The organism is Streptomyces nogalater (genome assembly GCF_039532885.1).
Taxonomy (GTDB): domain Bacteria; phylum Actinomycetota; class Actinomycetes; order Streptomycetales; family Streptomycetaceae; genus Streptomyces; species Streptomyces nogalater.
In genome coordinates this window covers 169659-225949 of sequence record NZ_BAAASM010000036.1, presented here as the reverse complement: position 1 = coordinate 225949, position 56291 = coordinate 169659, and the positions used below count along the sequence as shown (strand labels likewise).

Genomic DNA, 56291 nt, shown 5'->3' with positions numbered 1-56291 from the left:
TGGTTGTGCGCTCACCGAAAAATGGGACGACTTTCTCGGGGGCGGGGAAACACCGAGTGAATTTGATGGCCGACCGGATAACTCTGGATTTACGGCAGGTGTTTTTGAGGTGAACCGGCCTTGCGGGCCGCGTAGGCCCGGGCCGCGCGGACCCGGTTGCCGCACTTGGTGGTGCACCAGCGCCGGGCGCCGTGCGAGCGCAGGAACCAGCGGGCGCAGCCCTGGGCGGCGCACTCGGTGAGCTGGGCGGCGTCGCTGCCGGTGAGCAGCTCGGTGGCGTCCTCGGCGAGCAGGGAGAGCGCGGCGGCGGCCGGATCGCCGGCGTCGGGGAGGTCGGCGCGGCGCGGGCCGTCGGCGCCCCAGGCGAGGTGGGGCGTGGCGGGGGCGGCGGCGAGGGCGGCGTTCAGCGTGCCGAGGGCGTCGCCGGGCGGTCGCGTGCCGGCGGTCCGGGCCGTGAAGAGGGCCCGCAGCGCCTCGCGCAGGGCCCGCAGCCGGCCGGACTGCCGGCCGTCGAGGGCGACGCGGTCGGGCAGCAGGGCGTGCCGGACCAGCCACAGCTGGGCGGCCTCGCTGCCGTCGAGCAGGTCGACCCGGCCGTGGCTGACGGTGAACCGGGTGTTGACCAGCGCCAGCGAGGCGTACCGGTCCTGGCCGGGGACCGGGAGCTGGTGCAGATAGACGGGGGTCTCGTGCTCCACGGTCCCATCCTAGCCATCCCTCACGGAGATTCTTGCGATTCTCCGTGAGAAAGGCTTAGCGTGCCTCACGGAGAACTAGCCGAGAAACCGTGAGAGGTGACTGTCGTGGCCTTCGATGTGGACGCGCTGCGCGAGGACTTCCCGATCCTGGGACGGACGGTGGCGAGCGGCGCGCCGCTGGTCTACCTGGACTCCGGGGCCACCACCCAGAAACCGCTCCAGGTCCTGGACGCGGAGCGGGACTTCTACCTCACCCGCAACGCCGCCGTGCACCGCGGGGCGCACCAGCTGGCCGGCGAGGCGACGGAAGGCTACGAGCGGGCGCGGCACACGGTCGCCCGGTTCATCGGCGCCGCCGACGACGAGGTGGTCTTCACCAAGAACACCACCGAGGCGGTCAACCTCGTCGCGTACGCGCTCGGCGACGCCGGCCGGATCGGGCCCGGCGACCGGATCGTGGTGACGGAGATGGAGCACCACGCGAACCTGGTCCCCTGGCAGCAGCTGGCCGGGCGGACGGGCGCCACGCTGGACTGGTTCGGCCTGACCGACGAGGGCCGGCTGGACCTGACCCGGGTGGACGAGCTGCTGGACGAGCGCACCAAGGTGCTCGCCCTCACCCACCAGTCCAATGTCCTCGGCACCCTGAACCCGGTGCGGGAGCTGGCCGACCGGGCGCACGCGGCCGGGGCGCTGGTGGTGGTGGACGGCGCCCAGTCGGTGCCGCACCGCCCGGTGGACGTGACGGAGCTGGGCGCGGACTTCCTGGCCTTCTCCGGGCACAAGATGCTCGGCCCGAACGGCGTCGGCGTGCTGTGGGGCCGCGCGGAGCTGCTGGCCGGCCTGCCGCCGTTCCTGACCGGCGGCTCGATGATCGAGATCGTGGAGATGGACCGCACGACCTTCCTGCCGCCGCCGCAGCGCTTCGAGGCGGGTGTGCCGATGACCGCGCAGGCGGTGGGGCTCGCGGCGGCGGTGGAGTACCTGGAGCGGCTGGGGATGGCGGAGGTCGCGGCGTACGAGGAGGCGCTCACCGCCCGCGCCCTGGGCCTGCTCGCAGAGGTGCCGGGGGTGCGGATCGTCGGCCCGGACGACCTCACCGACCGCGGCTCGGCCGTCTCCTTCACCGTGGACGGCGTCCACCCGCACGACGTCGGGCAGGTGCTGGACGAGCGGGGCGTCGCCGTCCGCGTCGGCCACCACTGTGCCCGGCCGCTCGCCCGGCGGTTCGGCGTCCCGGCTACCACCCGGGCGAGCTTCTACGTCTACAACACCCCCGAGGAGGTCGACGCGCTGGTGGCGGGGGTACGGGCGGCCCAGCGGTACTTCGGCGTCCGAGCGTCCCCGCGCACCCCCGCGCCCCCTACTTCTCCTTGATCCTGAGGAAGGTGACGGAGTTCGCCGGGAAGGTGTACGTGAACGTCCCCGCGACCCCGGTGACGGTGGAGGTGCGCGGGGCGACCGCCGTGGACGTCTCGGAGTTCACCGCGTCCGGCGCGGCGGCCAGCGTGGTGGCCTTGGCCCGGGACGCGACCTCGGCGCCGCCCAGGTCGATGGCGGTACGGGCGGCGGCGGACTGGGCGTTGACGACCTTGACGATCAGCTCGCCGGTCTTCGCGTCGCGCGTGACGACCTGACGGAACGGCTCGGCCGGCTTGTCGTCGCTGAAGCTCCCCCACTCCTCGCCGTCGAGGTAGAGCGTGACCTGGCGGCCGCGCACCTTGACGTCGATGTCGTAGGCGCGGCCGGTCTCGACCGAGCCCGCCTTGGTCAGCAGCGTGGACTTGCCGCCGTCCACGGCCTGCTCGACGGCCGACTGGGTGTTGTTCCAGCCGCCGATGTTCCACCAGAAGTAGTTGCCGGTGTCCTTGACGCCGAAGGCGACGAGGAAGCCCTCCTTGCCGGACTTCTTGGTGGCCCGCACATGCAGGTCGTAGTCGTGCCAGGTCGGGTCGCCGGCCTGGACCATGGTGTTCTCGGCCGTGTCGTCCGTCTGGACGTACCGGCCGTCCTGGACGGTCCAGCTGCCGCCCCCGGTGTGGGTCCACTTCGAGGCGTCACCGGAGAAGTCGTCGCGGAGCAACGGGGAGCCGTCGGCGCCGGTGACCCGTACGTCGTCGTAGGCGGCGCTGGTGTTCCAGGTGGACAGCCCGACCGCGCCGGTGACGGGTCCGCTGACGCTCGGGGTGCCGGTCGCCGTGCTCGGCACCACCCGGTCGCCCACGTTGGTCATGAACAGCTTCTGCACCTCGTAGTTGGCCGAGCCCCAGGAGGCGTGGTTGTTGAACCACACCAGGTCCGGGCGCCACTGGACGTAGTCCTCGTTGGCGAACAGCGGGGCGTAGGAGGCGAGTTCGACCACGTCCGCGTTGCGTTCCAGGCCGGTCATGAAGGCCGCCTCGGCGAGGCCGTTCTCGAAGGCGTTGCCCTGGGAGGCGTACTCGCCGAGGAAGACCTTGGAACCGGAGCGGTCGTAGGAGTCGTAGCGGTCGTTGTTCTGCAGGAACCACCGGGTGCTGTTGTAGTAGTGCTCGTCGACCATGTCGACCTTGGCGTCCCGGTTGAGCTTCCAGGCGGTGTCGAAGACCGTGCCGGAGTCGTCCGGGCCCGAGTTGGAGATGACCTTCATGTACGGGTACTTCGCCTGGACGGCCGCGCGGAACTTCTCGAAGCGGGCGAAGAACTCGGTGGGCAGGTTCTCCTCGTTGCCGACCTCGATGTGGGTGAGGTGGAACGGCTTGGGGTGGCCCATCCGCGCCCGCACCTTGCCCCAGGTGGAGGTCGCCGGGCCGTTGGCGAACTCGATAAGGTCCAGGGTGTCCTGGATGTGCCGCTTCAGCAGGGCGTCGTCGGTCACGGCCCGGTTCTGGCCGCAGCCGGTGACCAGGGCCGGTACGACGGGCAGCGGCATGGCGCCGATGTCCTCGGCGAACCGGAAGTACTCGTAGTAGCCGAGGCCGTAACTCTGGTTGTATCCCCAGAAGTTGGCGTTGGTGGGGCGCTGCTCGACCGGGCCGACGGTGTCCTTCCACTGGTAGGAGCGCTTGCGCTGCCAGCCGGACGCCTCGCTGTAGTCGTCCATGGAGCCGGTGTTGACCAGGCAGCCGCCGGGGAAGCGGACGAAGCCCGGGCGCAGGGCGGCGACCTTCTCGGCGAGGTCCTTGCGCAGGCCGTTGGGCTGGTGCTTGTAGGTGTCGCGCGGGAAGAGGGACACCATGTCCAGGGCGGTGGCGGTGTCGGCGGCGACGGTGAGCCGGCCCGTGGTGCTGGTCCGGGTGGCGGTGAAGGTGGCCTGGTAGCGGGCCCAGCCGTTCTTGTTCACGGCGATCCGCCGGGCGGTGGCGAGCGGGCCGCCGGAGTCCTGGAGGGAGACGGTGAGCGCGGCAGGGGCCTCGGCGCGGGCCCACACCGAGAAGTCGTACCTCTCGCCGTCCCGTACGGCGATCCCGGTGTTGTAGCCGGCGTTGGTGACGGACGAACCGGCGCCCAGCGCCAGGTAGGTGCGGTTGCGCTCGTTGAGCCGGCCGGAGTCGTCCACCGCCCGGGCGGCGCCAAAGACCGTCCAGGCGGTCAGCGGGGTGTACGAGGCGTTGTCGGCGGCCGAGTACTCGAAGGACCGGTTCTGGACGAGTTCGGCGTACAGGCCGCCGTCGGCGGCGCGGTTGATGTCCTCGAAGAAGACCCCGTACATGGTCCGGGGGATCGCGGGACCGGTGGCGGAGGGGTCGACGCGGATCGTGTAGTCGGTGACGCCCTCGGCGTGGGCCGGGGCGGGGAGGGCGGCCGTGACGAGCAGGACGGCGCCCGCTCCCAGGCCGAGTCTGAAGCGGGTGGTGCGTGACATGGATACTCCGCGGCTCTCGATGTTCGAAATATCAGACATTGGTCAGCACTTCGAACGGCAAGATAGGGAAGGGGTATGAGCACGTCAATGGGGCGGACGACGACGGAACGGAAAGAGGGGCAGGCCGAGGGGATGCGCGAGGACGAGTTCCGGCCGGTGCCCGACCCGCTGGCCTATCTGTCCGGCCGCTGGCACGTCGAGCGCGCGGTGCGGGATCTGGCGAGCGGGGACGCGGGGCACTTCACCGGGACCACCGTCTTCGGCCCGCTGGACGGCGGCGGGCTGCTGCACGAGGAATCCGGCGTCTTCACCTGGCGCGGGGTGGCCCGGCCGGCCACCCGGACGCTGCGGTTCCTGCCGGGGCCCGCGCCGGGCCGGGCGGACGTGCGCTTCGCGGACGGGCGGCCCTTCCACGACCTGGACCTCACCACGGGCCGGTACGTCGCCGACCACCCCTGTGCGGCCGATCTCTACCGGGGCGAGTTCACCGTCCTGGACGCCGGCCGCTGGCGCACGGTGTGGCGGGTCGGCGGCCCGGCGAAGGACCTGGAGCTCACCACGGACTACACCCGCGAGGCGCTCACCCGGGACTCCCGCCGCGAGGACTGAGCCGGGCGCTCACTCGAAGGAGTGCGCCATGTACTGCTCCGGGCGCTCCAGCGGCCGGAAGCCCAGCCTGGCGTACACCTCGTGCGCGTCCTCGGTGGCGAGCAGCAGCCGGGTCAGCCCGAAGGGCGCCAGGTGGTCGCGGATCCGGCCGACGAACGCCGTGCCCACGCCCTTGCCGCGCACCGACGGGTCCACGTACACATCGGCGAGCCAGGCGAACAGCGCCCGGTCGGTGACCACCCGCGCGTACGCCACCTGCTCCCCCGAGTCGGTGGCGTAGACCCCGAAGTTCAGCGAGGACGCCATCGCCCGTTCCTGCTTCTCACGGGGGCGGCCGAGCGCCCAGTACGTGTCGCAGGACAGCCAGCCGTGCACACGGTCGGCGTCGACGCGGGCGGGGTCGGCGGAGAACTCGTAGCCCTCGGGGAGGTCCGGCACATCGCTCATACGGTGATCCTCACAGGCCGGGCCCCGGGCGGACGAGCCGTTTTCACCGCACCTCCTCGTACGCCGCCCGCAGCCGCCGCACCCCCTCGGCGATCTCCCCGGTGCCGGCCACCGCCGCGAAGCTCAGCCGGAGGTGGGCGGCGGGCGGTTCGGCGCTGAAGTAGGGGCGGCCGGGAGTGAGGGCGACGCCCGCGCGGAGCGCCGCCGCGGTCAGCGCGGCCTCGTCCAGCCCGTCGGGCAGCCGCAGCCACAGGTGGTAGCCGCCGGCCGGGATGTGCGGCAGGGCCGGCTCGGGCAGCTCCCGGGCGAGCGCGCCCGTCATGACGTCGCGGCGGGTCTTCAGCTCGGCCGACAGCGCCCGCAGATGGCGCGGCCAGGCCGGTGAGCCGACGAGTTCCAGGGCGGCCTCCTGCAAGGGGCGGGGCACGAAGAAGCTGTCCACGACCTGGATCGCGCGCAGGCGTTCCAGCACCGGCCCGCGCGCGGCCAGCGCGCTCACCCGGAAGCTCGGCGAGGTCGCCTTGGTGAGCGAGCCGACGTGCACCACCACGCCGTCCGGGTCGTCGGCGGCCAGCGGGCGGGGCAGCGGCCCGGCGTCGGCGTGGACGAGGCGGCGCACGAAGTCGTCCTCGACGACGAACGCCCCGGCGGCGCGGGCGATGCGCAGCACCTCGGCGCGCCGGGCGGGGGCCAGCACGGCACCGGTCGGGTTCTGGAACAGCGGCTGGCAGACGAAGACCCGGGCGCCGGTGGCGTGGAAGGCGTCCGCGAGCAGGTCGGGGCGTACCCCGTCGGGGTCCACCGGCACCGGGACCGGCCGCAGCCCGGCCGCGCGGGCGAGGGCCAGCATGCCCGGGTAGGTGGGCGACTCCACGAGCACCGGGGCGCCGGGCGGGGCGAGCGCGCGCAGGGCGGTGGCCAGGGCCGCCTGACCGCCCGCGGCGATCAGCACCTCGGCGGCGGTGACGGCGCCGCCGATCCCCCGCGCGAACCACTCCCGCAGCTCGGGCAGCCCCTCCAGCGGGGGCCGCTCCCAGGCGCCGGGCCGCCGGCCGGCCCGGGCCAGGGCGGCGGCCATGGCCCGCTCCGGTTGCAGGGAGGGGTGCGGGTAGCCGCCGCTGAACTCCAGGACCCCGGGCGGCGGGGCGGCCAGCGAGACCGTGACACCCGAGGCGTCCACCGTGCGCGGGACGAGGTCGGCCGCGCCGTCGGCGCTGAGGGCGACCTCCTGCCAGGAGGTGTCGCCGGCGGGGCTCTCCGGCCGGTGCGGCCGGGCCCGGAAGGCACCGGCGCCGGGGCGGGTGACCACCAGGCCCTCGGCGGCGAGCTGGGCGAGGGCCCGGGAGACGGTCACCGGGCTCACCCGGAACCGCTCGACCAAAGCCCGACTCGATGGGAGCTTTCCACCAGGTGAGTAGCGGTCGAGCTCCCGTCGGAGCTGTTCTGTCAGTTCCCCCACGCTGCTACGCTGTTGCATGAGAACACAGAGTAGCGCTACTGCACCCAGCCCGATAGCAGTCACCGCCCCCGGAGACCTGCGGGGCCTCGGCACCGTCCAGGCCGGTCTCGGCGTGATCGCCTTCTCGCTGACCTTCCCGTCCACCGCGTGGGGCCTGGAGAGCTTCGGCCCGTGGTCGCTGGTGGCGGTGCGCGCGGTCCTGGCCGCGGCCGTGGCCGGGGGCTGTCTGCTGTTGCTGCGGGTACGGCTGCCGGCGCGCCGCCATCTGGCCGGGCTGGCCGTGGTCGCCGCCGGGGTGGTGCTGGGCTTCCCGATGCTGACCACGCTGGCGCTGGAGACGTCCACCACCGCCCACGCGGCCGTCGTGGTGGGCCTGCTGCCGCTGACCACCGCCGTGTTCTCGGCCCTGCGCACCGGTGCCCGGCCCTCCCGCCGGTTCTGGCTGGCGGCCGTGGCGGGCGCCGCGGCCGTGATCGCCTTCACCCTCACCCAGAGCGGCGGCGCGCTCACCACGGCCGACGGCTATCTCTTCGCGGCGCTGCTGGTGTGCGCGGCCGGCTACACCGAGGGCGGCCGGCTGGCCCGGGTCATGCCGGGCTGGCAGGTCATCGGCTGGGCGCTGGTGCTGTGTCTGCCGCTCAGCGTGCCGGCCACCGCGGTGGCGCTGGCGTACGAGCCCGCACACCTCACCGGGCACGGCATCGCCGGGCTGCTGTGGGTGGCCCTGGGCTCGCAGTTCCTCGGCCTGGTCGTCTGGTACCGGGGCATGGCGGCCATCGGCATCCCGCGGGCCAGTCAGTTGCAGTTGGCGCAGCCCCTGCTCACACTGGTGTGGTCGGCGCTGCTGCTGGGCGAACACTTCACGGTGGCCGCACCGCTGACCGCCGTGGCCGTGCTCGTGTGCATCGCCGTCACGCAGCGGTCGTGAGCGTCAGGAGGGCCCAGATGCACGCATCCAAGGGCGACAAGCTGGTCCAGCACGGCAGGGTGGTCGGGCAGCACGACCATGTCGTGGAAGTAGTGGAAGTACTCGGTCCCGAGGGCGGCCCGCCCTACCGTGTCCGTGCCGAGAACGGACACGAGACGATCATGTCCCCCGGGCCCGACTGCCAGGTCAGGCACCAGGAAGAACAGCGACAGCGGTAGTCAGCGCGGTGGTCTCGCCGGCCCCCGGTAGTGGTCGGCGACCACTCGCGCCATCGCCCCGGCCGGGTCGGCCGCCACGTCCGCGGCGGCGAAGAACACATGCCCGCGCACCTGCGGATACCGGGCGGCCAGGGTGAGGTGCCGGGACAGCTCGACCGGGTCCTGCCAGGCCGACGGCTCCCCGGCGGCGCCCGCCTTGTACAGGGCCTCCCCGAGATACAGCCGCGTCGTCGTGCCCCGGGCGGCCTCGGACCACCAGGCGGCGAGGGCCGCGTAGTCGGCGGCGGCGTTTCCGATGTGCCAGTACAGCTGTGGGACGACGTAGTCGATCCAGTGCTCACGGACCCAGGTGCGGGTGTCCGCGTACAGGTCGTCGTACGTCTGGACGCCCGCCCGGGTCTCCGAGCCGCGCGGGTCGGTGGCAGCGTTGCGCCAGACCCCGAAGGGGCTGATGCCGAACCGGGTGCCGGGCCGGATCCGCCGGATCCCGGCGGCCGTCTCCCGCACCAGCGTGTCGATGTTGCTCCGGCGCCAGGCGGCCCGGCCGGGGAAGGCCCCGCCGTGCCGGTCGTAGGCCTCGTCGTCGTCGAAGGTCTGCCCGGCGACCGGGTAGGGGTAGAAGTAGTCGTCGAAGTGGACGGCGTCGACCGGGTAGCGGGCGACCGCGTCCAGCATCGCCCGCAGCACGAAGGCGCGGACCTCGGGCAGCCCCGGGTTGTAGTAGAGCCGGCCGCCGTACGGCACCACCCAGCCGGGGTGCTCGCGGGCCGGGTGCGAGGCGGCCAGCCGGTTGGGGTCGGTGTGGTTCGCGACCCGGTAGGGGTTGAACCAGGCGTGCAGTTCCAGACCGCGGGCGTGGGCCTCCCGCACGGCCGTGCCCAGCGGATCCCAGCCCGGGTGGCGGCCCTGGGTGCCGGTGAGCCACTCGGACCAGGGCTCGTACGGCGACGGCCACAGCGCGTCGGCGGCCGGCCGCACCTGGAGGATCACCGTGTTGAGCCGGTAGCGGACCGCCCGGTCGAGGTGGGCGGTCAGCTCGGCCCGCTGCCGGTCCGCCGGGAGGCCGGGCCGCGAGGGCCAGTCCCGGTTGGCGACGGTCGCGATCCAGACGCCCCGCATCTCGGCGGTGGCCCGCGGCGGACGGTGCGGCCCCGCCGCCGCGGCGCTCCGGGGGGCGGGACCGGTGCCGTCGCCCGCCGTCGCCGCCGGGCCCGGGCCGCCGCTCCCCCCGGTGACCCCCGGTGCGGCCGGCAGGGGGGCCGGTGTGGCCAGGGCGGACAGCGCGGCCCGTGCGAGGGCCCGTCGCGAGATGCGCGCCACCGGACACCTCCCGTACGCACCGGATCCGCTCGGTCACGGACCGTTTCACGCTCCAGGATGCCCCCACCCGGGCGATCGATCATCGATACTTGGCGGTAACGTGCACGATCGGAGCAGGCGCCGAAACCCGGAGATCCTGCCAGCCAGCCGGAAGACCAGCGAAGGGGACGATGTGACCGACATCGAGCGCGTCGGAGTCGTGGGCTGCGGCCAGATGGGCGCGGGCATCGCCGAGGTGTGCGCCCGCGCGGGACTGGACGTGAAGGTCGCCGAGACCACCGGCGAGGCCCTGGAGATCGGCCGTACCCGGCTGTACAACTCCCTGGCCAAGGCCGCCGAGCGCGGCAAGATCACCGAGGCGGAGCGGGACGCCACCCAGGCGCGGCTGAGCTTCACCACCGACCTCGGCGAGTTCTCCGACCGGGACCTGGTGATCGAGGCCGTCGTCGAGAACGAGCAGGTCAAGACCGAGATCTTCCAGGTGCTCGACCAGGTGGTGACCCGGCCGGACGCGATCCTGGCGTCCAACACCTCCTCGATCCCGCTGGTGAAGCTGGCCGTCGCCACCTCCCGGCCGGACCACGTCGTCGGCATCCACTTCTTCAACCCGGCCCCCGTGCAGCAGCTGGTCGAGCTGATCCCGGCGCTCACCACCTCCGAGGGCACGCTCAGCCGCGCCCAGGTCTTCGCCGAGAAGGTGCTCGGCAAGCACGCCATCCGTGCCCAGGACCGCTCCGGGTTCGTGGTGAACGCGCTGCTGGTGCCCTACCTGCTGTCGGCGATCCGGATGTTCGAGTCCGGCATCGCGAGCCGCGAGGACATCGACAACGGCATGGAGATGGGCTGCGCCCACCCGATGGGCCCGCTGAAGCTGTCCGACCTGATCGGCCTGGACACCATCGTCTCCATCGCCAACTCGATGTACGCCGAGTACAAGGAGCCGCTGTACGCCGCTCCCCCGCTGCTCCAGCGCATGGTGGAGGCGGGCCGGCTCGGCCGGAAGACCGGGTCCGGCTTCTACACCTACGGCTGAACCCACGCCTGATTACGAAGAGCGACGCCCGTCGGGCCCGGCACCGGAGTACGGTGCCGGGCCCGACTGTTTCACACACCGTGTGCGCGCCGGACACGCATATGCCCGCCACACACGCTCCCCACGCGCCCACCAGGCGAGTTGACTCATCATGCGCATGCAGGGGATGCGGAACCATTCATTTCGACTACCGAGAGGAGCGGACCCGTGACCGCCGAACCGGAGCATCCCGTGGTCCATGGAGAACTCGCAGAGTTACGGCGCCGCCTCGACGTGGCCTACGCCAGGGTCGAGGGAGGACTGGCGCTGCTGCGCCACCGCACCGAGGAGACCGCCAAGGAACTGGACGATCTGAACTCCCGGATCGCCTCGCTGGAACACGCACGCTGGCCGCTGCCCTCGCTCGCCGCGCTGACCGCGCTCGGCGCGCTCGTGGTGACGCTGTGGCAGGCGCTGTCGGCCCACTAGCCCTCGGCGAGCCTGAGGTGGTGCAACAGGAGTAACGCGGCCGCCATGTTGGCGGCCGGGACCTCCCCACGGGCGATCAGGTCGGGGACGAGCTTCAGGGGGACCCATTCCCGCCGGTCCGACTCGAAGTCGTCCACGGGGTGTCCGACGTACTCGCCCCGGTCGGACCAGTAGATGTGATGCCGGGCGTCGGTGAGGCCGTTGGACGGCTCCACGCTCAACAGGTGGTGCAGGGGCCCCGGCCGCCAGCCGGTCTCCTCCTCCAGTTCCCTGGCCGCCGCGCCCGCGATGTCCTCGCCGTCCTCGACGATGCCCGCCGCGAGCTCCCAGCCCCAGCTGTCGGTGATGAAGCGGTGCCGCCACAGCAGCAGCACCTCGTTCGCCTCGTTGACGATCGTCGCCACGGCCACGGGCCGCAGCCGGATCACGAAGTGGTCGAGGTGCCGGCCGTCCGGCAGTTCGACATCCGCGAGGTTGACACGGAACCAGCGGGTCTCATACACGGTTTTTTCACAGTGTTTCGTCCACTGCACGGTATGCCACCTTCCGTCGGGTGAGTGGCAATATCGCAGCAGGGACCGGGTACCCCACAGGGGGCCTACAGTGGCACGCGCAGCGCCCCGTCGATCAGTTCGGCGGCCTCGGCGGTGCCGGCCGAGCCGCAGCGCACCAGATGCTCGCGCACCGCGCGGAGCCGGTCGCGCAGCCGCTGGGACTCCATGCCGCGGGCCTGCTCGGCCATCTGCACGGCGGTCGCCACGGCCTGGTCGGCGTTGCCCCGGCGCAGCTCGATGGTGCTGAGCATGGCCAGCCGGTGCACCCGGCCCCGGTCGTGGGCGGGGGTGCCGACGGCCGCCGCCGCGTGCTCCCCGGCGGCGGTCAGTTCGCCGAGGCTGAGCAGCGCCTCGGCCACCTGCACATTGACCAGCCCCGGCTGCACATACCCGGTCTCGTCGGGCTCGTGACCGCGCCGGATCCGCTCGGCCGCCGTCTCCGCGCGCCGGATGCGGGACAGCGCACCGCCGCTGTCGCCGAGGTGGGCGTACGCCTTGGCCTGCATGGCGTACAGATCGGAGGCGAGCGCCGGGGTGATGTGCCGGCCGGCGGTGCGCAGCGCGGCCTCGGCGAAGGCGACGGCCTGCCGGTACTCCCGCATGAACAGCGACTGGTTGACCAGCAGCGCGATCACATAGGCCCCGAGTCCCCGGTCCCCGCTGGCCTTGGCGAGCCGGAGCGCCTGGTGGAAGTAGCGCTGGGCGAGCCCGTGGGCGTCGGAGTCGTACGCGCAGATACCCGCGATCGCCACCAAGGCGCCCGTGGCCCGGTGCAGTTGGCGGCCGGTGGCGTCGGTGTAGCTGCCCCGCAGCAGCGGCGCGGCCTCGGCGTTGAGGAAGCCGACGATCCGGGTGCGGGTCGCCATCCCGCCGGCCTTGCGGTACATCTGCTCGTAGTGCGCCCGGGCGGCGCGCAGCACCTCGATGTCGGCCGCGGTGACCTGCTGCCGGCCGCCCCGGGAGACGTCGACGTCCTCGGGCGGGTTCTCCCACTCCCACACCGGCATCACGGCCGGGGTGCCGGTGACCGCGGGGGCGCCCAGCACATGGGGCCGCTGTTGTTCGTCCGACCGCCACAGGGCGGTGGCCCGCTCCACGAACCCGCCCAGCGAACCGGCGTGCGGGCTGCTCGGCCCGCCGGGCACGCCGAGCCCGATGTCGTCCAGCGTGACCGGTCTGTGGAGCCGGGCCGCCAGTACCTCGCAGATCAGGTCGGGCACCTGGCCGCGGGGCCGCTGGCCCTTCAGCCAGCGTGCCACGGCGGTGTGTTCGTACCGCAGCGCGAGACCGCGGGCGCGGCCGGCCTGGTTGACATGGGCGGCGAGGCCGGCGTGCGAGATCCCCGCCTCGTCCAGGATGGCGTCGAGCAGAGTGTTGGGCTGCATGGGTTGCCCCCCGCGAATGGCCTGGTGCCGTCAGCGTAGTGGCTGCGCCTTCACACGGGGTGTGAACCGGGTGTCCGTGGCCGTCGCCTCGGGCCCGGGCCCGCGCGCGTTGCGCAGCACCAGGAGCGCCACATCGTCGTCGGGGGTGCCGCCGGTGTGGTCGAGGAGGGCGCGGAAGACCGTGCGCAGGACCGTCTGCGGGGTGACCGGCTGCCCCCGCACCGCGTCTGCCAGCACCGCCGGCAGCGGGAAGAACCGCCCGCGCGCGTCCCGGGCCTCCTCCGCCCCGTCCGTGAACAGCACCAGGGACTCCCCCGGCAGCAGCCGGCCGCAGGAGCGGGCCGTCAGCCCGGCCGGCAGCGGGAACGGCCCGAGCGGCGGGAGCGGTTCGGCGTGCGAGAGCGGGCCGGCCGTCGTACCGCTGAGCAGATACGGCCACGGGTGGCCGCAGTTGAGGGCGCGCACCTCGCCGTCGGGGCCGATCTCCAGGAGCAGCACGGTGACGAACTCCTCCGCGACCGGGGTGTCCGGCCCGGCACCGCCGTGCGCCGGATGCTCGGCGCGGGCGCGTTCGCGCAGGTGGCGGGCGAGGGCGCGGTCCAGCCGGCGCAGCACCCGGTCCAGATCGGCCTCGTCGTGGGCGGCCTCGCGGAAGCTGCCGAGCAGGGCGGCGACGGTGCCCAGGGCGGCCAGCCCGTGCCCCCGTACGTCCCCCATCACCACGCGGACGCCGTGCTCGGTGGCGACGGCCCCGTACAGATCGCCGCCCACACTCGCGCCCCGGTCGGCGGAGAGCTGGGCGGCGGCGACGTCGATCCCGTCCAGACGGGGCGGTGGCGGACGCAGGACGACGTTCTGCGCGGCGCGCGCCACCCGCCGGGCGATCCGCAGCTCCCTCAGCAGGGTGCGGCGGACATGCAGGACGAGGCCGGTGCCGACGGCGAAGAACACGGCGCTGGTGACGATGCGCGCCCCGAGGCCGCTCTGCTGGGCGAGCGGGCAGCCGAACTTGTAGCCGACCGCGACGGCTCCCCAGACCGTGGGCAGTACGGTTGCCCGCCCGGTGGGCGCCCGTGCCTTGATGCGGATCATGCCTGTGGTCCCCCATGTGGGCCTGACAGAGCAGACGGACCGACCCCGAAAGGCCGGTCCGATTCTGTCGAGGGCACGACCCGAGCGGGCCGGATCACCCCGGGTTCCCACTCGAATGAGTGAGCTCCTCCCCCATCCAAGCGGGATTTATGCGGCTTGGATGGGGGAGGCGGCGCTCAGCCGCGCAGCACCGCTCCCGTCCGCTCGCCCGCGAGGGCGACCGCCGCGTCCCGCGCCGCCGACGCCTCGTCCACGGTCAGCGTCCGGTCGCCCGCCCGGAACCGCAGCGCGTACGCGAGCGACTTGCGGCCCTCGCCCAGCTGCTCCGCGTTCTCGTACACGTCGAACAGCCGGATGGACTCCAGCAGTTCGCCCGCGCCTTCGCGCAGCGCGGCCTCGACCTCGGCGGCCGGTACCGGCTTGTCCACGACGAGGGCGACGTCCTGCGTGGCGACCGGGAACGTGGAGATGCCCGGAGCCTGCGGCACGCCGTTGCCCGCCGCCTCCAGCGCGTCCAGGTCCAGCTCCATCGCGCAGGTGCGCTCGGGCAGGCCCAGGGCCTTCAGGACCCGCGGGTGCAGCTCGCCCGCGTGGCCGACGGCCTTCTCGGTGCCGTCGGCGACGACCACCAGCTCGGCGCACCGGCCGGGGTGCCAGGGACCGTACTGGCCCTTGCGCACGACCAGCTCCGCGCCGGCCTCGCCGGCGAGGGTGCGTGCCGCCTCCACGGCGTCGGCCCAGTCCGCCGGGCGGCCCTTGCCCCACCAGCCGGCCTGCTCGCGCGCGCCGGCCAGGACGACGGCCGCGTGCCGCGGCTGCTCGGGCAGCGCGGCGTTCAGCGCGGCGATCTCCTCGTCGGTGGGACGCCGGTCGACGGGCAGGTGCGCGGCGGCACGGTTTACCTCGCGCGGGTGGAAGACCAGCCCGGTCTCGAACAGCGCCAGGTCGTGCGAGCCCCGGCCCACGTTGCGCCGCAGGGCGCCGAGCAGGCCCGGCAGCAGCGTGGTGCGCAGCGCGGGCTCCTCGTCGCTGAGCGGGTTGACCAGCTTGACGACCCGGCGGGCCGGGTCGTCGGCCGCCAGCTGGAGCTGGTCGAAGACCTGCTCGCTGACGAAGGGGTAGTTCGGCGCCTCGACGTACCCGGCGCCGGCCAGCGCGCGGCCGGCCCGACGGTGCAGCCGCTGCCGGTGGGTCAGGCCCCGGCCGGAGGGCGGCTTGGGCAGCGTGGAGGGCAGGTTCTCGTAGCCCTCCAGGCGGATGACCTCCTCGGCGAGGTCGTTGGGGTCGGCCAGGTCGGGCCGCCAGGACGGGACGGTGACGATCAGCTCGTCCTGTCCGTAGACGTCGCAGCCGACCTCCTGGAGGCGGCGGACGACCGTCTCGCGGCCGTAGGTGACGCCCGCGACCTTGTCCGGGTGGTCGGCCGGGAGGGTGATGGTGTGCGGTGCCGAGGGCGCGATGACCTCGGTGACGCCGGCCTCCGCCGTGCCGCCCGCGAGCAGGACCAGCAGGTCCACGGTGCGCTGCGCGGCGGCGGCCGCCGCCTGCGGGTCGACGCCGCGCTCGAAGCGGCGGGACGCCTCGGACAGCAGCTTGTGCCGGCGGGCCGTACGGGCGATGGAGACGGCGTCGAAGTGGGCGGCCTCGATGACCACCTCGGTCGTCGCGCTCTCCGCGTCCTCGTGATCGGCGATCTCGGTGTTGGCGCCGCCCATCACGCCGGCGAGCCCGATCGGGCCGCGCTCGTCGGTGATGACCAGGTCCTCGGCGTGCAGGGTGCGCTCGACGCCGTCGAGGGTGACGAGCTTCTCGCCCTCCTCGGCCCGGCGCACGCCGATGGTGCCCTGGATCAGCTTCCGGTCGTAGGTGTGCAGCGGCTGGCCCAGCTCCATCATCACGTAGTTCGCGATGTCCACGGCGAGCGAGACCGGGCGCATGCCGACCTTCTGCAGCCGGCGCTGGAGCCAGATCGGGGAGCGGGCCTCGGGGCGCAGTCCGGTGACCGTGCGGGCGGTGAAGCGGTCGCAGCCGTGCGGCTCGGAGACCTGGACCGGGTAACCGAAGGCGTTCGGGGCCGGTACGTCGATCAGGGCCGGGTCGCGCAGCGGCAGGCCGTAGGCGATGGCGGTCTCGCGGGCCACGCCGCGGATGGACAGGCAGTCGCCGCGGTTGGCGGTGACGGCGATGTCCAGGACCTCGTCCACCAGCTCCAGCAGCTCGACGGCGTCCTTGCCGACCTCGGTCTCCGGCGGCAGCACGATGATGCCGTGGGTGCCGTCGTCGCCCATGCCCAGCTCGTCGCCGGAGCAGATCATGCCGTGCGAGACCTTGCCGTAGGTCTTGCGGGCGGCGATGGAGAAGCCGCCGGGAAGGGTGGCGCCGGGCAGGACCACGACGACCTTGTCACCGACCGCGAAGTTGCGGGCGCCGCAGACGATCTCCTGGGGCTCACCGGTGCCGTTGGCCTGGCCGACGTCGACCGTGCAGAAGCGGATCGGCTTCTTGAAGCCCTCCAGCTCCTCGATGGTCAGCACCTGGCCGACGACCAGCGGGCCCTTGAGGTCGGCGCCGAGCTGTTCGACGGTCTCGACCTCCAGGCCGGCCGAAATGAGCTTGGCCTGGACGTCGCGGCCGGTCTCCGTCGCCGGCAGGTCGACGTACTCCCGCAGCCAAGAAAGCGGGACCCGCATCAGATCTCCATCCCGAACGGCCGGGTGAACCGGACGTCACCCTCGACCATGTCTCGCATGTCTTCGACGTTGTGGCGGAACATCAGCATCCGCTCGATGCCGAACCCGAAGGCGAAGCCGCTGTACTTCTCCGGGTCGACGCCGCAGGCGGTGAGCACCCGCGGGTTGACCATGCCGCAGCCGCCGAGCTCGATCCAGCCCTCGGACGAGCAGGTGCGGCAGGGCCGGTCGGGGTTGCCGACGGACTCGCCCTTGCAGACGTAGCAGAGCATGTCCATCTCGGCGCTCGGCTCGGTGAAGGGGAAGAAGTTCGGGCGCAGCCGGGTCTTCATGCCCTCACCGAACAGGGACTGGACCATGTGGTCCAGGGTGCCCTTGAGGTCGGCCATGGTCAGGCCCTCGTCCACGGCGAGCAGCTCGACCTGGTGGAAGACCGGGGTGTGGGTGGCGTCCAGCTCGTCGGTGCGGTACACGCGGCCGGGGCAGATCACATAGACCGGCAGTCCGCGGTCGAGCAGCGAGCGGACCTGCACGGGCGAGGTGTGGGTGCGCAGCACCACACCGGAGGCGGCGTCGCCGTCGGGGCCCTGGACGAAGAAGGTGTCGGCCTCGCCGCGGGCCGGGTGGTCCGGGCCGATGTTGAGCGAATCGAAGTTGAACCACTCCGCCTCCGCCTCCGGGCCCTCGGCGACCTCGTAGCCCATGGCCACGAAGATGTCCTCGATGCGCTCCGAGAGCGTGGTGAGGGGGTGGCGGGCGCCGGCCGGGACGCGGTCGTACGGCAGCGTGACGTCGACGTCCTCCTCGACCAGCACCCGGGCGTCGCGCTCGGCCTCCAGTTCGGCCTGGCGGGCGGCGAGGCCCTTGTTGACGGCGCCGCGGGCCATACCGACGCGCTTGCCGGCCTCGGCCTTGGCGTGCGGGGGCAGGGCGCCGATCTCGCGGTTGGCGAGGGCCAGCGGGGAGGCGGGGCCGGTGTGGGCGACCTTGGCCTCGTGGAGCGCGTCGAGGGAGTCCGCGGCGGCGAAGGCGGCGAGCGCCTCGTCCCGCATGCGCTCGATCTCTTCCGGTTTCAACGCCTCGACCTCGACAGGGTCGTACGACTTATTGGGTGCCGACATCTCTTCCCGTGCTTCCGATTGTTCCCCAGCCGACGCTGGGGGGTGCCCCCTGGCGGATGGTGCCCGTCACCGACTCGCGAGGGCCCGTGAAGGACACAAAGGTGCCAAAGGCCGAGTCTAACGGGGTGGCGGTATGCGGAGAGCCCGTGGGCCGTCAGGCGAGATACGCCGGGGCCGCCACGGGCAGGGTAAATCGGAACTCGGCGCCGCCGCGGGGGGCGCGGCCGACCGTGATGGTGCCGCCGTGGGCCTCCACGATGCCCTTGACGATGTAGAGCCCGAGGCCGGTGCCGCCACGCTTGCTGCCCCGCCAGAAGCGGGTGAAGACGCGGTTCATGGACTCCTCCGGGATGCCGGGCCCTTCGTCGCTCACCGTGACCGATGTGCCGGTTTCCTCGCCCTCGCGCGGGGACGCCGAGGGCGTGACATCGATGGTGACGGTTCCCTCGCCGTGCCGCACGGCATTTTCGATGAGGTTGCTGAGCACCTGGTCGATCTTGTCGGGGTCGGCCCACAGGGCGGGCAGCGGCTGTTCGATGCGCAGCAGGAACCGCTCGGCGGGCTGGCCGGCCGCCACATAGGCCTGGATGTGCCGGGAGACGGCGGCTCCTATGTCGACGGGCTGGCGGCGGACCTCCAGGCGCCCGGAGTCGATGCGGGAGATGTCCAGCAGTTCGGCGATGAGCCGGGTGACCCGGTCGGCGTCGGCGTCGACGGTCTCCAGCATGAGCCGTTTCTGGTCGTCGGTGAAGCGTTCCCATTTGGCGAGCAGGGTGGCGGTGAAGCCCTTCACCGAGGTCAGCGGGGAGCGCAGCTCATGGGCGACGGTGGCGATCAGCTCGGCGTGGCTGCGCTCGGTGCGGCGGCGGGCCTCGGTGTCCCGGAGGGAGACGACCACGGACCGCACCGGCCCCAGCGGTTCGTCGCGTACGTAGCGGACGGTGACCAGGACCTCCCGGCCGCCCGGCAGCAGCAGGTTGCGCTCGGGCTGCCGGGCCCGGATGGCGAGTCCGCCGTAGGGGTCGGTGAGCTGCCACCAGCGGCGCCCCTCCAGGTCCTCTAATGGCAGCGCCTTCTCCAGCGGCTGTCCGAGGGCGCCGGCGGGCGGTACCCCGGTGATGCGCGCGGCGGCGGCGTTGAAGCAGGTCACGCGGCCTTTTTCGTCGGCGACGACGAGGCCGTCGGGCAGCTGCTCCGGGTCGAGGCCCCGGTTGCCGCCCGGGCCGGGCACGGGTGTGTCCCGTTCGTCCCGTCCCTCCGGCGCGGTGCTCGTGCCGGCCACACTCATCCCCGTACCCCACCTCTCAGACGGCGCAGGGCCCCGCGCTGGTCACCCTACTAGCTCTCGGTGACGGAGCGGCACCCTCCGGAGGCGCGCTGTGCACGGGCCGACGCGTACAGGCATACGGCGGCGGCCGTGGCGAGGTTCAGGCTCTCGGCCTTGCCGTGGATGGGCACGCGTACGACGGCGTCGGCGAGGGCGCGGGTCTCCTCGGGCAGCCCCCAGGCCTCGTTGCCGAACACCCAGGCGGTGGGTCCGCCCATGGTGCCCTTGTCCAGTTCCTCGTCCAGGTCGCGGTCGCCGGCCCCGTCGGCGGCGAGGATCCGCACCCCGGCCTCCTGCAGACCGGCCACGGCCCGCTCGACGGGGACGCCGACGGCGACGGGCAGATGGAAGTGGGAGCCGACGGAGGCCCGGACGGCCTTGGGGTTGTACAGGTCCACGGAGGCGTCGGTGAGGATCACGGCCTCCGCGCCGGCGGCGTCGGCGCAGCGCAGCACGGTGCCGGCGTTGCCGGGGTCGCGTACGTGGGCGAGGACCGCGACCAGCCTGGGCCGGGCGGCGAGGATCTCCTCGAAGGGGGTGTCCAGGAACCGGCAGACCCCGACCAGGCCCTGCGGGGTGACGGTGGTGGAGATCTCGGCGATGACCTCCTCGGAGGCCAGGTGCACCCGGGCGCCGGCGTCGCGCGCCTCCCCCACGATGTCGGCGTACCGCTCGGCGGCCTCGACGGTGGCGAACAGCTCCACGAGCGTCGCGCTCCCGTCGGCACCCCGGTGCCCGGCACCCTCCCGCACCGCCTGCGGCCCCTCCGCGAGGAACAGCCGGTCCTTGCCCCGGAAGTTCCGCTTGGCAAGCCGCCGGGCAGCAGAGACACGCGCGGACCGGGGGGAGATCAGCTCGGGGCTGACGGGGGGCATGTTGTTCTTCACCTTCGGATGAGTTCTCTCGTCTTTCCACGCGGGGTGGCCGCGGCGCCCCGTAAGGAGCGCGGGGAACTGCGCGACAAGCCCCCACCGGCCGGCAGCCGGACGACTGCCTGGAGGCCCCAACAACAGGACCCGCAAGCTATGCAGCCTGCGGGTCCCGAAGTGAGCGTCGGCTAAAGCCGGCGCGGCGTCACGCGGCCTTGGGCGCGTTGACGTCCGACGGCAGCGCCTTCTGGGCGACCTCGACGAGCGCCGCGAAGGCGTTCGCGTCGTTCACGGCCAGCTCGGCCAGGATCTTGCGGTCGACCTCGACGTTCGCGGCCTTCAGACCCTGGATGAAGCGGTTGTAGGTGATGCCGTTGGCGCGGGCAGCGGCGTTGATGCGCTGGATCCACAGCTGACGGAAGTCGCCCTTGCGCTTCTTGCGGTCGTTGTAGTTGTAGACCAGCGAGTGGGTGACCTGCTCCTTGGCCTTGCGGTACAGGCGCGAACGCTGACCGCGGTAGCCGGAGGCCTGCTCCAGGATCGCCCGGCGCTTCTTGTGGGCGTTGACTGCCCGCTTGACGCGTGCCACTTGTTAACTCCTTGTAGCGGGGTCGTGGGGGTCCTCACACGACCCGGAAACGATTCGGTCCCGGTCCAGACGCACGGCGCTCACAGGGCGCCGCGGCGTCACTTGCCGAGAAGCTTCTTGATCTTCGCGGCGTCGCCCGGGGCCATCTCGGCGTTGCCGGTGAGGCGACGCGTGACGCGGGACGACTTGTGCTCAAGCAGGTGGCGCTTGCCGGCGCGCTCGCGGAGCACCTTGCCGGAGCCGGTGACCTTGAAGCGCTTGCTGGCACCGCTGTGCGACTTGTTCTTCGGCATAGCGCCGTTATCTCCTCGTCGGTGGCGCTCCGGTGCCCGGTCGTGAAAACCGGGCACGGTGGAGCGTCGCTCTCTTCTTTCGGTTACATCCTCGGGGACCTACAGGGACGTACGTCCCCCGGGGATCACGCCTCGGCCGGCTCCTCGGAAGGCGCCTCGGCCTCGGCAGGGTTCTGCGACTTGCCGGGGTTCGCCTTCGCTTCGGCCTTGCGGGCCTCCTGCGCCTGACGGGCCTCGGCCATCGCCTCGGTCTTCTTCTTGTGCGGACCGAGGACCATGATCATGTTTCGGCCGTCCTGCTTCGGGTTCGACTCCACGAAACCGAGGTCCTGGACGTCCTCCGCGAGCCGCTGCAGCAGTCGGTAGCCCAGCTCGGGGCGGGACTGCTCACGGCCACGGAACATGATCGTGATCTTGACCTTGTCGCCCTGCTTGAGGAACCGGACGACGTGACCCTTCTTGGTGTCATAGTCGTGCGGGTCGATCTTCGGCCGGAGCTTCATCTCCTTGATGACCGTGTGCGCCTGGTTCTTGCGCGCCTCACGGGCCTTCATGGCCGACTCGTACTTGAACTTCCCGTAGTCCATGAGCTTGCACACGGGCGGACGGGCGTTCGCCGCGACCTCGACCAGGTCCAGGTCGTACTCCTGCGCAAGCTCCAGTGCCTTCGCGAGCGGCACGATGCCGACCTGCTCGCCACTGGGACCGACAAGTCGCACCTCGGGAACGCGAATCCGGTCGTTGATGCGGGGCTCGGCGCTGATGGATCCTCCTCGGTAGCACCACGCGACGGTCTGGCGGACAGCCGCGTAACGTCTGTATTCGTTAGACCTAACCGCGCCGAAGCAGCAAAAATGCCCCGGACGATCACATGCGGGGCTCCTATACATCCGGAGCACCGCCGCGATGTCGCGGGGCGCGCTTTCGGGCGACTCCATCGCCCGTACGGAACGATGGCGGTCACCTGACCGGACCCGCCGTCCCGGAGGACGGACCAGGTGGGAGATCGGAGCCTCCACTTGTGGGCCGAACACGCAGGTGTCCGGCCGGTCGTTTCCCCCAGACTACAGGGTTGACACAGAGGGTGCCAAACCGTGCGCACGGGCCGTGCGGGGCGGACTCCCGCGGGCCGGGGCGCGCCCGGCGGGGCCTATCGTGTGGGGCATGAGTGACACCCCTCCTGAGTCCCCCGACTTCGACGCGATGACCCGGGACATCGCCGAGGTCCCCGCCGTCGAGGTGATCGTGACGGTCGCCGTCAACCTGATGAGCGCCGCCGCCGTGAAGCTCGGGCTGAGCGAGGAGGGCGAGAAGTACAAGGACCTGGACGAGGCCCGCAAGCTGATCACCGCGCTCGCCGGTCTGCTGGACGCGAGCGCGACCGAGATCAGCTCCTTCCACGCGGCCCCGCTGCGCGACGGCCTGAAGTCGCTCCAGCTGGCGTTCCGCGAGGCGTCGATCGTCCCGGACGAGCCGGGCCAGGGGCCGGGCGAGAAGTACACCGGCCCGGTCTACGGCTGACCCTCCCCGTACCTCGCGTACGGTCTCATTCCTTCACGTACAAGGGCTCGCCCGGAGGCGTGGTCCCGGCCGGCAGCAGCGCCAGGTCGAGGCCGCGCACCAGGCGGGCCCGCAGTGTTTCGTCGGCGGCGAGCCGTCCGGCGACCGCGCGGGCGGCCTCGGCGGGCGGCGCGGCCGGGTCGAGGACGAGGGCGAGGGTGCCGTCGGCCCGCCCGGGGCCGAGGTGGGCGCGCAGCACGGCGGGCTCCGCCGCCACCGCCGTACGGACGGCCGCCACCACGGCCGGGTCGGCGAGCGGGTCGGTGCTGGTGCGCCCCTCGGCGAGGGCGAGCAGCGCCGGGCCGGTCAGCTCGAACGGCACCGGTCCGGCGAGGTCCAGCACGACCGTGTCGGCCTTCTCGTGCGCGGCGGCCTGGAGCGCCTGGTGCAGGGGTACGGCGACCGGGCGGGCCGCGGGGTCCCAGCGGGCCAGGGAGTCGGTGGAGGTGAAGGCGGGCAGCGCGGTGCGGTCGCCGGCCTTCAGCGTGGGTACGGCCATGTCGCTGGTCTTCTCGCGGCGCAGCCCGTTCTCGTCCTCCTCCACCTCGCCGAGCACGGCGACGACGGGGACCAGCAGGCGGGCGCCCTTGAGCGCCTCCAGGACGGGCCCGAGGGCACCGCGGTCCTCGGCCCAGGCGGCGAGCGCGGCGCTCAGCCGGGGGTCGGCGGAGCCGTCGTCGTCGGAGAAGCCGGGGTCGGGAATGTTCTTGTTCGCCACGGTCACCGACCCTATAGGGGGGCGACCGGGCCAAGGGCCCCGGGCTGCGCGGGGCGGGGGCCGCCGGGCCGCGGTGCGGGTCTTCGTCGGTGCCCGGCTCGCTGCCGGGCGCTTCGGTGCGCTACCCGGGGGCCGGGGTACGTCGCCGGGCAGCGGGGCTCAGAGCCGGCGGCCGCGGCCGCGCCAGAGGACCACCCCGGCCACCAGGAGGACCGCGCCCACGCCGCCGGCGAGCGGAGCCGCCCAGCCGGCGGTGCCTTCGGCGGCCTCGGGGGTGTCCGGGCCGGGGCCGAAGTACTTCTCGCCGTACGACGCGGCGTGCAGGCGTCGCGGCTGGAGACGGGCGGCGGCCTTCAGTGCCGCCGCCGGGTCGATCATGCCGAAGCCCCGGGAGTCGTCCCGGCCGCCGGCCGGGGCGTCCCGCGCGGTGTCCTCCAGCAGCTTCTTGATCTGGGCCGGGGCGAGGCCGGGGTGGGCCGACCGGATCAGGGCCGCCGCTCCGGAGACGAAGGCGGAGGCCGCGCTCGTGCCCCAGCCCGCGTAGTACTTGTGGTCGGGGTCGGCGATGACGACGTCGACGCCGGGCGCGCTGACCGCCGCGTACCAGCGGCGGGTGGAGAAGGCGGCGCGGGTGCCGTACTCGTCCACGGCGGTGACGGCGATGACGCCCGGGTAGGCGGCCGGGTAGGAGACGTGGTCGCCCTTGTCTCCGCCGTTGCCCGCGGAGGCGACGACGACCACGCCTTTGCCCAGGGCGTACTGCACGGCCTCGTCCTCGCCGGGTTCGGGATGGGCGGAGCTGGAGTCGTCGCCGAGGGAGAGGTTGATGACGTCGGCGCCGTGGTCGGCGGCCCAGCGGATGCCGTCGGCCAGGGCGGTGCCGCGGGTGGTGCGGGCCTTGGCACGGGCGGGATCGCCGTCCTCCAGGATCACGCGGACCGGCAGGATCTTCGCCTCCGGGGCCACACCCAGGACGCCGTCGGCGTTGCCGGGGCCGTGGCCGTGCCCGGCGATGATGCCGGCCATGGCGGTGCCGTGCCGGGCCCACAGGCGTTCGCCGGGCCCGGCGCCGAAGCCGATCATGTCCTTGCCGGGCAGCACGTTCCCGGCGAGGTCCGGGTGGCCGGACTCCACGCCGGTGTCCAGGACGGCGACGGTGACGCCCCGGCCCTCGGTGGTCTGCCAGGCCTCCTCCAGGTGGAGCGCGGTCAGGGCCCACTGCCGGGCGCGCAGGCCGTCGGCGTGGGCCGAGGCGGCGGGCAGCAGGGCGAGGGAGGCGGTGAGCAGCAGGCTCGCCACGGCGGCGAGGGCCCTGCGGCGGCCGCCGGTCGATCGGGTCATGCGGACTTCTCCGTGGCCGTGCCGATGGTCTTGCGCAGCCGCCGTTCGATGCGGTCGGCCAGGCCCTTGGCCTCGTTGCCGAGGCCGGCCTGGGCCGGGGCGGTGGCGGCGCCGGTCCGGACGGCGTCGGCGGCGGGCTGGGGCGCGTCGACGATACGGCCGTCGGCCCACCCGGAGACGGCGTACGCCACCACGGGGGCGTCGGTGAGGACGGAGAGGGTCCAGGAGGCCCGCTGCCGGTCGCCGAAGCCGGCGGCGGCCGTGCCGGCGGCGGCGTACGGCCGGGGCATCAGGTCGGGGCGCCGGTCCAGGCGCTCCTCGCGGAAGCGGGCGGCGAGCGCGGCCATGGCGGCGGGGTCGGCGTCGGTGAACAGCAGGCCGACGGTGGTGACATGGCTCTGGGTGGCGTCGGTGTAGGTGGCGCGCAGCAGCCGTCGGCAGCCGGCCGGGGCCAGGGCCCGGGCCAGCAGCGGGTCGAAGGCGTGGGCGCAGCCGCCGTCCGGGGCCACGGCGATACGGGTCCAGGTGCGGTCGGCTCCGCCGGGGCCGGCGCCGGTGCCCTGGACGGTGGGCGGGAAGAGCTGGTCCACGGGCACGCTGTGCCAGAGACCGCCGGCGGCGCTGTACGCGGTGCGGGCGGCGGCGTCGTCGCCGTCCCCGGTGAGCCAGCTGCCGGCGGCGGCCCCGCCGACGAGGCCGAGGCCGAGGACGAGGCAGGTGGCGGCAGCGGCGGTGCGCGGGCCCACCCGGGGGCGCGTGCGCGCGCCGGGCAGCTCGGGTTCCGCCAACGACACGCGGGGCCGGCCGGCCGGACCGGTACGCCAGGAGCGGTCCGGGCCGGGCCTGCCGGGGCCTGCCGGTGCCCCGCCCGCCGGCGGACTCCCGGCCCGCACACCGGTCACCGGTCGGCCGGGCACCGGTCCATCACCGGGGGCAGACGCGACGCCGGTGGCAGGCCCGCCACCGGGGGCGGGCGGAACCGGACGCAGCCGCCTGGTCGTCTCCGACGCCGACTCGGCCGGGGCCGTCTGCCGGGGTGTCCCCCGCCGGGACGCCTGGTCGTCGCCGGGCCGTGACCCGGTCCCCGCCACCGGTGCCGGCTGTACGGCAGGCGCGGCAGGCGCGGCAACGGTCCCGGGAGCGACCCGCGAGGCGCTCCCCCCGGCCGTTCCCGCGGGCGTGTGCGCGGGAGTCGCCGCGGGGCCGGACCGAGCGCCGGGCCGGGCGCCGGACCTCACCGCGGGCCGCTCGCCCGGCCCCTGGGGTCCGCCGCCGGCACGCCCCGCACCGGCCCCCGCGCTCGGCGGCGCGTCGGGAAAGCGGGCGGACGCGGGCGGCGGAGGCGGGCTCACCGGATCGGGGACCTCGGGTACCGCCGGGGGACGCGGGGGTCGTACGGCGCGCGGGGTGAAAACCGACGGTTCGTCGTCGGGGTCGTCGGCCGGCTGAGGGGCCGTGGGCATCGAGGGGCGCGGGATCGTACCGGCCGCCGGCTCGATGGCGGCGCCGTCGAAGCGGGCCGTGTCGGTGCTCCCGGGGGGCGGCGGAGCCGAAGGGCGGGGCGGTACGGGGGTGTGCCGCGCTTCCGTGCTCATGCACCCCCCGTTTCCTCGTGCCCAGGGCCGTTTCCTTCGTACGCGGGCCGTCCGCCGTCCGCCCGGTGCGCAGGTTCCTTCCGGGCACGCATACCCGTACGGCCGGACGGGCATCCCGGTTCACCTGGGGCCGCCGGGCGCGGTCCGTCGCACGTGCGCGTTACTCTACGGCTTGTCGGGGGCCGGGACGGAACCGGTCCACGTGCCCGGGGCATCTGCCCGGAACGTCCCCCTACCCTGCGGTAATCCTCTCTGGCAGGCTTCCGCCATGACTGCGCCTGCCGCCGCCCGGGCCCGTTACGACCGGGCCACCGCCCATCTCGACGCCCCCCTCGCGATCGTCGACCTGGACGCGTTCGACGCCAACGCGGACGACCTGCTGCGCCGGGCCGGGGGCAAGCCCGTGCGGGTCGCCAGCAAGTCGGTGCGCTGCCGGGCCCTGCTGGAGCGGGTCCTGGCCAAGGACGGCTTCCGGGGCGTCATGTCGTTCACCCTGGCCGAGTCGCTGTGGCTGGCGCGGTCGGGGTTCGAGGACGTGCTGCTGGCCTATCCGTCCGCCGACCGGGCGCACTTCGCCGAGCTGGCCGCCGATCCGAAGCTCGCCGGTGCCGTCACCGTGATGGTCGACGATCCGGCGCACCTGGACCTCATCGACGCCGCCCGCGACGGCGGGCGCGAAGTCGTGCGGGTGTGCCTGGAGTTGGACACCTCGCTACGGCTGCTGGGCGGCCGGGTGCGGATCGGCGCCCGGCGCTCGCCGCTGCACTCCCCCGCCCGACTCGCCGAGCTGGCCCGCTCGGTGGCCCGGCGGCCGGGCTTCCGGCTGGTGGGGATCATGGCGTACGAGGGGCATGTCGCCGGTGTCGGGGACGCGGTCGCGGGCCGGCCGGTGCGGTCCCGGGCGATCCGGCTGATGCAGGCCGCCGCCCGGCGGGAGCTGGCCGAGCGGCGGGCGGCGGTCGTGCGGGCGGTACGGGCCGTCGCCCCGGACCTGGAGTTCGTGAACGGCGGCGGCACCGGCAGTGTGCAGCACACCGCCGCCGAGGACGCGGTCACCGAGATAGCCGCCGGTTCGGGGCTGTACGTGCCGCGCCTGTTCGACAACTACACCTCGTTCACGGGCCGTCCGGCCGCCCTGTTCGCGCAGCCGGTGGTCCGGCGGCCCGGTGTCGGTGTCGTCACGGTGCTCGGCGGCGGTTACCCGGCCTCCGGTGCCGCCGGGCCCGACCGGCTGCCGGTGCCGTATCTGCCCGAGGGGCTGCGGTACGACCCGCAGGAGGGCGCCGGGGAGGTGCAGACCCCGCTGCTCGGCTCGCCCGCCGACGACCTGCTCATCGGTGACAAGGTGTGGTTCCGGCACGCCAAGGCGGGCGAGCTGTGCGAGCGGTTCGAGGCGCTGCACCTGATCGAGGGGGACGCGGTGACCGCGACCGTGCCGACCTACCGGGGTGAGGGGCGCGCCTTCCTGTGAGACGTCCTACAGGGGGGTGACGTAGGCGCCGGTGAGGCCGCCGTCCACCAGGAAGTCGGTGGCGTTGACGAAGGAGGAGTCGTCGCTGGCGAGGAAGGCGACGGCGGCGGCGATCTCCTCGGCCTCGGCGAACCGGCCGGCGGGGATGTGCACCAGGCGGCGCGCGGCGCGCTCGGGGTCCTTGGCGAACAGCTCCCGCAGGAGCGGGGTGTTGACCGGGCCGGGGCACAGGGCGTTGACCCGGATGCCCTCCCGGGCGAACTGCACGCCGAGTTCACGGGACATGGCGAGGACTCCGCCCTTGGACGCGGTGTACGAGATCTGGCTGGTGGCCGCGCCCATCCGGGCCACGAAGGACGCGGTGTTGATGATGGAGCCCTTGCCCTGGCGCCGCATATAGGGGATGGCGGCCTTGCAGCACAGGTACACGGAGGTGAGGTTGACCTCCTGGACGCGTTTCCAGGCCTCCAGGCCGGTCTCCAGGATGGAGTCGTCGTCGGGCGGGGAGATGCCGGCGTTGTTGAAGGCGACGTCGACGCTGCCGTAGGTGTCGTACGCCGTCTTGAACAGCGCCTCGACCTGCTCGGGGTCGGTGACGTCGGTCCTGACGAAGAGTCCGCCCACCTCGTCGGCGGCGGCCTTGCCGCGTACCTCGTCCACGTCCGCGCAGACCACGTGGGCGCCCTCGGAGGCGAGGCGGCGGGCGGTGGCGAGGCCGATGCCGCTGCCGGCTCCGGTCACGACGGCGGTACGGCCGGTCAGGCGGCGGCAGACACTGTTGTCGGTCACTGTGCGGGGCCCTCCGTGCTGATGAAGACGTTCTTGGTCTCGGTGAAGGCGGTCAGGGCGTCGGGGCCGAGTTCGCGGCCGAGCCCGGAGTGCTTGAAGCCGCCGAACGGGGTCCAGTAGCGGACGCTGGAGTGGGAGTTCACGGACAGGTTGCCCGCGCGGACGGCCTGGGAGACGCGCAGGGCACGGCCCACGTCCCGGGTCCAGACCGAGCCGGACAGGCCGTAGGGGGTGTCGTTGGCGAGGCGGACGGCGTCCTGCTCGTCGGTGAAGGGCAGCAGGACGGCCACGGGTCCGAAGATCTCCTCGCGGGCCGCCCGGCTGTCGTGCCGCTCCCCGGTGAGCACGGTCGGCGGGAACCAGAAGCCGGGGCCGTCGGGGGCGCTGCCGCGCAGGGCCGGGGCGCCGTCGGGGACGTAGGACCGTACGCGCTCCCGCTGCCGTGCCGAGATCAGCGGGCCCATCTGGGTCTTCTCGTCGGCCGGGTCGCCGACGACCACCGCGGCCAGCGCCTCGGCGAGCAGTTCCCTGGCCTCTTCCAGCACGGTCTGCTGGATCAGGATGCGGGTGCGGGCGCAGCAGTCCTGGCCGGAGTTGTCGAGGAAGGAGAAGGGGTCGAGGGCGGCGGTGAGGTCGGCGTCGGCGAAGACGACGTTGGGGCTCTTGCCGCCGAGTTCGAGGGTGACCGGTTTGACCAGCCGGGCGCAGCGTTCCATGACCTCGCGGCCGGTGCGGGTGGAGCCGGTGAACACGATCTTGGCGACGTCCGGGTGGTCCACCAGGGCGCGGCCGGCGGTGGTGCCGTAGCCGGGCAGCACCTGGAGGACGTGTTCGGGCAGGCCCGCCTTAAGGGCCAGTTCGGCGAGGCGGAGCGCGGTGAGCGGCGTGGCCTCGGCGGGCTTGAGGACGACCGTGTTGCCCGCGGCGAGCGCCGGGAAGGAGCCCCAGGCGGCGATCGGCATGGGGAAGTTCCAGGGGGCGATCACCCCGATCACGCCCAGGGGTTCGTGGAAGGTGACGTCCCAGCCGCCGGGTGCCGGGATCTGGCGGCCGAGCAGGCGTTCGGCGCCGCCGGCCGCGTACAGGAGCAGGTCGCGGGCGTTGCCGGCCTCCCAGCGGGCGTTGCCGAGGGTGTGGCCGGCCTCGCGGACCTCCAGCCGGGCGAGCTCCTCGGTGTGGGCGTCGACCACGTCCGCGAAGCGGCGCAGCAGCCGGGCCCGGTCGGCGGGGGCGAGGGCGGCCCAGGTCCGCTGGGCCCGTACGGCCCGTGCGACGGCCGCGACGACGTCCTCCTCGCTGGCGGCGGCAACGGTGGCGACGGTCTCCTCGGTGGCGGGGTTCAGGACGGTCAGCTCGTTCGGGTCGGACACGTGGTGACCTTTCACAGGCGTTCGAAGGAGCGGCGCAGCTCCCAGTCGGTGACCGCGGCGTCGAAGGCGTCCAGCTCGACGCGCGCCATGTTGCGGTAGTGCGCGACCACCTCGTCCCCGAAGGCGGCCTTGGCGATCGGGCTGTCCTCCCACAGTCCGGCGGCCTCCCGGAGGGTGGTGGGGACGTGCTCGAACCCGGCGGTGTAGGCGTTTCCGGGGCAGGGTTCGGGCAGTTCGAGTTCGTGCTCGATGCCGTACAGGCCGGCCGCGACCAGTCCGGCGACGGCGAGGTGGGGGTTGACGTCCCCGCCGGGGAGGCGGTTCTCGAAGCGCAGGGAGCGGCCGTGGCCGACCACGCGCAGGGCGCAGGTGCGGTTGTCGTGGCCCCAGGCGACGGCGGTGGGCGCGAAGGAGCCGGGCTGGAACCGCTTGTAGGAGTTGATGTTGGGGGCGTACAGCAGGCAGAAGTCGCGCAGGGCGGCGAGCTGTCCGGCGAGGAAGTGCCGCATCACGTCGGACATGCCGTCGGGGCCGGCCATCGCGTTGCGGCCGTCGGCGTCGGCGAGGGAGAGGTGGATGTGGCAGGAGTTGCCCTCGCGTTCGTTGTACTTGGCCATGAAGGTGATCGAGACGCCCTCCTGGGCGGCGATCTCCTTGGCGCCGGTCTTGTACAGGGCGTGCTGGTCGCAGGTGCGCAGGGCCTCGGCGTAGCGGAAGGCGATCTCGTGCTGGCCGGGGTTGCACTCGCCCTTGGCGGACTCCACGGTGAGGCCGGCGCCGGCCATGTCGTTGCGCAGCCGGCGCAGCAGGGGTTCGACGCGGCCGGTGCCGAGGATGGAGTAGTCGACGTTGTACTGGTTGGCGGGGGTCAGGCCGCGGTAGCCCGCGTCCCAGGCCGCCTCGTAGCTGTCCTTGAAGACGATGAACTCCAGCTCGGTGCCGACCTGGGCGGTGTAGCCGTAGGCGGCGAGCCGCTCCAGCTGGCGGCGCAGGATCTGGCGGGGCGCGACGGCGACCGGGGTGCCGTCGTGCCAGGCGAGGTCGGCCAGGAGCAGGGCGGTGCCGGGGTGCCAGGGGACGCGGCGCAGGGTGGCGGGGTCGGGGCGCATGGCGAAGTCGCCGTAGCCGCGCTCCCAGGAGGACATCGCGTAGCCGTCGACGGTGTTCATCTCGGGGTCGACCGCGAGGAGGTAGTCGCAGCCCTCGGTGCCGTGGTGGAGGACCTCGTCGAGGAAGAAGCGGGCGGCGAACCGCTTGCCCTGGAGCCGCCCCTGCATGTCGGGGAAGGCCAGGACGACCGTGTCGATGTCGCCGCCGGCGACGAGGGCGTGCAGTTCCTCGACGCCGAGCGGGGGTGTGCGGTCTGCCACGGGAGAGCCTCCTTCGGCGCCAACGGCGCTTTCTCGGCCGAGCCGGGAGCCATAAGGTATTGCCGGGAACCATTGGTTGGGAAGGGGGCACGGCGGATGGCGGGAAAGGCGGGCCTGGACACGCCGGAGGACCGGCTCGCCGCGGTGCTGCGGCCGGTCCGGGCGGGCAACGGCTTCGAGGAGGCGCTGGAGCAGATCCTCCAGGTCGTCCGGCTGGGCCTGGTGCCGGACGGCGGGCGGCTGCCGGCCGAGCGGGAGCTGGCGGAGCGGCTCGGGATCAGCCGGGTGACGCTGCGCGAGGTGCTGAAGGTGCTCCAGGACCAGGGGCTGGTCGAGGCGCGGCGCGGGCGGTACGGCGGCACGTTCGTGCTGCCGCGTCCGGACGCCGGCGGCGAGGACGAGCTGCGGCGCCGGGTGGCCGGGGTCGACATCGAGGACGTGCTGCGCTTCCGGGAGGTGCTGGAGGTGGGCGCGGCCGGGCTGTGCGCGGCGCACGGGCTGGCCGGGGAGCGCGCGCGGCGGCTGCGGGAGGCGCTGGAGCGCACGTACGCGGTCCCGCTCGCCGGCTACCGGCGGGCGGACACGCTGCTGCACCTGACGCTGGCCGAGCTGTGCGGCTCGCCGTCGCTGGCCGAGCGGTACGCGGCGGTCCGGGCCACGGTGAACGACCTGCTGGACTGCATCCCGCTGCTGGTGCGCAACCTGGAGCACTCCCAGCGGCAGCACACCGCGCTGGTGGAGGCGGTGCTGGAGGGGGACGCGGACGGGGCCCGGGAGATGATGCGCGAGCACTGCGCGGGCACGGCGGCGCTGCTGCGGGGCTTCCTGGCCTGATCCGGCTGCACAAAGGTTCGACTCGCTACCTTTGGGGGATGCTCGGGTGGTGGTCTTGAAGGGAGCGCCGCGAACCAGCACGGTGGGACGAGGATCGCTGGGTTCCCGGGAGGGCAGCATGACGGCACGGCCGCTGATCGGCGTCAGCACGTATCTGGAGTCCGGCACGCGCTGGCGGGGGTGGGAGCTGGAGGCGGTGCTGCTGCCGGCCGCGTATCCGCGGGTGGTCCAGCGGGCCGGCGGGCTGGCGTTGCTGCTGCCGCCGGACGCGCCGGAGCGGGCCGCTACGGCCATCGCCCCGCTGGACGCGCTGGTCGTCGCGGGCGGCCCGGACGTCGACCCGGCCCGGTACGGCGCCGAGCGCTCCCCGCGCACCGGGCCGCCCGCGACGGAGCGGGACGCCTGGGAGCTGGCGCTGATCGAGGCCGCGCTGGCGGCCGGCGTGCCGCTGCTCGGCATCTGCCGGGGCATGCAGCTGCTGAACGTCGCCTTGGGCGGCACGCTGGTGCAGCACCTGGACGGACACGCGGAGACGGTCGGCGCGTTCGGCGGGCACCCGGTGAAGCCGGTACCGGGGACGCTGTACGGCGGGATCGTCCCGGAGGAGGTGACCGTGCCGACGTACCACCACCAGGCGGTGGAGCGGCTCGGCGCCGGGCTGGTGCCCTCGGCCTACGCGGCGGACGGCACCGTGGAGGCCGTGGAGCTGCCCGCGGACCGGGGCTGGGTGCTCGGCGTGCAGTGGCACCCCGAGCAGGGCGACGATCCGCGGATCATGCGTGCCCTGGTCGCGGCCGCTTCCTGAGCCGGGCCGGCGGCGACGCCCTCGGCACGCGGGTGGCGTGGGGTGGGGGCCGGTGCCGGGCGCGGGTGGTCCGCGGCCGAGCGCGCGGTTCCCCGCGCCCCTTTGGGGGCTCAGCCGCGGGTCAGGGACAAGAGTTCCCTAGCCGGTCCCGTGGGGCGGTGGCCGGTGGGCCAGACCGCTCGCAGGGCCCGGCGCAGGGGGACGCCCTCCACGGGGATGCTGACCAGACGGCGCAGGGACAGTTCCTCGCCCACCGCCAGTTCGCTGAGGACGGAGGGGCCCGCGCCGCTGACCGCGGAGGCCTTGACCGCCGTGGTCGAGGACAGTTCGATCAGGGGGCGGGCCAGGCCGCCGAGCGCCGCGTCCAGGACCTGGCGGGTGCCGGAGCCGCGCTCCCGGAGGATCAGCGGGGTGGAGGCCAGCTCCGCCGCCGTCAGGGGCCGCCGGCGCCGGGCCCACGGGTGGCCGGGCGCGGTGACGACGATCAGCCGGTCATGGGCGATGACCGTGGAGTCCAGGCCGGTCGGCACATCCAGCCCCTCCACGAACCCGAGGTCCGCATCCCCGGCCAGCAGCAGCTCCGCGACCTTCGCGGAGTTGCCCGCGAGCAGCGACACGGCCGTGTCGGGCCGCTCCGCGTGCAGGGCGAGCAGCCAGCCGGGCAGCAGGTACTCGGCGATGGTCATGCTGGCCGCGACCCGGAGCCGGGAGTCGCGCCGGTCCCTGAGCGCCCGCGCCCCCGCGTCGAAGGCCGCCGCCGCCTCCACCACCCGGCGGGCCCAGTCCGTGACCAGGGCACCCGCGTCGGTGAGCCGGGAGCCGCGCGGGGAGCGGTCGACGAGGGCCACGCCCAGCTGCCGTTCCATGGAGCGCAGCCGGCTGCTCGCGGCCGGCTGGGTGATGCCGACCTCGCGGGCCGCCGCGCCCAGACTGCCCAGCCGTGCCACCGCGAGCAGCAGCTCCAGCGCGGCCAGGTCCGGCACCCGGTGCGCCAAAGACGCGCTGCGTTCCTGCTGTCCCTCCGCCCTGCTCATAAAACCAGCTTATGCCCTCATAGACAGGAACTCCCTGGTCAGGAGCGAACCGGTGGGACATCGTGGGCGCATGATCACCGCAGTCCGGCCCCGTACGTCCCGCGTTAGACACCTCGGCCCCAACTGGTACGCCTCCGTGATGGGCACCGCCATCGTCGGCTCGGCCGGTGCCGCGCTGCCCGCGCCTGCGAACGGGCCGCGCGAGGTCTTCACGGCGGTGTGGGCGCTGTCGCTGCTGCTGCTGGTGATCCTGCTGGCCGCCCGTGCCGCGCACTGGGTCCGCCATCGCGACCAGGCCCGCGCTCACCTCCTCGATCCGGCCATGGCTCCCTTCCACGCCTGCCTGGCGATGGCGCTGCTGTCGGTGGGCGGCGGCGCCCTGACCACCGGCCGGGACCTGATCGGCATCCGCGCGGCCGTCGCCCTGGACACCGTGCTGTACACCGCGGGTACGGCGGCCGGGCTCGCGGCCGCCGTCGCCGTGCCGTACCTGATGGCCGTACGGCATCGGGTCGAGCCCGGCCAGGCCAGCCCGGTGTGGCTGCTGCCGCTGGTCGCGCCCATGGTGTCCGCCTCGGCCGGCCCGCTGCTGGTGCCGCACCTGCCGCCGGGGCAGCCCCGGGAGACCCTGCTGCTGGCGTGCCTGGCGCTGTTCGGGCTGAGCCTGCTGGCCGTGCTGCTGATGCTGCCGCTGGTGTTCGCCCGGCTGATCACCTCCGGGCCGCTGCCGCTCGCGCTCACCCCGACCCTGTTCCTGGTGCTCGGCCCGCTCGGGCAGTCTGCGACCGCCACCGGGATGATCGCGGACGCCGCGCCCGGGGTCGTACCGGCCCCCTACGACCGGGGCCTGGCGGTCTTCGCCGTGCTGTACGGCGTGCCCGTGATGGGGTTCGCGCTGCTCTGGCTGGCGCTGGCGACCGCGCACGTGGTGCGGGCCCGACGGCACGGCATGGGGTTCACGCTGACCTGGTGGGCGTTCACCTTCCCGGTGGGCACCTGTGTCACCGGCGCGGCCGCCCAGGCCCGGCACACCGGCCTGGCGGCGTACGAGGCGCTGGCCCTCGGTCTGTACGCCGTCCTGGTGGCGGCCTGGCTCGCGGCGGCCCGCGGCACCGTGCGCGGCCTGCTCAGCGGCGAGCTGCTCGCAGGGCCTCGGCCAGCACCCGTGGTGCTCGCGTCAGCGACGGGCCGTACCACGTCAGGTGCCGTCCGCTGACCAGGGCGCAGGGCAGGCCCCCAAAGGCCTCGGGGCCGTCGTCGGCGGTGAAGCGGTAGGGCTCGTCGGGCAGGACGACCAGGTCGGGGCCCGCCGCGCGCAGCTCGGCCACGGGGACGCGCGGATAGCGGTCGGGGTGGCCGGCGTAGAGGTGGTCCACGCCGAGGCGGGCCAGGACGTCACCCGCGAAGGTGTCCCGGCCGAGGACCATCCAGGGCCGGCGCCAGACGGGCACGACCGCCGTCCTGCGGTGCGCGGGCTCGGGCAGGGCCGCCCAGGCCTCCTCCGCCGCGTCCAGCCAGCCGGGCCGGTCCGGGGCGCCGCACGCGGTGAGCACCCGGTCCAGCTCGGTGAAGGCCTGCGGCACGCCGCGCACCTCGGTGACCAGCACCTCGATGCCGGCCGCCCGCAGGGCGTCGAGGTCGGCGGCGCGGTTCTCCTCCTCGTTGGCGATCACCAGGTCCGGTGCGAGGGAGACGATCCGGTCCACCCGGGGGTTCTTCGTGCCGCCGATCCGGGCGACGTCCAGGTCCGCCGGGTGGGTGCACCAGTCGGTGGCGCCGACGAGGACGCCGGGCAGCGTCACCGCGACGGCCTCGGTCAGGGACGGGACCAGGGAGACCACCCGTGTCACGGCGCCGCCTTCCGCCCGCCGCTCAGCGGTGGGATCTGTGCTGGACGGCCTCGATGTGCTCGGCGACCGCGACCACGATGATCCGGGTGTCCGGGACCGTGGCCCGCCAGCGATGCCGGACACCGCCGGTCAGATACAGGGTGTCGCCCCGGCCCAGCCGGTAGGCGCGGCCCTCCGCCTCGATCTCCACCGCGCCGTCGGCGACGTACATCAGCTCGTCGTTGCGGTGCTGGAGCTCGCGGCCGGCGTCGTGGTCGCCGGTGAACTCCGAGGCGTGCAGCTGGTGGTGGCCGCGCACCAGGGCGCGCGTGCGCGGGTCGAAGTCGCCCTCGGCGACCGGCTCGGCCCGCACCACGTCCACGCTGGCCGCCGGGTCGGCGGCGGCGAGGAGTTCGACGGCCGTGGTGCGCAGGGCGTCCGCCAGCTTCTCCAGGGAGGTGCTGCTCGGGCGGGCCCGGTCGTTCTCCACCTGGCTGAGGAAGGGCACCGACAGGCCGCTGCGCTCGGCCACGACGGCGAGGGTCAGTTCCAGCGCGCGGCGGCGCCGCCGGACGGCCGCGCCCACCCGCACGGGCTGCTGCTCTTTGTGGTCGCCCATCGCTCCGGCTCCCTCCCTCACTCGTCGTACCGCTGTCCGGGTGCCCCTTACGGGGCGCCCCTCTTCTGATGACTTCTCTGCACCCTACGCATGTTCGGCAAACCGTTTCACGTGCCTGTCACATCCCCGACACCTCCCTGATCCCCCACCCTTACTGTTCGCGCCAGTGTCATGGGGTACGGGCGGGCCCCGGGGGCGGTGCTCCGGGCGGATGAAGGCGCCGACCAGCCGGGCCCGGCCCGGGGCCCGGGCCAGAGGTCGTCACCCGGGGTGATTGGCCTGAAGTGTGTCATGGCCCGAACAGCGTGAGGGGCGGGCGGCACCGGACGCTGTTCCGCGTCCGGCGGCACCCGCCCCTCACCAGGCGGTCCGGGCCGGTCAGGTCACCCGGCCGCCTCGCTGTGGGTGCCGTCCTTGGCGACCGGGGCCCACTTGTCGACCAGGCCCGGGTGGTCGCGCAGCCAGCCGCGGACGGCGTCCTGCTCCTTGCCCTTGCCGGCCTTCTGGATCCGTGCCTCCAGGCCGGTCAGCTGCTCCTCGGTCATGGAGAAGTCCTTCAGCCACCGGCCGACCAGCGGGTTGTCGGCGGCGAAGCCCTTGCGGGCGAGGGTGTGCACGCCGTCGCCCTCGCCCCAGGCGCCCTCGGGGTCCTTGAGCTTCTTCAGGTCGTAGTCGCTGTACGCCCAGTGCGGCGACCACAGGGTGACGAGGACCGGCTGGTGCCGGGCGTAGGCGCGCTTCAGCTCGGCGAGCATGGCCGGGGTGGAGCCGTCGACCACGTCGTAGGCGCCCTCCAGGCCGTACTCCTTCAGCACCTTCCTCTTCAGCAGGCTCATCATGCCCGCGCTGGGCTCGATACCGATGATCTTCCCGCCGAACTCGGAGGCGTGCTCCTTGAGGTCCGCCAGGGAGTTCACGTCCTTGACATAGGAGGGCACGGACAGCTCCAGGGACGTGGGGCCGTACCACTTGCCCAGGTCGTCCAGCTGCTTGCCGTACTTCGTCCAGTACTCCGCGTGTGTGGTGGGCAGCCAGGCGTCGGTCTGGAAGTCGAGCTGGCCGGTGGCGAGACCGGTGTAGAGCGGGCCGGCCGCGTACTGGGTCGTGCTCACCTTGAAACCGCGCTCCTGGAGGATCTCCTTCCACAGGAAGGTGGAGGCGATGCCCTCGTCCCAGGGGATGTAGCCGATCCGGATCTCTTGGCCCTTGCCGACGTCCGTACCCGAGGCCTCGGAGGTGCCGGCGGAGGGACCGAAGACACCGAGTCCGCCCGCGACGAGGGCGAGGACGACCACCCCGGCCAGCGCGACGGCCGGGCGCGGGCGGTACGACCACGCGCGCGCGGGTGCCTTCGCGGCGGCCCTGCGGCCGAGCGGGGAGAGCTGGGTGCCGAGCGCGCCGGTGACCCGGTCCAGGTAGATGGCGAGGACGACGATGCCGACGCCCGCCTCGAAGCCGTAACCGATGTCGAGCTGGCCGATGGCCTCGTTGACGGCGCCGCCGAGGCCGCCGGTGCCGACCATGCCGGCGATGACGACCATGGACAGGCCCAGCATGATCACCTGGTTGACGCCGGCCATGATGGTCGGCAGGGCCAGCGGCAGCTGCACCCGCCACAGGATGTCGCGCGGGGTGGTGCCGAACGCCTCGGCGGCCTCGACCAGCTCGGCGTCGACCTGGCGGATGCCCAGCTCGGTCATGCGGACGCCCGGGGCGAGCGCGAAGATCAGGGTGGCGACGACACCGGCGGCGGTGCCCAGCCCGAAGAAGAGCATGGCCGGGATCAGCAGCACCATCGAGGGCATCGTCTGCAGCAGGTCCAGGACCGGCCGTACGGCGGCGCTGACCGCCTTGGAGCGGGCGGCCCAGATGCCCAGCGGGAGGGAGATCACCAGGGCGATCACGGTCGCCACCAGGACCAGGGCGAGGGTGGACATGGCCCGGTCCCACAGGTCGAGCGAGTCGACCAGGGCGAACCCGGCGAAGGCGAGGGCCCCGGCGAGCAGTCCGCGCAGCCACCAGGCGACGACGGCGAGGATGCCGGCCATCAGCAGCGGCTGGGGCGCGGCGAGCACGGTGTCGATGCCGTCGTACATGCCCTCCATGACGGCCTTGACGGCGTCGAACAGCCAGGAGAGGTGGGCGACCAGCCAGTCCACGCCGGAGTCGACCCAGTCGCCGAGGTGGATCCTAGGCATGGCTGATCACCTTCCCCTCGGGGTTGTCGCAGGCCGCGGGAGCGGCCGTCTCGTCGCCGAGGAAGCCGAGCAGCCGCTGCCGCGGCACCACCCCGACGACCCGGCCCGCCCCGTCCACCACCGACACCCGGTGGGGCAGCCGGGCGCTGATCGCGCACAGCTCGGCGAACGGCGTCTCGCGGGTCGCGGTCTCGCAGCCGCACAGCGGCCCGTCGGAGGTCACCGAGGTGTCCATGAGCGCGCCCGCCGTCAGCACCCGCGAGCGGTCCACGTCCTGGATGAAGGAGGCCACGTAGTCGTTCGCGGGGCGCAGCAGGATGTCCTCGGCGGTGCCGGTCTGCACGATGCGGCCGTCCCGCATGACGGCGACGCGGTCACCGAGCCGCATGGCCTCGTTGAGGTCGTGGGTGATGAAGACGATCGTCTTCTTCAGCGTCTTCTGCAGCTGAAGCAGCTGGTCCTGCATGTCGCGGCGGATCAGCGGGTCCAGGGCGCTGAAGGACTCGTCCATCAGCAGCAGGTCCGCGTCGGTGGCGAGGGCGCGGGCGAGCCCGACGCGCTGCTGCATGCCGCCGGACAGCTCGTCGGGCCAGGAGGCCTCCCAGCCGGCCAGGCCGCACAGGGCGAGCGCCTCGTCGGCGCGGCGCTCGCGCTCGGCGCGGGGCACGCCCTGCACTTCCAGGCCATAGGCGGCGTTGTCGCGGACACTGCGGTGCGGGAACAGCGCGAAGTGCTGGAAGACCATGCTGATCTTCTTCGAGCGCAGTTCGCGCAGCGCCCGGTCGCCGAGCACGGTCAGGTCCTGCCCGTCGAAGCGCACGCTGCCCGCGGTCGGCTCCAGCAGCCCGTTGAGCATGCGCAGCAGGGTGGACTTGCCGGAGCCCGACAGTCCCATCACGACGAAGATCTCGCCGGCCTCGACGCGGAAGGAGGCGTCGATCACGGCGGCCGTCGCGCCGTCCGCGCGCAGCTCCGCCCGGTCGGCACCGCGCCGCAGCCGCTCCACCGCGTCGTCGGGTCGTCTTCCGAACACCTTGAACAGATGTTCCGCCTCAAGCCTGGGTGACACGCGCACCTCTCGTCTCCGGGGACAGGACAGAGGCCGCGCCTCCCCAGGTCAAGCCGGGGCAAACTCGCAAGTGGCCGGGTTCACGACAGTGCGCGTCACGCAACGCGTTCCCGCTGTGCGGGGCCCGGTCGGTGCCGTGCGGCATGACAAGGCGCTGTCGGTGCCGTGCGGCAGGACATGACGGGGCGCTGTCGGTGCCGTGCGGCATGATGCGTGCGTGACCGGACGACTCATGCTCCTCGACACCGCCTCGCTCTACTTCCGCGCCTACTTCGGCGTCCCGGACTCGGTGCGCGCACCGGACGGCACGCCCGTCAACGCGGTGCGCGGGCTGCTGGACTTCATCGACCGGCTGGTCAAGGACCACCGGCCGGACCACCTGGTGGCCTGCATGGACGCCGACTGGCGCCCGCGGTGGCGGGTGGACCTCATCCCCACCTACAAGGCGCACCGGGTCGCCGAGGAGCACACCGGCGCGCCGGACGCGGAGGAGGTGCCGGACACCCTCGCCCCGCAGGTGCCGGTGATCGAGGAGGTACTGGACGCGATCGGCATCGCGCGCGTGGGCGTCGCCCGGTACGAGGCGGACGACGTGATCGGCACGTTCACCGCACGGGCCCGGGGCCCGGTCGACATCGTCACCGGCGACCGCGACCTGTACCAGCTGGTGGACGACGAGCGCCGGGTCCGGGTGCTGTATCCGCTCAAGGGCGTCGGCACGCTCCAGGTGACCGACGAGGCGGTCCTGCGCGAGAAGTATGGCGTCGACGGGCGCGGGTACGCGGACCTGGCTCTGCTGCGCGGCGACCCCAGCGACGGCCTGCCGGGCGTGGCCGGGATCGGCGAGAAGACGGCCGCCAAGCTGCTCGCCGAGTTCGGCGATCTGGCCGGGATCATGGCGGCGGTCGACGATCCGGGGGCGAAGCTGACGCCGTCGCAGCGCAAGCGGCTGACCGAGGCCCGGCCGTATCTGGCGGTCGCGCCCAAGGTGGTGCGGGTGGCCGACGACGTGCCGCTGCCGGAGGTCGGCACGGCCCTGCCGGACGCCCCGCGCGATCCGGCGGCGCTGGCCGGGCTGGCGCGCCGGTGGGGGCTCGGCGGCTCGCTGGAGCGCCTGCTGACCACACTGGCGAGCCGAGCCGGGGGCTGACGGGGCCGGTCGACGGGCCGCTGAGGGGCCGTTGACGGGCCGGTCGACGGGCCGGTCCGGTGGGCGCCGAACGAAAGATTCCGGCAAAAGACTCTCATGGGCGTCCCAGAAGAGGGGTGTTGACTCGACCGAGGTGTTAACTTAGGTAAACCTAACCAACTCCGCAGGAGGCCGTCATGGCAGAGCGCCCGGGACGAAAGCCGCGCAAGCCCCATACCGCCCAGGTCGTGCGCACCGAACGGCTGACCCCGCACATGCAGCGTGTGGTGCTCGGCGGCACGGGTCTCGCCGGCTTCGCCGCGGACACCTGCACCGACCACTACGTCAAGCTGCTGTTCGGCGCCCCCGGCGTGACCTACCCGGAGCCCTTCGACCTGGAGCGGATCCGCGCCGAGTTCCCGCGCGAGCAGTGGCCGGTGACCCGGACGTACACCGTGCGCGACTGGGACGCGGAGCGGGGGGAGCTGACCCTGGACTTCGTGATCCACGGCGACGAGGGCCTGGCCGGACCCTGGGCCGCGCGCGTACGGCCCGGCGAGACGGTGCGCTTCATGGGCCCCGGCGGCGCGTACGCGCCCGACCCGGAGGCCGACTGGCATCTGCTCGCCGGCGACGAAAGCGCGCTGCCTGCCATCGCCCGCGCCCTGGAGTCGCTTCCCGCGGGCTCCCGCGCACACGCCTTCATCGAGGTCTCCGGCCCCGAGGAGGAGCAGAAGATCGACACCGGGGTGCGGGTCGTCTGGCTGCACCGCGGCGACCGGCCGGTGGGCGAGGCCCTGCTGGAGGCCGTGCGCGGACTGGAGTTCCCGCAGGGCCGGGTGCACGCCTTCGTGCACGGCGAGGCGGGCGTCGTGAAGGAACTGCGCCGGCTGCTGCGGATCGAGCACCAGATCCCGCGCGAGGACCTGTCGATCTCCGGCTACTGGCGCCTCGGTCACAACGAGGACGGCTGGCAGGCCTCCAAGCGCGAGTGGAACGCCCGGGTGGAGGCCGAGCAGGAGGGCAGCACGACGACGGCGGCGGCCTGACCGAGACGGGCCCTCGGCGGACCGGAGCCTGACCAGCCGGACGGAACGGCGGCACCCACCCAAAGGCGCCGCCACGCCCCGCCCCCTCCCCACGCCCCGGCCCGGCCCGGCCCGGCCCGCCGCACGCCTACCACGGGGGACCGCCACTTCCCCGGACCCTCCCCGCACCCCGATTCCCCGCGCACCCACCACGAGGGACCGCCGGTTGCACCGGGCCTCCGCACGCCCGCCGCGCTCTACGCCGTACCGGACCGGCCGCGCCCGCCCCGGTGCGCGCCTCGCGCCACCCGGTCTGCCCGGGGCTCAGTCCCCCCGCACCCGCCCGTGGAAATGCATGTCGTGCCAGCCGTCCTGGTGCCGGAGGGCGCTGCGCTTGGTGCCCTCCAGGGCGAAGCCGGCCTTGACGGCGACCCGGCAGGACGCCTCGTTGGCGGTGGCGTGGAAGAGTTCGAGACGGTGGAAGCCGATCTCCTCGAAGGCCCAGTGGGACAGAGCGGCGGCGGCCCGGGCGGCGACACCCTGGCCCCGTGACCGCGCCACCGTCCAGTACGCCACCTCGGCCACGCCGTCCCCGAGCAGTATCTGCCGCAGCGCGACCCGGCCCCGCAGTTCGTCCGTCCGCTCGTCCACGACGGCCCACTGGGCCTCCCTCTCCCCCGCCCACGCCGCCTGCCACTCGGCGATCCAGCCGGCGGCCTCCTCCTCGGAGCCGCAGGCCCTCATGTGCCACTGGTGCATCGCCGGGTCCTGGAAGGCGGCGTGCACGGCGGGCGCGTCCTCGACCCGCCAGGGGCGCAGGACCAGGCCGTCGGCGGCGGGAAGCGTGGGCTGCGGAACCCCGGCCAGGGCACCGGAGGCCAGGACCGGCTTGACGAGAAAGGGCATGATCCACATCCTGCCGGGTCCACGCCGGGAGTCCCACCCGTTTTCGGCCTCCCCGGGGTGACCCTGCCATCGCCCCCTTGACGCCGCCCCGCTCCCACCCCCGCCGTACCCTTGACGCCGATGAGACGCCGTACGCCGCCCCCGCCCGCCCCGCTCCCCCAACGCGACGGAGTCGACCCCGTACGGGTACGGCTGCCCGTCGGCGGGACATGGGCCACCGTGCGGGAGCACCTGGTGGAACGGCTCACGGGGGCCGGTCCCGGAATGGTGGAGGCGATGTTCGCCGCCGGCCGGGTGATCGGCGCCGACGGGCGGGCCGTGCCCCCGGACGCCCCCTACCGGCCGGGGATGTACGTCTGGTTCCACCGCGAGCTGCCCGCCGAGGTGCCGGTGCCGTTCCCGGTGGAGGTGGTGTACCGGGACGAGCACATCGTGGTCGCCGACAAGCCGCACTTCCTGGCCACCACCCCGCGCGGTTCGCACATCGCCCAGACCGCGCTGGCCCGGCTCCGGCACGAGCTGGGCCTTCCGGCACTGACGGCGGCGCACCGCCTGGACCGGCTCACCGCCGGGCTGGTGCTGTTCACCGTGCGGCCCGAGGAACGCGGCGCCTACCAGACCCTGTTCCGGGACCGGCGGGTACGCAAGGAGTACGAGGCCATTGCCCCGTACGACCCTTCGCTCGCCCTGCCCCGCACCGTGCGCAGCCGGATCGTGAAGGAGCGCGGGGTGCCGGCCGCTCGCGAGGTCCCCGGCGAGCCGAACGCCGAGACCCGTGTGGAGTTGGCCGGACACCGGGCCGGGCTGGGCCGGTACCGGCTCCTCCCGGCGACCGGCCAGACCCATCAGCTGCGGGTGCATCTCGCCGCGCTGGGCGTGCCCATCCTCGGCGACCCGCTGTATCCCGAGGTGACCGGCCCGGTGCCGGCCGGCGACTTCCGGCGCCCGCTGCAGCTGCTCGCCCGGCGGCTGGAGTTCACCGACCCGGTCACCGGCACGCACCACATCTTCACCAGCGGCCGTCGGCTGAGCGCCTGGACGTCGTACACCGAGTGGTCCGGCGGGTTCCGGCCGCCCGGCTGACGCCCGGCCCGGGACGTCAGCCGCCGTGCCACCAGCGCAGCAGCCGCTGCCACAGGCCGCGGGGGCGGGCCGGTTCGAGGGCCTCGGGGGCGGGTTCCGGTGCGGGCGGCGGCTGGTGGGCCGCCGGCTGCGGTGCGGTGGCCGGGCCCGGGTCGCTGCTCAGCGCGCCGACCTGCCAGTTGGAGCGCTGCGGCGGGACCGGCATGGCCCGCGGCGGCAGGTCCACGTCCTGCTGTGGCTTCGGTTCGAAGCGCACCGGCAGGGCCACCAGGTGCCGGGAGGCGATGGACGACCGCCAGCGCAGGTCCTCCTCGGCGCAGTCGAGCTGGATGTCGGACAGCCGGGTCAGCAGCGCGTCGACGCCGACGTCGGCGATGGCGCGGCCGATGTCCTGGCCGGGGCACTCGTGCGGGCCGCCGCCGAAGGCGAGGTGGGAGCGGTTGCCCTGCATGCTCTCCGACGGATCGGGCCGCACCCTCGGGTCGACGTTACCGGGGGCGGGCGCGAACAGCAGCCCGTCGCCCTTGCGGATGCGCTGGCCGCCCAGCTCGGTGTCCTGCTTGGCGAAGTAGCCGAAGACCGTGCTGAACGGCGGCTCGTCCCACAGGGATTGCTCGATCGCCTCCGGCACCGTCATCTGGCCGCCGTTGAGCTGGGCCCGGAAGCCCGGCTCGGTCAGAACCATGCGCAGCGCGTTGGCCAGGAGGTTCGCCGTCGCCTCGTAGGCGGCGAACAGGACGAGCCGCAGGTGTTCGCGGACCTCGTCGTCGGTCAGTCCGGCCGGGTGCCCGATGAGGTGACTGGTGAAGTCGTCCACGGGCCGGGTGCGCCGCCGGGTGGTGAGCCGGCTGAGCGCGTCCATGACGTAGGTGTGGCTCTGGATGGCGGTCTCGGTGCCCTTCAGGGCATCCCGCGCGGCCTGCACCATCCGGTCGTTGTACTCCTCGGGCATGCCGAGGATCTCGCACATCACGGCCATCGGCAGATGCTCGGCGAACTGGGAGACCAGGTCGGCCCGGCCGCTTTCACAGAAGCCGTTGACCAGGGCCTGGGTGTGGCGTCCGATGTGCCGGCGGACGCTGCGGTGGTCGATGGTGGTTATGGCCGCGGTGACCGCGTCGCGCAGCCGCTCGTGCTCGGCGCCCTCGGCGTGCGAGCAGATGGGCTGCCAGGCGATGTGCGGCATGAGCGGGTGGTCGGGCTTGACCCGGCCGTCCTTCAGCGGCGTCCAGATCCGGCTGTCCCGGGTGTACTGCGAGGGGCTGCGCACCAGTTGCAGGTTCTCGGCGTGCCCGAGCACCACCCACACGGGTACGTCGTCGTGGAGCAGCACGGGGGCCACCGGGCCGTGCTGGTCGCGCAGGCGTTCGTAGAGGCCGGCGAGGTCTTCGGCGTCGGGGCCGTAGAGCCGCAGCGGTCCCCCCGGGCCGAAGCCGTGCGCGGGACAGCCCGGCGGCGGGGTGAGGGAATCTGTGCCGGTCGAGGAGGGGGATTCAGACGTCACGGTGGTGTCGCTCCGGAACGGATGGGGTGGGGTGGGCCGGCGGCGGTTCAGGTGAGGGCGCCGGACAGGGCGAGGGAGTGCAGGAAGCGGGTGAGGGTCAGCAGCACGTCCTTGCTGGAGGCCCGGCGGCGCACATCGCACTCGATGATCGGGATCTCCGGCCCCAGGTCCAGGGCCGTGCGCAGTTCCTCGACCGGGTAACGGGGCGCGTCCGGGAAGGAGTTGACGGCGACGACGAACGGCACGCCGCGTTCCTCCAGCCGGCCCATGACGTCGAAGCTGACCTCCAGGCGCCGGGTGTCGACCAGGACGACCGCGCCGAGGGCGCCCTCGAACAGGCCGTTCCACAGGAACCAGAAGCGCTCCTGTCCGGGCGTGCCGAAGAGGTAGAGCACCAGTTGGTCGGTGATCTGGATGCGACCGAAGTCCATGGCCACGGTGGTGGCCGTCTTGGATTCGGAGCCGTAGTCGTCGTCCACGCCGATGCCGGCCTGGGTCATGGTCTCCTCGGTGGTCAGCGGCCTGATCTCGCTGACGGAGCCGACCATGGTGGTCTTGCCGACGCCGAACCCGCCCACGATCACGATCTTCACCGCGGCCTGGGCCGTGTGCGGCAGATGATCCTCGGTGCGCGGGCCGGGGATCGTGTCAGAGCCTTTGAAGTCCATGCATCACCGCTTCGAGGAGGGAACGGTCGAAAGCCGCCTGGCGGACGATCGGGGCGCGGGCCTGCACCAGTTCCGCCTGGATCAGCTCGGTGATCAGTACGGTCATCGCGCTGAACGGCAGTTGGAGATAGGCCGAGAGCTCGGCCATGGACAGGGGGGCGGTGCACAGCCGGAGCAGCGCCGCCACCTCCGGTGAGGCGGACAGCGGGGGCGCGGAGCGGGCCACGATCAGCGTCACCAGATCGAGTTCCGCGCGCTTGCCGTCCGCCGATCCGGCGATGGTGTAGAGCCGCTCGGGGTTGCCGGGTTTCTCCGCACCGCCCGCCGGTTTCGCGGCCGGAGGCGGCGGGGGGGACGGGAGCTGCGGCCGGCGCCGTTTGCGTCGTGGAGGGGTCATACGGTCTGCCCGTTCCGCCGGGGCGGACTGGTGAGGTGGGCGCCGATCCGGACGACGAGGTCGCGCATCATGCCGCTCATCCGGCCCGGTTCGCAGGTGACGTCCGCGAGCACGGCGAGGAAGGCGTTGGGGCCGGCGTTCATCAGGTAGAAGTAGCCGCCCTCGATCTCGAAGACCACGAGCTTCATGTCGCCGGCCCCCGGCAGTTCCTGGATGATGGCGCCGGCCAGGCTCTGTACGCCCGCGCAGGCGGCGGCCACCCGGTCGGCGGCGTCGGGCTCGCCGCCGTAGCGGGCGATGCGCAGCCCGTCGGCGGACAGGACCACGATCATCTCGATACCCGGTACGCCGTCGTTGAGCTGCTTGAGCATCCAGTCCAGGTTCGCTCGCTGCTGGATCACTTGAGGTCCCCCTCGTCGTCGGCCTCGGGGCCGCCCTGGGCGTATTCGGCCGGATCTTTGAGCAGATGCAGGTACTTGGTCGGGTTGCGGGTGAAGTCGGTCAGCTCGGGACCGGTGGCGTCCGGGGGCATGCCCTCCCTGAGGCCCTTCCAGAAGGCCTCGATCCCGGAGCCGATCGGCCGGTCCATGAGCTTCCGGCGCTCGGGGTCGATCTCGGGTTCCGGCTCGGACCGGGTCTGGGACCAGATGGTGGGCCTGCCCTCGCGCTCGGCGCGCTCGATGGCGGCCTGTTCCGCGATCCGCTGGCTGAGTGGGGTCTTCACTCGGCTGCGGCGCTGCGGCAGCCCGGTCGCGGTCCACTCGGTGACCTCCGGAATGTCGTCCTCCAGGGAGATTCCGGCGGGGATCTTGGGGCTGGTGGGGCGGCGCGTCTTGGGCGGGCGCTTGGGGCCTTCCACGGCGCCGAGTTCGGGCTTGGGGATGCCGGTGGCGCCGATGCCGTGGGCGACGCCGACCCCGGGCTCGGTGGTCGTCATCACGCGCGGCACGATGAGGATCGCGCGGACGCCGCCGTAGGCGGAGGAGCGCAGCGAGACCTCCATGTCGAACTGCTTGCAGAGCCGGCCGACGACGGCGAGGCCGAGGCGCGGGTTCTCGCCGAGGTTGTCCGCGTCGTCGAGGTTCCTGGCGTCCTCGATCGCCTTCTCGATCCGGGCCCGCGACTCCTCACTGAGGCTGACGCCCGCGTCCTCGATCTCGATGGCGATGCCGGCCTGCACCTCGGAGGCGGTGACGTGCACCTTGGTGGTCGGCGGCGAGTACCGGGTGGCGTTGTCGAGGAGTTCGGCGGCGGCGTGGATGACCGGTTCGACCGCGGTGCCCTTGATGTTGATGTTGACGATGGAGCTCAGCTCGATGCGGCGGTACTCAAGGATGCGGGACATCGCGCCGCGCAGCGTGCTGTAGAGGGAGACCGGCAGCGGCCACTGACGGCCGGGCCGGCCGCCGCCGAGGACGGAGATGGTGTCGGCGAGGCGGCCGATCAGCGAGGTGCCGTGGTCGATGCGCAGCAGGTCGTCGAAGACCTCGGGGTTGCGCCCGTGGTCCTCCTCCATCTCGCGCAGTTCCTTGGCCTGCTGGTGGACGATGGCCTGGACGCGGCGGGCGATGCTCACATAGGAGCGCTCGGTGGCGTCGCGCATCGAGATCTCGTGGTCGGCACCGGTCAGCGCGATGCGCACCAGCTCGCGGTAGCCGTCGGGCAGGCCGCGCAGTTCGGGGTCCTCGTCGAAGACGTAGCGCACGGTGTCGCGGAGTGCCTCGCCGCGGCGCAGCCGGATGAAGCCCAGGGGCAGGACGTTCTGGGCGAAGTGGTCCATCAGGTGGTGGTGCAGCGTGATCTGCTGTTGCAGCTGGGTGGCGTGCCGGGCGTGTTCGGCCTGTGCCTCGCGGAGCAGCCGGCCGCGCCGGGCGGCCTCGCCGGCCGTACAGAGGACCAGCAGCAGGGCCAGCGCTCCGCAGACGCCGACGGCCACCCGGGCCGTGGGCGGTACCAGGGCGACGGCGGCCCCGGCCGCCGCGGCCATCACCATGGCCGGCGGCAACAGCACGCGGGCATAGGGCCGTTCACGGCGACCGGGAGGCTTCTGAACACTCACCATGGATGCCTTCTGTGACGAATCGGCTGGGTGTCGGGTGGAGCTTGCGGGGGAAGGTATGGGGAACTGTCGGGATGCACTTCACATGTGGGAACAGACGCACGAATTGCCTCAACTCGGTGCGTCGCGGGCGAGCTTAGTCCGACCAGATCAACGCCGTGTCATCTTCGGCAAGCACCTGAAATCGACCCGCGACAGGAGTACGCTCAATCCCTTCTGCACACTGCGCTGTCGCTCGCACACAGACAGTATCGACGTACGCACGTGCGATTGTCACTCACCGTAACGAGTGAAAAAGCGACCGAGGCCGCACCCGGACAGGTGCGGCCTCGGTTCCCCCGGACGAACGGTCTTCGCGGACCCCGGCGGGTCAGCCCACGGACGAGTAGGCCACCACGCCTCGCAGCAGCTGGTCGACGGCCTTGCGCGCGGCCTTCGCCACGGTCGAATCCTGCGCGGGCGCGGCGGCGGAGATCTGCCCGAGGACGTCGATGACCTGCTTGCACCAGCGGACGAAGTCACCGGCCGGCATGTCCGCCTCGCGCAGCACCTCGTCCAGCCCCTTGCCGGAGGCCCACATATAGGCGGCCCACGCGAAGCCGAGGTCGGGCTCGCGCTGGCCGACCCCCTCCGTCTGGCTGATCCGGAACTCCTCCTCCAGAGCGTCGAGCCGGCCCCAGATCCGCACCATCTCGCCGAGCGCCGCCTTGGCCTTGCCCGAGGGCAGCTTCGGCGCCATGGCGTCGTCACCGCTGCGTGCCTCGTACACCAGCGCCGAGACGCACGCGGCGAGTTCGGCGGGGGCCAGCCCCTCCCAGACCCGCTCCCGCAGGCACTCGCTGGCCAGCAGATCCAGTTCGCCGTACAGCCGCGCGAGCCGCTTGCCGTGCTCGGTGACCTCGTTGCCCCGCAGGTAGTCCAGCTCGGTCAGCAGCGCCACGATCCGGTCGAAGGTCCGCGCGATGGTGTTCGTACGGCCCTCGATGCGCCGCTCCAGCTGCGAGGTGTCGCGCAGCAACCGGTGGTAGCGCTCGGCCCAGCGGGCGTGGTCCTCGCGGTCGTCGCAGCCGTGGCAGGGGTGCGCGCGCAGCGCCGTGCGCAGCCGCGCGATCTCGCGGTCGTCGGCGGCCTGCGAGCGCTTCTTCCGGGCCCGCTCCGGCGGGATGTGCCCGGCCTTGGTGCGCAGTGCGGAGGCGAGGTCCCGCCGGGACTGCGGCGAGCGCGGGTTGAAGGACTTCGGGATCCGCATCCGGTCCAACGGCTCCACCGGCACCGGGAAGTCCATCGTCGCCAGCCGCTTGACCTGCCGTTCGGCGGTCAGCACCAGCGGGCGCGGCCCGTCGTGGTGATCGAAGCCGCGGTGCCCGTTGGAACGGCCCGCGGGCAGGCCCGGGTCCAGCACCAGCGCGAGGCCCGCGTACTTCCCCGTGGGCACATGGATGACATCGCCCGGCTTCAGCTTCTCCAGGGCGACGGAGGCCTCCGCCCGGCGCTGGGCGGCGCCCTGCCGGGCCAGCTCGGTCTCCCGGTCCTTCAGCTCCCGGCGCAGCCGCGCGTACTCCTCGAAGTCGCCGAGGTGACAGGTCATGGAGGCCTTGTAACCGGCCAGGCCCTCCTCGTTGCGCTGCACCTGGCGGGAGATCCCGACGACCGACTTGTCCGCCTGGAACTGCGCGAAGGACGTCTCCAGCAGCTCACGCGAACGGTGCCGGCCGAACTGCTCCACCAGGTTGACCGCCATGTTGTACGACGGCTTGAAGCTGGAACGCAGCGGATACGTGCGCGTGCCCGCGAGACCGGCCAGGTGCTCGGGGCTCATACCGCGCTGCCACAGCACCACGGCGTGGCCCTCCACGTCGATGCCCCGGCGGCCCGCGCGGCCGGTGAGCTGGGTGTACTCGCCGGGCGTGATGTCGGCGTGCTGCTCGCCGTTCCACTTGACGAGCTTCTCCAGCACCACCGAGCGGGCGGGCATGTTGATGCCGAGCGCGAGGGTCTCGGTGGCGAACACCGCCTTGACCAGGCCGCGTACGAACAGCTCCTCCACGACCTCCTTGAAGGTCGGCAGCATGCCCGCGTGGTGGGCGGCTATACCCCGCTCCAGGCCCTCCAGCCATTCGTAGTAGCCGAGGACGTGCAGGTCCTCGTGGGCGATGTGGGCGGTGCGCTCCTCGACCAGGGCGCGGACCTTTTCCCGCGCCTCCTCGTCGTTGAGCCTGAGGCCCGCGTACAGGCACTGCTGGACGGCGGCCTCGCAGGCGGCACGGCTGAAGATGAAGGTGATGGCCGGGAGCAGGCCCTCGGAGTCCAGGCGCTCGATGACCTCGGGACGGCCCGGCGTCCACACCCGCGAGCGCTGTCTGCGCTCCCGCTCCCGGTCGGCCTCGCGCATCGCCCGGCCGCGCCTGCGGTCCTGGTACGACGGTCTGGTGGCCTCCATACGGGCCAGGCGGGCCAGGTCGGGGTTGACGGCCTTCTTGTGGCCCTCGCCCTCCTCGAACAGGTCGTACATCCGCCGTCCGGCGAGCACGTGCTGGAACAGGGGCACAGGGCGGTGCTCGGAGACGATCACCTCGGTGTCTCCCCGGACGGTGTCCAGCCAGTCGCCGAACTCCTCGGCGTTGGAGACGGTCGCGGAGAGCGAGACCAGGGTCACCGACTCGGGGAGGTGGATGATCACTTCCTCCCAGACGGCGCCGCGGAACCGGTCGGAGAGGTAGTGCACCTCGTCCATGACCACATAGCCGAGACCGAGCAGGGTCTGGGAGCCGGCGTAGAGCATGTTCCGCAGCACCTCGGTGGTCATCACGACCACCGGGGCGTCGGAATTCACGCTGTTGTCGCCGGTGAGCAGGCCGACCTTCGCGGTGCCGTAGCGGCGGCACAGGTCGGCGTACTTCTGGTTCGACAGCGCCTTGATGGGTGTCGTGTAGAAGCACTTCTTGCCCTGCTTCAGGGCGAGGTGGACGGCGAACTCGCCCACGATCGTCTTGCCCGAGCCGGTGGGGGCGGCCACCAGTACGCCCTTCCCCGCTTCGAGCGCCTGGCAGGCCTCGATCTGGAAGGGGTCGAGGCCGAAGTCGTACATCTCGCGGAAGGAGGCGAGCGCGGTGGCCTGCTCGGCTGCCCGCCTGCGGGCTGCCGCGTACCGCTCGGCCGGTGAGAGATCCTCTGTCATCGTACTTTCGAGCGTACCGGGCCCCACCGACAACAGGACGATCATTATCCGATCGATGGACGGAGGTCGGCGGGGGCGGCAGCCGGTGGGCCGGCCGAACGGCGGCCCGGTCGGTCCTCAGCGGGAGTCCCGGCCGGCGCGGGCAGGTAGGCGGGGCACGCGTCCCGCCGGCGCGCAGCGGGCCGGTCCTCAGGGGGAGACCGACGGCCGGGGGCCACCACCCGGCGACGGACAAGCACACGACGGGAGCGCACGCGGCGAAAACGCGGGCAATCGGCCCCCGGCGGCGAACCGCGCACGGTACGGCCGCGCATGACTAAAGCGCGGACGAGGCCATCCAGCGACGGACCGGGCACAGCGCAAGCGCGCGAGGCAACGCAAGCGATCGACCGCCCCGCGGCAGACCGCGCGCACGGGAGCGCAGGCAATCGGCGCCCCGACGGCAACCCACACATGACGCGACCGCACACGGCCAAAGCCCAGGCGAGCGGGCCACCCGACGACGAGCCAGGCACAGCGGAAGCCCGCGGCCAGAACGCAGACGATCGGCCTGCCCGGCAACCGGCCGCTCGCAGCGGAGGCACGCGCGACGGAAACACGGGCGAGCAGCCGCCCCACGGCGAACCGCGCACGGCGGAACAAGGTTGTGCCCCGGTCGCGTGCAAGGCCGCCGGAGCAGACGGCCGCCCCCGCCCCCCCGGTAGGGACCCGGGGGGGGGCGGGGGCGGCGCGTGTGGGGGCTCGGTGGAGGTGGGGGGCGGTCGGTTACGTCGCGTCGTCGTAGCCGTTGACCCGGTCGGTGTTCGTCTGCTCGGGCAGTGCGCGGGCGGCCGAGACCGGCTCGACCTCGCCGATCTCCTCGGGCGTGAGGTCCAGCTCGGCGGCCTCGTCGTCGGCGGGACCCGCGGCGTCGCGCAGGCGCCGGCGCTTGTCGTTGAGGAGCGAGAACGCGACCGCCGCGAAGTACAGCACCCAGATCGGCCCGGCGAGGGCCACCATGGACAGCGGGTCGGTGCTCGGGGTGGCCACGGCCGCGAAGACCGTGATGCCGAGGATCATGGCCCGCCACCAGCTGAGCATGCGCCTGCCCGTCAGCACCCCGGTGAGGTTGAGCATGATCAGCAGCAGCGGCAGCTCGAAGGAGAGACCGAAGACGATCACCATGCGGGTGACCAGCTGGAGCAGGTCGTCGAGCGGCAGCAGGTTCTTGATCTCGCCGTTCGGTGTGAAGTCGATCAGCACCTTGGCCGTGGTCGGCAGCAGCTTGTACGCGAAGAAGGCACCGCCGAGGAACAGCGGGACGCCGGTGAAGACGAAGGCGTAGGCGTACTTCTTCTCGTGCCGGTGCAGTCCCGGCGCCACGAACGCCCAGAGCTGGAAGAGCCAGATCGGCGAAGCGGCCACGACGCCGGCCATCAGCGAGACCTGGAGGGCCAGCGTGAACGGCGCGAGAAGACCGTTGATGGTGATCTCCGCGCACTGGGTCTTGCCACTGGACTTCGCCAGCTCTGCGAAGGTCTCCCGACAACCGACCGAGTCCAGGATCGGCTCGGTCAGGAAGTTGATGATGTCGTTGTAGTAGAAGGCCGCGACGATCGTCACCAAGACGATGGCCAGCATCGCCTTCGCGAGCCGGTTGCGGAGCTCACGAAGGTGATCCGCGAGGGGCATCCGCCCCTCGGGATCCTTCTCCTTCTTGCGGGCAGGCTTGAGCAACCCACGTCCTCATCTCGTGCGGCAGGCCGGGGTTTTCCGGCCTTGTGTCAGCGCTGGGCGGAATCCGTCGGCTCGTTGACCGGCCGCGAGCTGCTCACGTCACCGGGGGCCGCCTGGATGGTGCGCTGGGCCGAGGACTGCTCGGTGGTACCGGACGCCTGGGTGGAGGTCTTGCCCTCTTCCTTCATCGCCTTGGCCTCGCTCTTGAGGATGCGGGCGGACTTGCCGAGCGAGCGCGCCATGTCCGGAAGCTTCTTCGCGCCGAACAGCAGGATGATGACGACGAGGATCAGAATGATCTCGGGAGCTCCGATTTTTCCACCGAACATGAATCTTTACCTTCTCACCGAGGCGGCTGGGTGGGGTGCTGTCCGACCAGTCGGACATATATCCGATGGTCGTGCTGGCAGCGATCGTAACGCTCAGGGGTAAACGTGAGGCAATCCCCGTGCGTACTCCCGGTCCACGGTGCGGGCCTCGTTCTCCGCACCGCGACCAGCAGAGTACCTGTCCGGCAGGTCAGCATGACAGGGCGAAGCGACTCAAATCGCTTGTATCGCTGGTCTCACGGCCACCGCCCGGCGGGCTTCACAGGGTGTCGACGGCGCGGGCCGCGCTGACGGTCGCCCGCTCCAGGTCCTCGGCGGCCCGGTTGATACGGCGCGCCGATTCCGTCACCTGCTGCCCGAGGCGTCGCGCCGCCACGAACACCCGGACGGCGAGCACCCCCAGGACGGCGAGACCCAGGAAACCCATGGCTACGGCGAACATCGGCCAGAACATGACGACGAGACTAGACGGTCCGCCACCCCGGTCCGCACCCGGCCGTGCGGCGGCCGGTGCCGAGCCGGACACCCCTCGGCAAGCGGCAGGCCACGCGGCGGCCGGCACCCCGGCCACGCCACCCGGCGATCCGGCGGACCACGTCGCACCGGCCGACCGCGCCCCGGTGAACAACCGGCCCACCGCCCGGTAACCGGCCGGTCATCGGCCGGCCGGGCCGCCCGCTACACCGTGGAATGCAGACGCAGGGTCCTGACCCCGCCCCCGGTGAGCAGTTCCACGATCCGCTCCCCGGCCGGTTTGCGGACCGCGGCGCCGCAGTCGGGGCAGGTGAAGGAGTAGAAGGTCGTCCGGCTGCTGGTGCCGATGGCGAGCCGCAGCGCGCTCGCGGCGAGTTCGAAGCGGCCCCGGCAGTCCGGGCAACCGGCCTTGAACACCACGGGGGCCACCCTCCGCATCCCCGCGAAGGCGGTCGCCACCGTCATCTCACCCGCACCGGATTCCGGAAACTCGCTCACAGGCCCTCGCTCCCTCTCCCTCTGGTCGTTCCTCTGGGACGCAGCCGAATCCTCTGGTCGTAACCGATCACACCCGGTCGTTCACCGTCAGGGCCCTACGACCCCGGTTCCGGCGGCCGTACGGCCCCGGTCGCCTACGGCACCTTCACCGCGTCGGCGGGAACGTCGTACGCCGCCAGGGCCTCGCGGGCCGCCCCGCGGGCGCTCTCCGCCAGCTCGGGCGGCGAGACGATCCGGCCGTCCCGGCCGAGCCGCAGCGCCAGCCGGCGCAGGGAGGCCGGGTCGGGGGTGCGCAGGGTGATACGCAGTCCGCCGTCGGGAAGCTCGTCGGCGCTGTCGTGCGGGTAGTACTCGGCGATCCAGCGGCCGCCGGGGCCGACCTCGACCACGACCTCCGGGTCCTCGGCGGCCGGCTGCACCAGGCCCTCGGAGAGGTCGCGCAGTTCTATCTCGGGCGGGGCCGAGGGCGCGTCGAGGATCTTGATCTCGGCGACCCGGTCCAGCCGGAAGGTGCGCCGGGCCTCGGAGCGGCGGCACCACGCCTCCACATAGGTGTGGCCGACGCTGACCAGCCGGATGGGGTCGATCTCGCGCTCGGTGACCTCGTCGCGGGCCGGTGAGTAGTAGCGGATCCACAGCCGGCGGCGCTCGGAGATCGCCCGGTCGACGTCGGCAAAGACCCCGCCCTCGGACTCGAAGGTCACCGACAGCCGGGAGCTGGCGCCGGCCGCCTCGCCGGCCGCGGCCTCCACCTTGGCGGTGGCCCGCAGCAGGGCCTGGCGGTCGCTCTCCCTGAGGCCGGGCAGCGTGGCGACCGCGCGGGCCGCGACCAGCAGAGCGGTGGCCTCGTCGGCGGCCAGCCGGAGCGGTTCGGCCGCCTCCTCGCCGAGCGCGGCCGGATTGTGCCACCAGATGCGCTCGCCGTCGGTGTCGATGTCCAGCAGATCGCCGCCGCGGAAGCTGGTGCCGCACATGGGCAGCACATCGAGGTCGGCGACCAGCTCGTCCTCGCTGATACCGAAGGCGCGCGCGACATCGGCGATCCGGGCGCCGGGGCGCTCGCGCAGATACGTCACCAGGGAGAGCATCCGCCGGGTCTGGTCGATCGCGTTGCCGGTCCTGGCCGGTTTGCCTGCCACTGTCCCGCTCCCCCTCAGCCCTTGGCCACGGCGCGCAGCCGGTCCACCACGTCGGCCCGCAGCTCGGCCGGCTCCAGGACCACCACGTCCGGCCCGAACTCCACCAGCCAGGCGTCCAGGCCGCGCCCGTACGGAATCTCCAACTCGTCCCAGCCGTCACCCAGTTCCCGGACCTTCGCGGCCTTCGCCCGAAGGGGGTAACCGGCGCCGGAACGCAGCCGGATCAGCGCCGAGCGGTCGGCGATCTCGCCGGCCCAGCTCGCGACGGTCTCGCGCACGGTGACGACGTCCGGCACCGGCGCGGTGAAGCCCGTACCGCGGGAGCGGACCTTGCCGGTGATCCGGGACAGCCGGAAGACGCGTTCGGCACCCCGGTCGCGGTCGAAGCCGGCCAGGTACCAGTGGCCGCGCCAGCACTCCAGCGCCCACGGTTCGACATGCCGGGGCTCGGGGCGGGCGGCGGTGGCCTTGCGGTACTCGAACAGGACCGGGCGGCGGTCGCGGCAGGCCAGCATCAGCGGCTCGAAGGCGGCCTCGTGCACCGGGATGCGCGGCTCCAGCGCGCCGTGCGCCCCGTAGGGGTCGACGTCCTCGGGCAGCCCGGCGGCGCGCAGCTTCTGCAGGGCTCCGCTGGCCG

53 protein-coding genes (1 of these 53 only partly in view) are annotated in these 56291 nt (G+C 73.1%); 14 read left to right on the top strand and 39 right to left on the bottom strand.

Annotation, left to right across the window (positions count from 1 at the left end; translation table 11 throughout):
- Positions 1 to 89 precede the first annotated feature (89 nt).
- Positions 90 to 698: an ABATE domain-containing protein gene (locus tag ABD350_RS24415; RefSeq protein ID WP_344350447.1), complete on the bottom strand. Its 609-nt coding sequence runs from the start codon at positions 696 to 698 to the stop codon at positions 90 to 92.
- A 105-nt stretch (positions 699 to 803) separates the two neighbouring features.
- On the opposite strand from ABD350_RS24415, the gene ABD350_RS24410 reads away from it, so the two are divergent.
- The gene (locus ABD350_RS24410; RefSeq protein WP_344350446.1) at positions 804 to 2075 is read left to right on the top strand and encodes a cysteine desulfurase; all 1272 of its coding nucleotides are present in this window, start codon (positions 804 to 806) and stop codon (positions 2073 to 2075) included.
- Here the strand turns inward: ABD350_RS24410 and ABD350_RS24405 are convergent.
- Entirely contained in the window at positions 2062 to 4542 is a 2481-nt protein-coding gene (locus ABD350_RS24405; protein WP_344350445.1) for an alpha-L-arabinofuranosidase C-terminal domain-containing protein, read from the bottom strand. The genes ABD350_RS24410 and ABD350_RS24405 overlap by 14 nt on opposite strands.
- A gap of 87 nt (positions 4543 to 4629) precedes the next feature.
- Here ABD350_RS24405 and ABD350_RS24400 point away from each other — a divergent pair, with 87 nt between their 5' ends.
- Positions 4630 to 5151 carry a DUF6314 family protein gene (locus ABD350_RS24400; protein ID WP_344350556.1) on the top strand — a complete coding sequence of 174 codons (522 nt, stop codon included), beginning with the start codon at positions 4630 to 4632 and terminating at the stop codon, positions 5149 to 5151.
- 9 nt (positions 5152 to 5160) lie between these two features.
- On the opposite strand, the gene ABD350_RS24395 is transcribed toward ABD350_RS24400, so the two are convergent.
- Both ABD350_RS24395 and ABD350_RS24390 read right to left on the bottom strand, forming a co-directional pair.
- The gene (locus tag ABD350_RS24395; protein WP_344350443.1) at positions 5161 to 5598 is read right to left on the bottom strand and encodes a GNAT family N-acetyltransferase; all 438 of its coding nucleotides are present in this window, start codon (positions 5596 to 5598) and stop codon (positions 5161 to 5163) included.
- Between the two features lie 43 nt (positions 5599 to 5641).
- Complete coding sequence (locus ABD350_RS24390) at positions 5642 to 7075, bottom strand: aminotransferase-like domain-containing protein (protein WP_344350442.1); 1434 nt, start codon at positions 7073 to 7075, stop codon at positions 5642 to 5644.
- Here ABD350_RS24390 and ABD350_RS24385 point away from each other — a divergent pair.
- Entirely contained in the window at positions 7074 to 7985 is a 912-nt protein-coding gene (locus tag ABD350_RS24385) for a DMT family transporter (protein WP_344350441.1), read from the top strand. The two genes, ABD350_RS24390 and ABD350_RS24385, sit on opposite strands and share 2 nt — an antisense overlap.
- Positions 7986 to 8002: 17 nt before the next feature.
- Entirely contained in the window at positions 8003 to 8203 is a 201-nt protein-coding gene (locus ABD350_RS24380) for a DUF1918 domain-containing protein (RefSeq protein ID WP_344350440.1), read from the top strand.
- Here ABD350_RS24380 and ABD350_RS24375 read toward each other — a convergent pair whose 3' ends face one another.
- Entirely contained in the window at positions 8204 to 9523 is a 1320-nt protein-coding gene (locus ABD350_RS24375) for a glycoside hydrolase family 10-like protein (RefSeq protein WP_425584199.1), read from the bottom strand.
- 172 nt (positions 9524 to 9695) lie between these two features.
- Here ABD350_RS24375 and ABD350_RS24370 point away from each other — a divergent pair, with 172 nt between their 5' ends.
- Positions 9696 to 10556 (top strand): 3-hydroxybutyryl-CoA dehydrogenase, encoded by an 861-nt coding sequence (locus ABD350_RS24370; RefSeq protein ID WP_030613619.1) that lies wholly within the window; start codon positions 9696 to 9698, stop codon positions 10554 to 10556.
- A 207-nt stretch (positions 10557 to 10763) separates the two neighbouring features.
- Positions 10764 to 11024 (top strand): hypothetical protein, encoded by a 261-nt coding sequence (locus ABD350_RS24365; RefSeq protein ID WP_344350439.1) that lies wholly within the window; start codon positions 10764 to 10766, stop codon positions 11022 to 11024.
- On the opposite strand, the gene ABD350_RS24360 is transcribed toward ABD350_RS24365, so the two are convergent.
- The 10 genes from ABD350_RS24360 to infC all read right to left on the bottom strand — a co-directional run bounded on the left by ABD350_RS24360 (position 11021) and on the right by infC (position 21708).
- Positions 11021 to 11557, bottom strand: coding sequence for an NUDIX hydrolase (locus ABD350_RS24360; RefSeq protein ID WP_344350438.1), 537 nt, complete (start codon positions 11555 to 11557; stop codon positions 11021 to 11023). The two genes, ABD350_RS24365 and ABD350_RS24360, sit on opposite strands and share 4 nt — an antisense overlap.
- 65 nt (positions 11558 to 11622) lie before the next feature.
- Complete coding sequence (locus ABD350_RS24355) at positions 11623 to 12963, bottom strand: NsdA family TPR-like regulatory protein (protein WP_344350437.1); 1341 nt, start codon at positions 12961 to 12963, stop codon at positions 11623 to 11625.
- 30 nt (positions 12964 to 12993) lie between these two features.
- On the bottom strand, positions 12994 to 14055 hold the full coding sequence (locus tag ABD350_RS24350; RefSeq protein ID WP_344350436.1) for a PP2C family protein-serine/threonine phosphatase: 1062 nt from the start codon (positions 14053 to 14055) through the stop codon (positions 12994 to 12996).
- 176 nt (positions 14056 to 14231) lie between these two features.
- On the bottom strand, positions 14232 to 16745 hold the full coding sequence (gene pheT / locus ABD350_RS24345) for a phenylalanine--tRNA ligase subunit beta (RefSeq protein WP_344350434.1): 2514 nt from the start codon (positions 16743 to 16745) through the stop codon (positions 14232 to 14234).
- Entirely contained in the window at positions 16745 to 17866 is a 1122-nt protein-coding gene (gene pheS / locus ABD350_RS24340; RefSeq protein WP_344350433.1) for a phenylalanine--tRNA ligase subunit alpha, read from the bottom strand. The genes pheT and pheS overlap by 1 nt, the downstream gene beginning before the upstream one ends.
- 154 nt (positions 17867 to 18020) lie before the next feature.
- On the bottom strand, positions 18021 to 19154 hold the full coding sequence (locus ABD350_RS24335; RefSeq protein ID WP_344350432.1) for a sensor histidine kinase: 1134 nt from the start codon (positions 19152 to 19154) through the stop codon (positions 18021 to 18023).
- 50 nt (positions 19155 to 19204) lie between these two features.
- Positions 19205 to 20068, bottom strand: a complete 864-nt coding sequence (locus ABD350_RS24330; protein WP_344350431.1) for a TrmH family RNA methyltransferase — start codon at positions 20066 to 20068, stop codon at positions 19205 to 19207.
- Positions 20069 to 20267: 199 nt separating this feature from the next.
- A complete protein-coding gene (gene rplT, locus ABD350_RS24325; RefSeq protein WP_006141703.1) occupies positions 20268 to 20651 on the bottom strand; it encodes a 50S ribosomal protein L20 in 384 nt (127 codons plus the stop codon).
- Positions 20652 to 20749: 98 nt separating this feature from the next.
- Positions 20750 to 20944, bottom strand: coding sequence for a 50S ribosomal protein L35 (rpmI, locus tag ABD350_RS24320; protein WP_004933563.1), 195 nt, complete (start codon positions 20942 to 20944; stop codon positions 20750 to 20752).
- A 125-nt stretch (positions 20945 to 21069) separates the two neighbouring features.
- Entirely contained in the window at positions 21070 to 21708 is a 639-nt protein-coding gene (infC, locus tag ABD350_RS24315; RefSeq protein WP_078637498.1) for a translation initiation factor IF-3, read from the bottom strand.
- Between the two features lie 400 nt (positions 21709 to 22108).
- Between infC and ABD350_RS24310 the strand changes: the two genes are divergently transcribed.
- A complete protein-coding gene (locus ABD350_RS24310) occupies positions 22109 to 22465 on the top strand; it encodes a DUF1844 domain-containing protein (protein WP_344350430.1) in 357 nt (118 codons plus the stop codon).
- A 25-nt stretch (positions 22466 to 22490) separates the two neighbouring features.
- Here ABD350_RS24310 and ABD350_RS24305 read toward each other — a convergent pair whose 3' ends face one another.
- From ABD350_RS24305 to ABD350_RS24295, 3 genes are all read right to left on the bottom strand, one after another.
- Complete coding sequence (locus tag ABD350_RS24305) at positions 22491 to 23222, bottom strand: SseB family protein (RefSeq protein WP_344350429.1); 732 nt, start codon at positions 23220 to 23222, stop codon at positions 22491 to 22493.
- Between the two features lie 159 nt (positions 23223 to 23381).
- A complete protein-coding gene (gene mycP / locus ABD350_RS24300) occupies positions 23382 to 24563 on the bottom strand; it encodes a type VII secretion-associated serine protease mycosin (protein ID WP_344350428.1) in 1182 nt (393 codons plus the stop codon).
- Positions 24560 to 25357 carry a hypothetical protein gene (locus tag ABD350_RS24295; protein ID WP_382466705.1) on the bottom strand — a complete coding sequence of 266 codons (798 nt, stop codon included), beginning with the start codon at positions 25355 to 25357 and terminating at the stop codon, positions 24560 to 24562. Before ABD350_RS24295 ends, mycP begins: the two co-directional genes overlap by 4 nt.
- 1069 nt (positions 25358 to 26426) lie before the next feature.
- On the opposite strand from ABD350_RS24295, the gene ABD350_RS24290 reads away from it, so the two are divergent.
- The gene (locus ABD350_RS24290) at positions 26427 to 27629 is read left to right on the top strand and encodes an amino acid deaminase/aldolase (protein WP_344350426.1); all 1203 of its coding nucleotides are present in this window, start codon (positions 26427 to 26429) and stop codon (positions 27627 to 27629) included.
- A 6-nt stretch (positions 27630 to 27635) separates the two neighbouring features.
- Here ABD350_RS24290 and ABD350_RS24285 read toward each other — a convergent pair whose 3' ends face one another.
- The 3 genes from ABD350_RS24285 to ABD350_RS24275 are packed head-to-tail and all read right to left on the bottom strand — an operon-like array spanning position 27636 to position 31158.
- Positions 27636 to 28418 (bottom strand): 3-oxoacyl-ACP reductase, encoded by a 783-nt coding sequence (locus ABD350_RS24285; RefSeq protein ID WP_344350425.1) that lies wholly within the window; start codon positions 28416 to 28418, stop codon positions 27636 to 27638.
- On the bottom strand, positions 28415 to 29788 hold the full coding sequence (locus tag ABD350_RS24280) for an aldehyde dehydrogenase family protein (protein ID WP_344350424.1): 1374 nt from the start codon (positions 29786 to 29788) through the stop codon (positions 28415 to 28417). The genes ABD350_RS24285 and ABD350_RS24280 overlap by 4 nt, the downstream gene beginning before the upstream one ends.
- 11 nt (positions 29789 to 29799) lie before the next feature.
- Entirely contained in the window at positions 29800 to 31158 is a 1359-nt protein-coding gene (locus tag ABD350_RS24275) for a glutamine synthetase family protein (protein WP_344350423.1), read from the bottom strand.
- A 96-nt stretch (positions 31159 to 31254) separates the two neighbouring features.
- On the opposite strand from ABD350_RS24275, the gene ABD350_RS24270 reads away from it, so the two are divergent.
- A complete protein-coding gene (locus ABD350_RS24270) occupies positions 31255 to 31992 on the top strand; it encodes a FadR/GntR family transcriptional regulator (protein ID WP_344350422.1) in 738 nt (245 codons plus the stop codon).
- Positions 31993 to 32110: 118 nt separating this feature from the next.
- A complete protein-coding gene (locus ABD350_RS24265) occupies positions 32111 to 32797 on the top strand; it encodes a gamma-glutamyl-gamma-aminobutyrate hydrolase family protein (RefSeq protein WP_344350421.1) in 687 nt (228 codons plus the stop codon).
- A 110-nt stretch (positions 32798 to 32907) separates the two neighbouring features.
- On the opposite strand, the gene ABD350_RS24260 is transcribed toward ABD350_RS24265, so the two are convergent.
- The gene (locus tag ABD350_RS24260; RefSeq protein WP_344350420.1) at positions 32908 to 33831 is read right to left on the bottom strand and encodes a LysR family transcriptional regulator; all 924 of its coding nucleotides are present in this window, start codon (positions 33829 to 33831) and stop codon (positions 32908 to 32910) included.
- A 70-nt stretch (positions 33832 to 33901) separates the two neighbouring features.
- Between ABD350_RS24260 and ABD350_RS24255 the strand changes: the two genes are divergently transcribed.
- Positions 33902 to 35047 carry a TDT family transporter gene (locus tag ABD350_RS24255; RefSeq protein ID WP_344350419.1) on the top strand — a complete coding sequence of 382 codons (1146 nt, stop codon included), beginning with the start codon at positions 33902 to 33904 and terminating at the stop codon, positions 35045 to 35047.
- Here the strand turns inward: ABD350_RS24255 and ABD350_RS24250 are convergent.
- The 4 genes from ABD350_RS24250 to ABD350_RS24235 all read right to left on the bottom strand — a co-directional run bounded on the left by ABD350_RS24250 (position 34959) and on the right by ABD350_RS24235 (position 39546).
- Entirely contained in the window at positions 34959 to 35681 is a 723-nt protein-coding gene (locus ABD350_RS24250) for a helical backbone metal receptor (RefSeq protein ID WP_344350418.1), read from the bottom strand. The two genes, ABD350_RS24255 and ABD350_RS24250, sit on opposite strands and share 89 nt — an antisense overlap.
- Before the next feature lie 22 nt (positions 35682 to 35703).
- Complete coding sequence (locus tag ABD350_RS24245) at positions 35704 to 36279, bottom strand: helix-turn-helix domain-containing protein (protein WP_344350417.1); 576 nt, start codon at positions 36277 to 36279, stop codon at positions 35704 to 35706.
- A 383-nt stretch (positions 36280 to 36662) separates the two neighbouring features.
- Positions 36663 to 38477, bottom strand: a complete 1815-nt coding sequence (locus tag ABD350_RS24240; protein ID WP_344350416.1) for an ABC transporter permease/substrate binding protein — start codon at positions 38475 to 38477, stop codon at positions 36663 to 36665.
- Entirely contained in the window at positions 38470 to 39546 is a 1077-nt protein-coding gene (locus ABD350_RS24235) for a quaternary amine ABC transporter ATP-binding protein (protein WP_344350415.1), read from the bottom strand. Before ABD350_RS24235 ends, ABD350_RS24240 begins: the two co-directional genes overlap by 8 nt.
- Positions 39547 to 39763: 217 nt before the next feature.
- Here ABD350_RS24235 and ABD350_RS24230 point away from each other — a divergent pair, with 217 nt between their 5' ends.
- Entirely contained in the window at positions 39764 to 40696 is a 933-nt protein-coding gene (locus ABD350_RS24230; RefSeq protein WP_344350414.1) for a 5'-3' exonuclease, read from the top strand.
- A gap of 176 nt (positions 40697 to 40872) precedes the next feature.
- Complete coding sequence (locus ABD350_RS24225) at positions 40873 to 41724, top strand: siderophore-interacting protein (protein WP_344350413.1); 852 nt, start codon at positions 40873 to 40875, stop codon at positions 41722 to 41724.
- A gap of 303 nt (positions 41725 to 42027) precedes the next feature.
- Here the strand turns inward: ABD350_RS24225 and ABD350_RS24220 are convergent, their stop codons facing one another.
- The gene (locus ABD350_RS24220; protein WP_344350412.1) at positions 42028 to 42609 is read right to left on the bottom strand and encodes a GNAT family N-acetyltransferase; all 582 of its coding nucleotides are present in this window, start codon (positions 42607 to 42609) and stop codon (positions 42028 to 42030) included.
- A 120-nt stretch (positions 42610 to 42729) separates the two neighbouring features.
- Here ABD350_RS24220 and ABD350_RS24215 point away from each other — a divergent pair, with 120 nt between their 5' ends.
- Positions 42730 to 43692 (top strand): RluA family pseudouridine synthase, encoded by a 963-nt coding sequence (locus tag ABD350_RS24215; protein ID WP_344350411.1) that lies wholly within the window; start codon positions 42730 to 42732, stop codon positions 43690 to 43692.
- Between the two features lie 16 nt (positions 43693 to 43708).
- Here the strand turns inward: ABD350_RS24215 and ABD350_RS24210 are convergent, their stop codons facing one another.
- The 12 genes from ABD350_RS24210 to ABD350_RS24155 all read right to left on the bottom strand — a co-directional run.
- A complete protein-coding gene (locus ABD350_RS24210; protein WP_344350410.1) occupies positions 43709 to 45196 on the bottom strand; it encodes a cytochrome P450 in 1488 nt (495 codons plus the stop codon).
- A gap of 47 nt (positions 45197 to 45243) precedes the next feature.
- Positions 45244 to 45864, bottom strand: coding sequence for a GTP-binding protein (locus ABD350_RS24205; protein WP_030781273.1), 621 nt, complete (start codon positions 45862 to 45864; stop codon positions 45244 to 45246).
- A complete protein-coding gene (locus tag ABD350_RS24200) occupies positions 45845 to 46261 on the bottom strand; it encodes a DUF742 domain-containing protein (protein ID WP_344350408.1) in 417 nt (138 codons plus the stop codon). The genes ABD350_RS24205 and ABD350_RS24200 overlap by 20 nt, the downstream gene beginning before the upstream one ends.
- Positions 46258 to 46662, bottom strand: a complete 405-nt coding sequence (locus ABD350_RS24195; RefSeq protein WP_344350407.1) for a roadblock/LC7 domain-containing protein — start codon at positions 46660 to 46662, stop codon at positions 46258 to 46260. The genes ABD350_RS24200 and ABD350_RS24195 overlap by 4 nt, the downstream gene beginning before the upstream one ends.
- Complete coding sequence (locus tag ABD350_RS24190) at positions 46659 to 48323, bottom strand: ATP-binding protein (protein WP_344350406.1); 1665 nt, start codon at positions 48321 to 48323, stop codon at positions 46659 to 46661. Before ABD350_RS24190 ends, ABD350_RS24195 begins: the two co-directional genes overlap by 4 nt.
- A 367-nt stretch (positions 48324 to 48690) precedes the next feature.
- Complete coding sequence (locus tag ABD350_RS24185) at positions 48691 to 51543, bottom strand: DEAD/DEAH box helicase (RefSeq protein ID WP_344350405.1); 2853 nt, start codon at positions 51541 to 51543, stop codon at positions 48691 to 48693.
- A 720-nt stretch (positions 51544 to 52263) separates the two neighbouring features.
- Positions 52264 to 53214 carry a twin-arginine translocase subunit TatC gene (tatC, locus tag ABD350_RS24180; protein WP_344350404.1) on the bottom strand — a complete coding sequence of 317 codons (951 nt, stop codon included), beginning with the start codon at positions 53212 to 53214 and terminating at the stop codon, positions 52264 to 52266.
- 47 nt (positions 53215 to 53261) lie between these two features.
- Positions 53262 to 53543 (bottom strand): Sec-independent protein translocase subunit TatA, encoded by a 282-nt coding sequence (tatA, locus tag ABD350_RS24175; RefSeq protein WP_344350403.1) that lies wholly within the window; start codon positions 53541 to 53543, stop codon positions 53262 to 53264.
- A gap of 259 nt (positions 53544 to 53802) precedes the next feature.
- Positions 53803 to 53997: a hypothetical protein gene (locus ABD350_RS24170; protein ID WP_344350401.1), complete on the bottom strand. Its 195-nt coding sequence runs from the start codon at positions 53995 to 53997 to the stop codon at positions 53803 to 53805.
- Positions 53998 to 54221: 224 nt separating this feature from the next.
- Positions 54222 to 54482, bottom strand: a complete 261-nt coding sequence (locus ABD350_RS24165) for a hypothetical protein (RefSeq protein WP_344350553.1) — start codon at positions 54480 to 54482, stop codon at positions 54222 to 54224.
- A 167-nt stretch (positions 54483 to 54649) separates the two neighbouring features.
- Entirely contained in the window at positions 54650 to 55654 is a 1005-nt protein-coding gene (locus tag ABD350_RS24160) for a helix-turn-helix transcriptional regulator (protein WP_344350400.1), read from the bottom strand.
- 14 nt (positions 55655 to 55668) lie between these two features.
- A protein-coding gene (locus ABD350_RS24155; RefSeq protein WP_344350398.1) for a helix-turn-helix transcriptional regulator crosses the window boundary here: on the bottom strand, positions 55669 to 56291 show its 3' portion. 331 nt of this gene lie beyond the right edge of the window; the window shows 623 of its 954 coding nt (coding positions 332–954); the start codon falls outside the window, past its right edge; the stop codon is at positions 55669 to 55671.

Excerpts from the sequence above, each read along its gene's own strand:
- ABD350_RS24405 (WP_344350445.1), bottom strand. The coding sequence starts at position 4,542 with ATGTCACGCACCACCCGCTTCAGACTCGGCCTGGGAGCGGGCGCCGTC.
- ABD350_RS24400 (WP_344350556.1), top strand. The coding sequence starts at position 4,630 with ATGGGGCGGACGACGACGGAACGGAAAGAGGGGCAGGCCGAGGGGATG.
- ABD350_RS24395 (WP_344350443.1), bottom strand. The coding sequence starts at position 5,598 with ATGAGCGATGTGCCGGACCTCCCCGAGGGCTACGAGTTCTCCGCCGAC.
- ABD350_RS24385 (WP_344350441.1), top strand. The coding sequence starts at position 7,074 with ATGAGAACACAGAGTAGCGCTACTGCACCCAGCCCGATAGCAGTCACC.
- ABD350_RS24390 (WP_344350442.1), bottom strand. The coding sequence starts at position 7,075 with ATGCAACAGCGTAGCAGCGTGGGGGAACTGACAGAACAGCTCCGACGG.
- ABD350_RS24380 (WP_344350440.1), top strand. The coding sequence starts at position 8,003 with ATGCACGCATCCAAGGGCGACAAGCTGGTCCAGCACGGCAGGGTGGTC.
- ABD350_RS24355 (WP_344350437.1), bottom strand. The coding sequence starts at position 12,963 with ATGCAGCCCAACACTCTGCTCGACGCCATCCTGGACGAGGCGGGGATC.
- ABD350_RS24350 (WP_344350436.1), bottom strand. The coding sequence starts at position 14,055 with ATGATCCGCATCAAGGCACGGGCGCCCACCGGGCGGGCAACCGTACTG.
- pheT (WP_344350434.1), bottom strand. The coding sequence starts at position 16,745 with ATGCGGGTCCCGCTTTCTTGGCTGCGGGAGTACGTCGACCTGCCGGCG.
- pheS (WP_344350433.1), bottom strand. The coding sequence starts at position 17,866 with ATGTCGGCACCCAATAAGTCGTACGACCCTGTCGAGGTCGAGGCGTTG.
- ABD350_RS24335 (WP_344350432.1), bottom strand. The coding sequence starts at position 19,154 with ATGAGTGTGGCCGGCACGAGCACCGCGCCGGAGGGACGGGACGAACGG.
- ABD350_RS24330 (WP_344350431.1), bottom strand. The coding sequence starts at position 20,068 with ATGCCCCCCGTCAGCCCCGAGCTGATCTCCCCCCGGTCCGCGCGTGTC.
- rpmI (WP_004933563.1), bottom strand. The coding sequence starts at position 20,944 with ATGCCGAAGAACAAGTCGCACAGCGGTGCCAGCAAGCGCTTCAAGGTC.
- ABD350_RS24310 (WP_344350430.1), top strand. The coding sequence starts at position 22,109 with ATGAGTGACACCCCTCCTGAGTCCCCCGACTTCGACGCGATGACCCGG.
- mycP (WP_344350428.1), bottom strand. The coding sequence starts at position 24,563 with ATGACCCGATCGACCGGCGGCCGCCGCAGGGCCCTCGCCGCCGTGGCG.
- ABD350_RS24290 (WP_344350426.1), top strand. The coding sequence starts at position 26,427 with ATGACTGCGCCTGCCGCCGCCCGGGCCCGTTACGACCGGGCCACCGCC.
- ABD350_RS24270 (WP_344350422.1), top strand. The coding sequence starts at position 31,255 with ATGGCGGGAAAGGCGGGCCTGGACACGCCGGAGGACCGGCTCGCCGCG.
- ABD350_RS24265 (WP_344350421.1), top strand. The coding sequence starts at position 32,111 with ATGACGGCACGGCCGCTGATCGGCGTCAGCACGTATCTGGAGTCCGGC.
- ABD350_RS24260 (WP_344350420.1), bottom strand. The coding sequence starts at position 33,831 with ATGAGCAGGGCGGAGGGACAGCAGGAACGCAGCGCGTCTTTGGCGCAC.
- ABD350_RS24255 (WP_344350419.1), top strand. The coding sequence starts at position 33,902 with ATGATCACCGCAGTCCGGCCCCGTACGTCCCGCGTTAGACACCTCGGC.
- ABD350_RS24245 (WP_344350417.1), bottom strand. The coding sequence starts at position 36,279 with ATGGGCGACCACAAAGAGCAGCAGCCCGTGCGGGTGGGCGCGGCCGTC.
- ABD350_RS24240 (WP_344350416.1), bottom strand. The coding sequence starts at position 38,477 with ATGCCTAGGATCCACCTCGGCGACTGGGTCGACTCCGGCGTGGACTGG.
- ABD350_RS24225 (WP_344350413.1), top strand. The coding sequence starts at position 40,873 with ATGGCAGAGCGCCCGGGACGAAAGCCGCGCAAGCCCCATACCGCCCAG.
- ABD350_RS24220 (WP_344350412.1), bottom strand. The coding sequence starts at position 42,609 with ATGCCCTTTCTCGTCAAGCCGGTCCTGGCCTCCGGTGCCCTGGCCGGG.
- ABD350_RS24215 (WP_344350411.1), top strand. The coding sequence starts at position 42,730 with ATGAGACGCCGTACGCCGCCCCCGCCCGCCCCGCTCCCCCAACGCGAC.
- ABD350_RS24205 (WP_030781273.1), bottom strand. The coding sequence starts at position 45,864 with ATGGACTTCAAAGGCTCTGACACGATCCCCGGCCCGCGCACCGAGGAT.
- ABD350_RS24200 (WP_344350408.1), bottom strand. The coding sequence starts at position 46,261 with ATGACCCCTCCACGACGCAAACGGCGCCGGCCGCAGCTCCCGTCCCCC.
- ABD350_RS24190 (WP_344350406.1), bottom strand. The coding sequence starts at position 48,323 with ATGGTGAGTGTTCAGAAGCCTCCCGGTCGCCGTGAACGGCCCTATGCC.
- ABD350_RS24185 (WP_344350405.1), bottom strand. The coding sequence starts at position 51,543 with ATGATCGTCCTGTTGTCGGTGGGGCCCGGTACGCTCGAAAGTACGATG.
- tatA (WP_344350403.1), bottom strand. The coding sequence starts at position 53,543 with ATGTTCGGTGGAAAAATCGGAGCTCCCGAGATCATTCTGATCCTCGTC.
- ABD350_RS24170 (WP_344350401.1), bottom strand. The coding sequence starts at position 53,997 with ATGTTCTGGCCGATGTTCGCCGTAGCCATGGGTTTCCTGGGTCTCGCC.
- ABD350_RS24165 (WP_344350553.1), bottom strand. The coding sequence starts at position 54,482 with ATGACGGTGGCGACCGCCTTCGCGGGGATGCGGAGGGTGGCCCCCGTG.